Source organism: Bacillus marasmi (assembly GCF_902168435.1).
Classification (GTDB): Bacteria; Bacillota; Bacilli; order Bacillales; family Cytobacillaceae; genus Bacillus_BU; species Bacillus_BU marasmi.
Genome location: NZ_LR656168.1, coordinates 1 through 57,671, shown reverse-complemented (window position 1 = coordinate 57,671; position 57,671 = coordinate 1). Strand labels below are relative to the sequence as shown.

General features: G+C 37.2%; 45 protein-coding genes, 1 pseudogene and 2 riboswitches (1 of these 48 running past the window's edge). Of the genes and pseudogenes, 32 read left to right on the top strand and 14 right to left on the bottom strand.

Going from position 1 to position 57,671, the window contains the following annotated elements:
* Both FXW34_RS07805 and FXW34_RS07800 read left to right on the top strand, forming a co-directional pair.
* Positions 1–8,038, top strand: the 3' portion of a protein-coding gene (locus tag FXW34_RS07805; protein WP_147533416.1) for a glycoside hydrolase family 94 protein. 185 nt of this gene lie to the left of the window's left edge; the window shows 8,038 of its 8,223 coding nt (coding positions 186–8,223); the start codon falls outside the window, past its left edge; the stop codon is at positions 8,036–8,038.
* A 160-nt stretch (positions 8,039–8,198) separates the two neighbouring features.
* Entirely contained in the window at positions 8,199–9,449 is a 1,251-nt protein-coding gene (locus FXW34_RS07800; protein WP_147533415.1) for an ATP-binding protein, read from the top strand.
* 502 nt (positions 9,450–9,951) lie between these two features.
* On the opposite strand, the gene FXW34_RS07795 is transcribed toward FXW34_RS07800, so the two are convergent.
* Both FXW34_RS07795 and FXW34_RS07790 read right to left on the bottom strand, forming a co-directional pair.
* Positions 9,952–10,266: a DMT family transporter gene (locus FXW34_RS07795; RefSeq protein WP_147533414.1), complete on the bottom strand. Its 315-nt coding sequence runs from the start codon at positions 10,264–10,266 to the stop codon at positions 9,952–9,954.
* On the bottom strand, positions 10,266–10,613 hold the full coding sequence (locus FXW34_RS07790; protein ID WP_147533413.1) for a DMT family transporter: 348 nt from the start codon (positions 10,611–10,613) through the stop codon (positions 10,266–10,268). The genes FXW34_RS07795 and FXW34_RS07790 overlap by 1 nt, the downstream gene beginning before the upstream one ends.
* A 63-nt stretch (positions 10,614–10,676) precedes the next feature.
* Positions 10,677–10,781, bottom strand: a riboswitch (guanidine-I (ykkC/yxkD leader).
* 299 nt (positions 10,782–11,080) lie between these two features.
* On the opposite strand from FXW34_RS07790, the gene FXW34_RS07785 reads away from it, so the two are divergent.
* The 6 genes from FXW34_RS07785 (at position 11,081) to FXW34_RS07760 (ending at position 16,922) form a co-directional block, all read left to right on the top strand.
* The gene (locus FXW34_RS07785) at positions 11,081–12,928 is read left to right on the top strand and encodes an anaerobic ribonucleoside triphosphate reductase (RefSeq protein ID WP_147533412.1); all 1,848 of its coding nucleotides are present in this window, start codon (positions 11,081–11,083) and stop codon (positions 12,926–12,928) included.
* Between the two features lie 63 nt (positions 12,929–12,991).
* Positions 12,992–13,474 carry an anaerobic ribonucleoside-triphosphate reductase activating protein gene (nrdG, locus tag FXW34_RS07780; protein ID WP_147533411.1) on the top strand — a complete coding sequence of 161 codons (483 nt, stop codon included), beginning with the start codon at positions 12,992–12,994 and terminating at the stop codon, positions 13,472–13,474.
* 185 nt (positions 13,475–13,659) lie between these two features.
* On the top strand, positions 13,660–14,283 hold the full coding sequence (locus FXW34_RS07775; protein ID WP_147533410.1) for a TetR/AcrR family transcriptional regulator: 624 nt from the start codon (positions 13,660–13,662) through the stop codon (positions 14,281–14,283).
* A 93-nt stretch (positions 14,284–14,376) separates the two neighbouring features.
* Positions 14,377–15,261 carry an ABC transporter ATP-binding protein gene (locus tag FXW34_RS07770; protein WP_147533409.1) on the top strand — a complete coding sequence of 295 codons (885 nt, stop codon included), beginning with the start codon at positions 14,377–14,379 and terminating at the stop codon, positions 15,259–15,261.
* 6 nt (positions 15,262–15,267) lie between these two features.
* Positions 15,268–16,065: an ABC transporter permease subunit gene (locus FXW34_RS07765; protein ID WP_147533408.1), complete on the top strand. Its 798-nt coding sequence runs from the start codon at positions 15,268–15,270 to the stop codon at positions 16,063–16,065.
* 56 nt (positions 16,066–16,121) lie between these two features.
* Positions 16,122–16,922 (top strand): ABC transporter permease subunit, encoded by an 801-nt coding sequence (locus FXW34_RS07760; protein WP_147533407.1) that lies wholly within the window; start codon positions 16,122–16,124, stop codon positions 16,920–16,922.
* Positions 16,923–16,977: 55 nt separating this feature from the next.
* Here FXW34_RS07760 and FXW34_RS07755 read toward each other — a convergent pair whose 3' ends face one another.
* The 3 genes from FXW34_RS07755 to FXW34_RS07745 form a co-directional block, all read right to left on the bottom strand.
* Positions 16,978–18,249: an MFS transporter gene (locus FXW34_RS07755; protein WP_147533406.1), complete on the bottom strand. Its 1,272-nt coding sequence runs from the start codon at positions 18,247–18,249 to the stop codon at positions 16,978–16,980.
* A gap of 85 nt (positions 18,250–18,334) precedes the next feature.
* Positions 18,335–19,642 carry an alkaline phosphatase family protein gene (locus tag FXW34_RS07750; RefSeq protein WP_147533405.1) on the bottom strand — a complete coding sequence of 436 codons (1,308 nt, stop codon included), beginning with the start codon at positions 19,640–19,642 and terminating at the stop codon, positions 18,335–18,337.
* Between the two features lie 153 nt (positions 19,643–19,795).
* Positions 19,796–21,028, bottom strand: a complete 1,233-nt coding sequence (locus FXW34_RS07745) for a DUF438 domain-containing protein (protein WP_147533404.1) — start codon at positions 21,026–21,028, stop codon at positions 19,796–19,798.
* Positions 21,029–21,383: 355 nt separating this feature from the next.
* On the opposite strand from FXW34_RS07745, the gene FXW34_RS07740 reads away from it, so the two are divergent.
* The 3 genes from FXW34_RS07740 (at position 21,384) to FXW34_RS07730 (ending at position 25,929) form a co-directional block, all read left to right on the top strand.
* A complete protein-coding gene (locus FXW34_RS07740; RefSeq protein WP_187118879.1) occupies positions 21,384–22,463 on the top strand; it encodes a DUF2157 domain-containing protein in 1,080 nt (359 codons plus the stop codon).
* Positions 22,456–23,004 carry a GDYXXLXY domain-containing protein gene (locus FXW34_RS07735; RefSeq protein WP_147533402.1) on the top strand — a complete coding sequence of 183 codons (549 nt, stop codon included), beginning with the start codon at positions 22,456–22,458 and terminating at the stop codon, positions 23,002–23,004. Before FXW34_RS07740 ends, FXW34_RS07735 begins: the two co-directional genes overlap by 8 nt.
* Before the next feature lie 327 nt (positions 23,005–23,331).
* The gene (locus tag FXW34_RS07730; protein ID WP_147533401.1) at positions 23,332–25,929 is read left to right on the top strand and encodes a cation-translocating P-type ATPase; all 2,598 of its coding nucleotides are present in this window, start codon (positions 23,332–23,334) and stop codon (positions 25,927–25,929) included.
* Between the two features lie 62 nt (positions 25,930–25,991).
* On the opposite strand, the gene FXW34_RS07725 is transcribed toward FXW34_RS07730, so the two are convergent.
* Both FXW34_RS07725 and pssA read right to left on the bottom strand, forming a co-directional pair.
* Complete coding sequence (locus tag FXW34_RS07725; RefSeq protein ID WP_147533400.1) at positions 25,992–27,380, bottom strand: amino acid permease; 1,389 nt, start codon at positions 27,378–27,380, stop codon at positions 25,992–25,994.
* A gap of 227 nt (positions 27,381–27,607) precedes the next feature.
* A complete protein-coding gene (gene pssA, locus FXW34_RS07720; protein ID WP_147533634.1) occupies positions 27,608–28,303 on the bottom strand; it encodes a CDP-diacylglycerol--serine O-phosphatidyltransferase in 696 nt (231 codons plus the stop codon).
* Positions 28,304–28,537: 234 nt separating this feature from the next.
* On the opposite strand from pssA, the gene FXW34_RS07715 reads away from it, so the two are divergent.
* From FXW34_RS07715 to FXW34_RS07700, 4 genes are all read left to right on the top strand, one after another.
* Positions 28,538–28,999 carry a DUF2062 domain-containing protein gene (locus FXW34_RS07715; protein WP_147533399.1) on the top strand — a complete coding sequence of 154 codons (462 nt, stop codon included), beginning with the start codon at positions 28,538–28,540 and terminating at the stop codon, positions 28,997–28,999.
* Between the two features lie 53 nt (positions 29,000–29,052).
* Positions 29,053–29,628, top strand: a complete 576-nt coding sequence (locus tag FXW34_RS07710) for a hypothetical protein (RefSeq protein WP_147533398.1) — start codon at positions 29,053–29,055, stop codon at positions 29,626–29,628.
* 88 nt (positions 29,629–29,716) lie between these two features.
* Complete coding sequence (locus tag FXW34_RS07705) at positions 29,717–30,334, top strand: TetR/AcrR family transcriptional regulator (RefSeq protein WP_246140931.1); 618 nt, start codon at positions 29,717–29,719, stop codon at positions 30,332–30,334.
* Between the two features lie 154 nt (positions 30,335–30,488).
* On the top strand, positions 30,489–32,609 hold the full coding sequence (locus FXW34_RS07700) for an MMPL family transporter (RefSeq protein WP_147533397.1): 2,121 nt from the start codon (positions 30,489–30,491) through the stop codon (positions 32,607–32,609).
* A 76-nt stretch (positions 32,610–32,685) separates the two neighbouring features.
* On the opposite strand, the gene rluF is transcribed toward FXW34_RS07700, so the two are convergent.
* Positions 32,686–33,390: a 23S rRNA pseudouridine(2604) synthase RluF gene (gene rluF, locus FXW34_RS07695; RefSeq protein WP_147533396.1), complete on the bottom strand. Its 705-nt coding sequence runs from the start codon at positions 33,388–33,390 to the stop codon at positions 32,686–32,688.
* 232 nt (positions 33,391–33,622) lie between these two features.
* A riboswitch (SAM riboswitch) is annotated at positions 33,623–33,727 on the top strand.
* Between the two features lie 92 nt (positions 33,728–33,819).
* On the opposite strand from rluF, the gene FXW34_RS07690 reads away from it, so the two are divergent.
* The gene (locus tag FXW34_RS07690; protein WP_147533632.1) at positions 33,820–35,148 is read left to right on the top strand and encodes a Na+/H+ antiporter NhaC family protein; all 1,329 of its coding nucleotides are present in this window, start codon (positions 33,820–33,822) and stop codon (positions 35,146–35,148) included.
* Between the two features lie 324 nt (positions 35,149–35,472).
* Positions 35,473–36,657 carry an ABC transporter substrate-binding protein gene (locus tag FXW34_RS07685; protein ID WP_187118878.1) on the top strand — a complete coding sequence of 395 codons (1,185 nt, stop codon included), beginning with the start codon at positions 35,473–35,475 and terminating at the stop codon, positions 36,655–36,657.
* Between the two features lie 43 nt (positions 36,658–36,700).
* Here FXW34_RS07685 and FXW34_RS07680 read toward each other — a convergent pair whose 3' ends face one another.
* Positions 36,701–37,378 (bottom strand): HAD family hydrolase, encoded by a 678-nt coding sequence (locus tag FXW34_RS07680; RefSeq protein ID WP_147533394.1) that lies wholly within the window; start codon positions 37,376–37,378, stop codon positions 36,701–36,703.
* A 185-nt stretch (positions 37,379–37,563) separates the two neighbouring features.
* On the opposite strand from FXW34_RS07680, the gene FXW34_RS07675 reads away from it, so the two are divergent.
* The 6 genes from FXW34_RS07675 to panF all read left to right on the top strand — a co-directional run bounded on the left by FXW34_RS07675 (position 37,564) and on the right by panF (position 41,767).
* Positions 37,564–37,890: a YnfA family protein gene (locus FXW34_RS07675; RefSeq protein ID WP_147533631.1), complete on the top strand. Its 327-nt coding sequence runs from the start codon at positions 37,564–37,566 to the stop codon at positions 37,888–37,890.
* 219 nt (positions 37,891–38,109) lie between these two features.
* Complete coding sequence (locus FXW34_RS07670; RefSeq protein WP_147533393.1) at positions 38,110–38,562, top strand: S1 domain-containing RNA-binding protein; 453 nt, start codon at positions 38,110–38,112, stop codon at positions 38,560–38,562.
* Positions 38,563–38,707: 145 nt separating this feature from the next.
* Complete coding sequence (locus FXW34_RS07665) at positions 38,708–39,142, top strand: GNAT family N-acetyltransferase (protein ID WP_147533392.1); 435 nt, start codon at positions 38,708–38,710, stop codon at positions 39,140–39,142.
* A gap of 168 nt (positions 39,143–39,310) precedes the next feature.
* Positions 39,311–39,913: a hypothetical protein gene (locus tag FXW34_RS07660; RefSeq protein WP_147533391.1), complete on the top strand. Its 603-nt coding sequence runs from the start codon at positions 39,311–39,313 to the stop codon at positions 39,911–39,913.
* Between the two features lie 136 nt (positions 39,914–40,049).
* Positions 40,050–40,331, top strand: coding sequence for a YhdT family protein (locus tag FXW34_RS07655; RefSeq protein ID WP_147533390.1), 282 nt, complete (start codon positions 40,050–40,052; stop codon positions 40,329–40,331).
* Positions 40,331–41,767, top strand: coding sequence for a sodium/pantothenate symporter (gene panF, locus FXW34_RS07650; RefSeq protein WP_147533389.1), 1,437 nt, complete (start codon positions 40,331–40,333; stop codon positions 41,765–41,767). The genes FXW34_RS07655 and panF overlap by 1 nt, the downstream gene beginning before the upstream one ends.
* 35 nt (positions 41,768–41,802) lie before the next feature.
* Here panF and FXW34_RS07645 read toward each other — a convergent pair whose 3' ends face one another.
* Positions 41,803–43,104 carry an NCS2 family permease gene (locus FXW34_RS07645; RefSeq protein WP_147533388.1) on the bottom strand — a complete coding sequence of 434 codons (1,302 nt, stop codon included), beginning with the start codon at positions 43,102–43,104 and terminating at the stop codon, positions 41,803–41,805.
* Between the two features lie 311 nt (positions 43,105–43,415).
* On the opposite strand from FXW34_RS07645, the gene FXW34_RS22860 reads away from it, so the two are divergent.
* Entirely contained in the window at positions 43,416–43,574 is a 159-nt protein-coding gene (locus tag FXW34_RS22860; protein WP_187118877.1) for a hypothetical protein, read from the top strand.
* Between the two features lie 61 nt (positions 43,575–43,635).
* Here FXW34_RS22860 and FXW34_RS07640 read toward each other — a convergent pair whose 3' ends face one another.
* Entirely contained in the window at positions 43,636–44,619 is a 984-nt protein-coding gene (locus tag FXW34_RS07640; protein ID WP_147533387.1) for an alpha/beta hydrolase, read from the bottom strand.
* A gap of 20 nt (positions 44,620–44,639) precedes the next feature.
* Entirely contained in the window at positions 44,640–45,167 is a 528-nt protein-coding gene (locus FXW34_RS07635) for a helix-turn-helix domain-containing protein (protein WP_147533386.1), read from the bottom strand.
* A gap of 297 nt (positions 45,168–45,464) precedes the next feature.
* Here FXW34_RS07635 and FXW34_RS07630 point away from each other — a divergent pair, with 297 nt between their 5' ends.
* The 8 genes and pseudogenes from FXW34_RS07630 (at position 45,465) to FXW34_RS07595 (ending at position 55,610) form a co-directional block, all read left to right on the top strand.
* On the top strand, positions 45,465–45,647 hold the full coding sequence (locus tag FXW34_RS07630; protein WP_147533385.1) for a hypothetical protein: 183 nt from the start codon (positions 45,465–45,467) through the stop codon (positions 45,645–45,647).
* Positions 45,648–45,886: 239 nt separating this feature from the next.
* Positions 45,887–46,417: an NfeD family membrane protein gene (locus tag FXW34_RS07625; RefSeq protein WP_147533384.1), complete on the top strand. Its 531-nt coding sequence runs from the start codon at positions 45,887–45,889 to the stop codon at positions 46,415–46,417.
* A 12-nt stretch (positions 46,418–46,429) separates the two neighbouring features.
* A pseudogene (locus FXW34_RS07620) lies at positions 46,430–46,711 on the top strand (flotillin family protein); the annotation flags it as partial.
* 396 nt (positions 46,712–47,107) lie between these two features.
* Entirely contained in the window at positions 47,108–48,334 is a 1,227-nt protein-coding gene (locus FXW34_RS07615; RefSeq protein ID WP_147533383.1) for a hypothetical protein, read from the top strand.
* Between the two features lie 56 nt (positions 48,335–48,390).
* Entirely contained in the window at positions 48,391–50,850 is a 2,460-nt protein-coding gene (locus FXW34_RS07610) for a hypothetical protein (RefSeq protein ID WP_147533382.1), read from the top strand.
* Complete coding sequence (locus FXW34_RS07605; protein ID WP_147533381.1) at positions 50,837–52,471, top strand: tyrosine-type recombinase/integrase; 1,635 nt, start codon at positions 50,837–50,839, stop codon at positions 52,469–52,471. Before FXW34_RS07610 ends, FXW34_RS07605 begins: the two co-directional genes overlap by 14 nt.
* Positions 52,464–53,075, top strand: a complete 612-nt coding sequence (locus tag FXW34_RS07600) for a hypothetical protein (RefSeq protein WP_147533380.1) — start codon at positions 52,464–52,466, stop codon at positions 53,073–53,075. The genes FXW34_RS07605 and FXW34_RS07600 overlap by 8 nt, the downstream gene beginning before the upstream one ends.
* 804 nt (positions 53,076–53,879) lie before the next feature.
* Complete coding sequence (locus tag FXW34_RS07595) at positions 53,880–55,610, top strand: hypothetical protein (protein ID WP_147533379.1); 1,731 nt, start codon at positions 53,880–53,882, stop codon at positions 55,608–55,610.
* Positions 55,611–55,940: 330 nt separating this feature from the next.
* On the opposite strand, the gene FXW34_RS07590 is transcribed toward FXW34_RS07595, so the two are convergent.
* Positions 55,941–56,612, bottom strand: a complete 672-nt coding sequence (locus FXW34_RS07590) for a hypothetical protein (RefSeq protein ID WP_147533378.1) — start codon at positions 56,610–56,612, stop codon at positions 55,941–55,943.
* Positions 56,613–56,630: 18 nt separating this feature from the next.
* Entirely contained in the window at positions 56,631–57,056 is a 426-nt protein-coding gene (locus FXW34_RS07585) for a TIR domain-containing protein (protein ID WP_147533377.1), read from the bottom strand.
* Positions 57,057–57,671 lie beyond the last annotated feature (615 nt).

Sequence of the window (57,671 nt, the reverse complement as noted above, 5' to 3'; positions counted from 1 at the left end):
ATGGCTTTTGGATAATGCCGAATTCCTGGAAGAACAGGTGTTGGTTGTAAATCAACAATTAACAAAAAAATTTGTAAACAGCCTACCCCACTTAAGTAAAAGCGGGGAATCTAGGGTTTTCTCTATTTGCACAGATTATCTTAAACATTGTGATGGCAATTTGCATAAAGACACGTTCATTTCATATTTAATGGCATATCAAGAGGTTTCGGTTTTGTCAATTGGAGAAGTATGGTCTCTCCCGTTAATAATGAGAGTTGCGTTGATCCGACGTCTATCCGAGATAATGAGTACGATTAAGGAACGGCGTGATGTATGTAAGCTTGTCGATCAATTATTGTCTGATATTGAAACATCTGAGCTAACACCGGAAAAGTTAAAACAGGTGCTCGATAACGCGGGTCAAGAAATGCCACTATCTGGACCGATGATTGTCCACTTAGTTAAGCATCTTCGGGAGCGAGCAGATTACTCTGCGACTGTTGGAGAATGGCTTATTTGTAAACTGGAAAATGGACCAGAGAGCTTGGATCATATTCTATCGTATGAATATCAACTTCAAGCATCTTACCAAGTGACAACAGGGAATTTAATTACGAGTATACGTAGACTTTCACGTTGGGATTGGGATGAAACCTTTGAAAATATTAGTATGGTTGAACAATCCCTCCGCAGAGAAAATACTGGTAATTACGCGAAACTAGATTTCTCTAGTCGAAATAATTTAAGAAAAAAAGTGGAACAGTTAGCACGCCGATTTAGATTACCTGAAAATTTAGTTGCGACTCAGGCGGTTGAGCTTGCGGAGCAATATGTGAAAGAATGCACGGAAAATGGAAACCAAATCTCAGAGCGAAATGCCTTTGTTGCATACTACTTATTGGATGCAAAAGGTATAACACTTTTACATGAAGCACTAAAAAAATGTGGGAAGCCTCGGTCAATTCCAGAATCAGGATTATTGCGCCGTGCAACTGGAACGTATTTTAATACGATTGCTGCATCAACAGTTGTATTTCTAGTAGTGTTTTCAATTTGGATGGGTTGGAATTTCCGTTTTGGTCCTCAAGATATTGTGCTGTTAATTGTTGTTTTATTAATGCCTACCTTGGAATGGGCAATTACAGCTACACATTGGGGAATTGAACGAATTAAGCATCCGATGCCATTGCTTAGATTTGATTTTTCAAAAGGTATTCCAGAGGATGCCAAGACGATGGTGGTGATTCCGGTCATATGGTCATCGTTAGAAGAGGTAGGCGAGGTAATCGACCGGCTTGAGTTGCATTACTTGGCTAATCGTGATCCCCATCTTCATTTTGCTGTGCTTGGGGATTTTAAGGATGCTCAAACAGAAACTGATATTGAAGATGAGGCTATTATTGCCGCCGCTAATAAAGGAATTAAACGATTGCGAAAGACTTATCCAGAAACCACCTTCCATCTTTTTCAGCGAAAGCGGATGTGGAATGACAATGAAGGTATTTGGATGGGCTGGGAAAGAAAACGCGGTAAGTTGGTAGAGTTTGTCGAGTTGATAAAAGGAAGTAAAGACACCAGCTTTTATTCTGTTGAGGACGGTCAATTTTTACAGCAGATTCGATATATTATTACGTTAGATTCTGATACACAGCTCCCATACGAGAGTGCACACAGAATGATAGGCACACTTCATTTACCGTATAATCGTCCGATATTAAACGAATCAAAAACGAGAGTAATTGAAGGTTATGGTGTATTTCAACCAAGAATTGGCATCAGTCATGAGTCTGCGATGCGTTCCCGCTTTGCGAATTTATGGTCTTCAGAGCCTGGTATTGATCCTTATGCTTTTGCGATATCTGATCCGTATCAGGATGGCTTAGAGCAAGGGATTTTTACCGGCAAGGGAATTTTCGATGTAGATGCTTTTTCACAAGTATTATGCGAGCGAATCCCGGAAAACCGTGTACTAAGCCATGATTTGCTAGAAGGAGGCTTTCTCAGGGCAGGTTTGCTCTCTGATATTGAATTAGTCGACAGCCATCCTGCTAAATTCAATACATATCAGAAACGTCAGCATCGTTGGGTCAGGGGGGATTGGCAGCTTCTCATCTGGCTAATGCGAAAATCATATAATCGAAGAGGGGAATTATTACCAGTTGATTTGTCTGTTTTAACTCGATGGCAAATTATTGATAATATGCGCCGCAGTCTCCTACTACCAAGCTTATTTATCATTCTTTTACTAGGTTTTACGATATTACCAGGTTCGCCATTACGCTGGCTTACCGTAGTGTTGGCTACGTTATTTCTTCCAGTAATTCGTCAGCTTTTAACAGTAAATGCGTTAATAAAAAATCCCAAAAGTATACTTAACACAATTGGTCAAGTCTTGGTTACATTGGTCACATTACCTTTTCAAATCGTTTTATTATTGGATGGAATCTTCAGAGCGTTATATCGCTTGATTTTTTCCAAAAAACGATTGCTTGAGTGGGTTTCCTCAAGTGAGGAGGACCGTAATAGTAAGCAGAGTGGTTCACCAGTGCTGTTTGGAATGCTTGGCGGATATATCCTGATTGGTCTTTTTTTCATTGCTACAATTTTGAATGAAAGCCCAATTGTTCAGGTCGTTGGGTTTATCCTTAGTGCAATATGGCTCAGTGCGCCGTTCATTATTCATTGGCTCAATCAGCCTACAAAGCAAGAACAGCTTGGTTTTTCAAAACAAGAGGAAGCGGAATTACGCGAGTTGGCGAAGCAAATTTGGTCTTTTTATGAAAGGTACGTATCTGAAGAAGATAATTGGCTACCTCCTGATAACGTCCAAATCGAGCCTCCAAATGGTGTGGCTCACCGAACTTCGCCAACTAATATTGGTCTGTATTTAACTTGTACACTAGCTGCACGAGATTTTGGTTTTATCGATACACCGGGGATGATTGTGCGTTTGGAACGGACGATGAAAACGATTGAGAGAATGGAAAAATGGAAAGGCCATCTCTATAACTGGTACGATACAGTCACTTTAAATCCACTTTCGCCAAAATATGTTTCTACGGTTGATTCGGGAAATTTAGTTGGATGCCTTATTGCGGTAAAAGAAGGATTGGCTGAATGGCTTGAGCCATATGGCGAGGTTGATAAACCAATCGATCGAAATGATGAACGCGATTCATTAAAGATTGCATTTTCTGAAGAGTTAATGCCAGTAGCCTCTGGCAAGGTTGTAGGTGGGAGGAATGATCAGGTTGAATGGAGGGAACGAGGAAGCCAGTTGCTGGAAAGAATCGAAAAGTTTATTCAGGAATCTGATTTTAAGCCGCTTTATAACCATAGCTCAAAGCTTTTCTCGTTAGGATATCATGTTGAACGTCGTGAATTGGACGAGGTTTTATATGATTTAATGGCCTCAGAAGCTAGAATTGCCAGCTATGTTGCAATTGCGTTAGGACAAGTATCCGTGTCACACTGGAATGCTTTAGGCCGTACGATGACGAAGGTTGGCAAAAATCCTGTACTACTTTCTTGGTCGGGGACAATGTTTGAATTCCTGATGCCATGGTTGATTATGAAAACTTATCAAAATACGCTTTGGGAAAATACTTATCGCTCAGTTGTCAGCCGTCAAATTGACTATGCTAGGGAGCGAGAAGTTCCATTTGGAATCTCTGAATCAGGCTACTATGCCTTTGATTTTCAAATGAACTATCAATACAGAGCTTTCGGTGTTCCTGGCTTAGGGTTTAAACGTGGACTTGAAGAGGATCTTGTAGTTGCGCCATATGCAACAATTATGGCATTGCCATTTGCTAAGGAAGAGGCATTTCGAGCTTTGAAAAAAATTGAAAAGCTTGAAGGACGTGGGGAATATGGTTTTTACGAAGCCATGGACTTTACGCCAAAGCGGATGCCTAAAAATAAGCAACATGTTGTGATTCGCAGTTTTATGGCACATCACCAAGGTATGAGCATGTTAACTCTTGCCAACGTACTTCTGCCAAGAACAATGATTGATCGCTTTCATCGTAATAAACAAGTTCGTTCAGCGGAATTGTTATTGCAGGAAAGAATACCGAAAAAACCAAAATATATTAAACATCCAGCCTTAAGTAGGGTGCATGAGCCTTATTCAAAAATTACCCAGGATCAGGCATCTGTAAGAGAGTATGCTTCCCCTCACACTAAGGTTCCGGAGGTTTGTGTGCTTTCTAACAGTACATTTACTTCCGTAGTGACAACTACTGGTAGTGGTTTTACACAGTATAAAGGCTTATCTGTTTCACGATGGCGCGAGGATCCTGTGATGGATTCGTGGGGTAACTATATTTATATTCGTGATATTTCTAAAGATAAGCTTTGGTCACCGTCCTATCAGCCATGCCAAGTTGAATCCCCAGAGCAACGTGTGCAATTTGGTCTCGATCACGCCACGTTCATGCGAGTGGATGGCGATGTGAAAACCTGCATGGAAATATGTGTATCAGCTGATTGGAACGCTGAGGTGAGACGTATCTCCTTAACGAATACAAGCACCGAGCCAAAGGTTCTCGAGGTTACTTCATTTGTCGAGCTTGGTCTCGCAAATCCCATTGCTGATATAGCACATACTGCCTTCAGTAAATTATTTATTCGTACCGCCTTCGATGCCGAATCAGGCTGTCTTGTCGCGGGACGAAGACCTCGTGAGGAGAAGGATCAAATCCTATGGTCGGCCCATTCGCTTATTGTTGAAGGCGATACACTTGGCACAATTGAGTATGAAACGGATCGATCTAGCTTTATCGGTCGTGGCTATCGATTAGCTGCGCCGAAGGGAATAAGAACCCGGCTTCGCGGTAGAGTTGGTTCAGTAGCAGACCCTGCATTTGTGATGAGACGTCGTGTCAGCATAAAGGCAGGAGAGACAGTGCAGCTTGCCGCAGTGACATCTGTTAGTGAGACAAGAGATGAAGCAATTGATATCATTCGTCGTTTCACTCCAGACAGGGCTGTTGAAAGGGCGTTTCAATTAGCGTGGAATCGCGGGCAAATTGAACTACGCAATTTACAATTGACAAACAAAACTGCTACTGATTTTCAAGTTTTGGCAGGGCGTGTTTTGTATACTCCACCGCTTAAACAGGAGCGCCAACAAAGCGTACTTGCAAACAATCGGGGACAATCTGGGTTGTGGAGCTTCGGTGTTTCGGGGGATCGCCCTATCATTTTAGTAACCATTGAGAATCGAAGTCATATGCCGTTTGTAGTGAAAATGTTAACTGGACACGAATATTTAAGGCGGCTGGGGCTGTTGTTTGACCTAGTTTTCTTAAATGAATCCGAAGAAGGCTATCAGCAGAATTTGCAGGAGGCACTTCAGCAAGCTGCCGAGCATGGAGTAGACCGTTTTGGTGCTGGAATGGCTGGAGTATACGTAGTCCCTGCGAATCGCTTAACGGATGAGGATAAGAATCTATTAAGATCGGTCGCTCGTCTTGAATTCCGTGCAGGTGGACCAAGTATATCTGCCCAAATGCGTTTACCTAAGAAAGAAATTGATCTTCCGTTGCCTGAACCGTTCATTCCTAGTGTTTCAGATCGAAAAAGCTACCAAATTTCAAGCCAGACAATGGTGGATGAGACGAAAGACTGGTTATTTTTTAATGGCTGGGGTGGTTTTTCACCTGATGGCAAGGAATATCGAATCTTGATTAAAAATGGTAATCATTTGCCGGCTCCATGGATAAATGTGCTCGCAAATAAACGGTTTGGTAGCATCATTTCTGAGTTAGGTACAGGCTACACTTGGTGGCGGAATAGCCGTGAGTGCAAGCTGACACCATGGTCAAATGATCCGGTTTTGGACACTCCTGGAGAAGCGACCTATCTAAGGGATGAACAAAGCGGGGAGATATGGTCGCTAACACCTTCTACAGCCATTAAACAGGAGCCGTATAAAATCACGCATGGTAAGGGCTTTACTCGTTTTAATCATGAGCACAATGGCATTAAACATGATATGACGGTGTATGTGCCTGTTGAGGATCCAGTTAAGATAATTAAAATAAACCTTCAAAATACTTCTGCTGAGGAAAGAAAGGTTTCCTTAACTTATTATGCGGAATGGGTCCTTGGAGTTCAGCGGTCAGCAACTGCTCCTTATGTTGTCACGGATTGGATAGATGAAGAGCAAGTGATTACAGCGCGAAATCACTATCAAGAAACTTTTAAAGATGCAATAGCTTTCCTAGGTGTATTTTCAGAAGGGGGTTCAGCAGCTGAATTAAGCTGGACTGCTGACCGTGAAGAGTTTGTCGGGAGAAATGGGACGATGGAGCATCCAGCTGCACTTGGACGATTAGGCTTGTCAGGACGCACTGGTCCTCATTATGATCCTTGTGGGGTTGTTCAAACGAAAATAGAGCTAAAACCTAATCAGCAACAAACTATCTATGTGTTATTAGGCTGTGAGGATTCTCAGGGTGAGGTTTTAAGCTTGGTTAGAAAATATAAACAGCCAACCGTTTGCGAACAAGCAATGGAAGAGGTTCATCAATTTTGGGAGCATCACTTGGGACAAATCCAAGTATCTACACCATCACAGGAGACGGATTTTCTGCTTAATGGTTGGTTGTTATACCAGTCATTGGCGTGCAGAATGTGGGCTAGAACTGCTTTCTTCCAAGCTGGTGGTGCATTTGGCTTCAGAGATCAATTACAGGATTCCTTGGCGGTACTTCACACAATGCCTGAGCGAACAAGGGAGCAAATAATTCTCCATGCCTCTCATCAATATATTGAAGGCGATGTTCAGCATTGGTGGCACGAAGAAACGGAACGTGGGATCCGAACCACCTTCTCAGATGATTTGCTTTGGATGCCTTATGCAGTGTCGCGATATATTGAACACACAGGTGATAATACGATATTGTCGGAAATGGCACCTTTTCTTGTTAGTGAACCACTTAAGGAGCATGAACATGAACGCTATGAGCCGACGGTGATATCATCTGAAACTGGATCAGTTTACGAGCATTGCTTGCGTGCGATTGATAAGGCATTGAGTAGAATTGGTGAGCACGGTCTACCACTAATTGGTGTTGGTGACTGGAACGATGGAATGAATCAAGTTGGTGTGAAGGGTCGCGGTGAAAGCGTATGGCTCGGTTGGTTTATTTGCGATGTATTAAGTAGGTTTACTGAGATATGCAAAAACCAGGGTGATGTAGACAGAGCTGAAAGCTTTATTAAATCTCGACATGAATTAATTGAAGCTTTAAATGAACATGGATGGGATGGTCATTGGTATCGAAGAGCATTTCATGATGGAGGTAATTGGCTTGGGTCCATCGGAAACGAAGAATGTCGTATTGATGCAATTGCCCAATCGTGGTCAGTCATTTCTGGAGGGGCACCGAAGGAAAGAGCTGTTCAGGCCATGAATTCATTTGACCGTGAGCTGGTTGAACGGAACCTTGGTGTTGTAAAACTGCTAACACCAGCATTTGATCGTTCAGAACCAAGCCCAGGTTATATTCAAGGCTATCCTCCTGGTTTGCGGGAAAATGGCGCTCAATATACCCATGGTGTTATTTGGAGTATTGTGGCCTGGTGCCTACTAAATGAAGGCGAAAAGGCCCATGAGATGTTTTCAATGCTAAATCCGATGACGCATACACGGACCGACCGAGAGGTGATGACCTATACAGGTGAACCTTATGCTGTTGCAGCTGACGTCTATACAGCAGCACCAAATGAAGGGCATGCAGGTTGGACCTGGTATACTGGGGCATCTGGTTGGCTCTATCAAGCAGGAGTGGAATGGATTCTTGGAATTCGTCGTCGTGGTGATAAGCTATATATTAATCCATGTATTCCGCAGGAGTGGCCAGGCTTTTCGCTTTCCTATCGATTTGGCAATACACGTTATATGATTAATGTGAAAAACGAAGGAAATAGGGAGCGTTCATTAACTGTTAATGGTGAGAAAATCAGTTTAGCAAATGATGAATCGAAGGCGTATATTGAGCTTAAAGATGATGGGAAAGCGTATAAAGTAGAGTTAATATTATAGGGTTTTCAGGGCGTCATGTTTCAATTATTGTTGGAACGTGGCGCTTTTTGTCTTATTATTTTGGGGCTAATAATTTTTAGAATATAGAGAATAGTTTTATGATATGTAATATAATATCAAAGTGGAAATCGTAGCAATTATGTTCGGAGGATTTATTAGAATGTTTTTTCATGCTGAGCTAGTTTTATATCAAGTACTAATCGTACTTTTCCCTATATTGGTTTACCACCTATTTTTCAACGAGAAAAATAGCGAGCGACGGAAGCCTTTATCAAAATTGACCATCATTATGCTGGTCATCTTAAGTCTGGCTATGTCCTCACCGATTCAGTTTTCAACAGGGTATATTTACGATTTTAGAATTATTCCATTCATAATAGCCTTCCTATATGGTGGCACCTTCCCTGGAGTCATTATTACAGTTGCTCTGCTGATTTTTAGATATATCATTGGTGGCGATGGATTTTATGTTATTTTAATAAATTATACTATTACAGGTATTATTCTAATATTATCAGCCAAGAAAATATCCGGTTTACAAAAAAACCAAAAGCTAATATTTGCAAGTCTAGTATTTTGGGCGAATACGGTGATCGTGATTTTGGCGTTAATGGCTCAAAATGAAGGTAAGCAAATTTGGTTCATGCTCGTGTTTTATGTTATTACATGGATTTGTTTAATTGTTGTCATGATAATCATTCAGAATGTCGATCAAAGGTTAATACTGCGTGAGGAGTTACAGCAAGCCGAAAAATTGAATGTTATTAGTCAACTGGCTGCATCAGTTGCTCACGAGGTAAGGAACCCAATGACATCGGTCCGTGGCTTTCTGCAATTAATGGTTGATGATAAAAATTTGGATTCACAGCATAGAAATTACATAGATATTGCCATTAATGAATTAGATCATGCCCAATCCATTATTAATGATTACTTGTCATTAGCGAGACCAAATACCGATGAATTTAGTCCAATCAACGTATCTGATGAAGTAAAGAAAACCATTGAGTTGATGACGTCTTATTCAAACATCCAAAATATTAAAATTGAAACAGAAATTGAGGATGACTTGTTTATTAAGGGTAATAAAAACGAAATTAAACAGGTACTAGTGAATATCATCAAAAATGGGATTGAATCGATGGATATCGGTGGAACTTTAAAGGTGAAAACGTATGAATCTAACCGAGAGATTAAAATTAAAATCATAGATAGCGGTAAAGGAATGACAAGAAATCAGTTGAAAAAGCTTGGAACCCCCTTTTATACAACAAAAGAAAAGGGAACTGGCGTCGGGCTCACTATTTCCTTTCAGCTCGTCCAAGCAATGAAAGGGAAAATCAGAATCGAGAGCGAACAAGGCAAAGGCACGACCTTTACTCTCCAATTTCCAAGTATAGAAGCAGAATGAAATTGGTTTAGTTTAGTTTAATTTAATTTAGTTTAGTGCTACGCATAGGGCTTGGTCATGGCAGTGGTGTGCAGTTCAGGGGAGTTCATGTGGAGCATAAAACGAATAAGCTGAGCAAATAGAAGACTTTGCGAGCAAATAGCTAGGAAGCTAAGCATTCAAAATTTCAAGTTGAGCATATATTTTTAATTTCGAGCATATTTTCCGAAAAGCCGAGCATATTTTTTCAAAAGCCGAGCATATTTTCTTAAAAGTCGAGCATAAATATTGTGTTCGATTTTTCTTTTCTAAAAAAAAGCAAATATCTTATAGATATTTAATAAAAAGGTCTCTATAAATTGATTTTTGAGAAAAGAGACATCATTTTTTCTCGCTGAAAAGCTAATAGGCATGAAAAATACCATAAAACGCATAAAGTTCACAACTTCGTCACCAAATCAAAACCAACACCATCGCTTTAAAGTGCCGGGGGACTGTCCCCCGCCACTTTAAAGCGGAGAAGTTATGATGTGAGTTTTAGGCCGATGACGGAGGCGATGATGAGGGTGATGAAGAGAATTCTGCGCCAGTCTTTAGATTCTTTGAAGAAGAGCATACCGATAATCGCTCCTCCGGAGGCGCCAATCCCGGTCCAAATCGCATAAGCGGTCCCCATCGCAATAAACTGCATCGCATATGACAATAAGAGAAAGCTCATACCAAAGCCAATTACCAGTAAAGTCATAAAATACCATTTTTTCTCTTGATGGTATTTACTAATCATCGCAACTCCAAAAACCTCACCGAAGCCGGCTAAAATTAACGCAAACCAAGCCATTATAACTCAGCCCCTTCCGTTTCAGCATTAGGCTCTTCCGTCACAAACTTCAGCCCAATAACTCCGATTAATAGAAGCAAAATAAATAGCAATTTGGATACTTTAATCGGCTCACTAAAAAAGATGATTTCGGCAATTACTGTTCCCGCTGTGCCAAGTCCTACGAATACCGCATAAACTGTCCCCATCGGTAGTTTTTTTCCAGCAGAAATAAAACCGTAGAAGCTAATAGCAATAGCAATAATCGTAACGAACCAAGTCAATGGATCATCTGCATGCTTTAAACCCGATACCCAGATGACCTCAAATACAGCCGCAATATATACTTTAATCCATTCTGTGTTCAAGTTTGTTCACTCCATCTCCAATATAAAATAACCAAAAAAAGCCTGGGAAACACTAATAATAGTATCTCCCAGGCTTTTATCCTTCCGTGTCACAGCTGCGTGCTGTGCGTTTTCTCTCGGACCAGACCAAGCAACACTGGTGCTTGCGGAACCCTAGAAAACCTATTCGTTATACAATTAAGCCTTATTTTATAAAAAATAAGAAAATGCTTCAACTATTAAGTTTTTCCATGACTTCTTCAGGGGAGAGCTAGGAATCGGTAACAAAGGGCAAAAAACATTATAGAGATAGAAATAAATACGCAAATGTTGTTATTAGTAAAATCAATATATTTTCAAAAAAATATTGGAGGGATTTCCAAAATGTCACAAAAACTAAACGATTTTTTCACAAATGAACACCACATGTTGTGATAACATAATTCTCGGGCTACTAAATATAGTTATTTCCAAGAGGGGCAATGTACATGAAATCCAAACTGTATGAAGAGTTTAGAGAGATAGTTAACAGTAGTAATAAAGATTTGGTGCAGGAAAATGCCAATGTTGATGGATTATCGCCAATGGGGATGATGATGCTATTCGCTTCATCTTCAGCAAAATCATTTGTAATTGATCATCTTTTAGATGAAGATGTTAAGCAAGCTTATCAAGAAGGATATATTCATATTCATGATCTCGATTTCTACGCAAGTGGCACTACGACGTGTAGTCAAATCCCGCTGGCAAAGGTTTTAACAGGCGGTTTTAACACTGGACATGGTCATATGCGTGAACCTAGAAGCATTACGAGTGCCTTAGCGTTAACAAGCATTATTTTTCAGGCTAATCAAAACAACCAGCATGGTGGACAATCGATTCCTACTTTCGATTATGATTTGGCCCCTTATGTAAGAATGACGTTTGAAAAAAAGAAAAAGATGATTAAGGAATTGATGGTAGGAGAAATGGAAGAAAGCGTCATCGAAGCGAAAGCTTGGGAGTTAACGGACCAAGAGGTTTTCCAATCGTGTGAAGCGTTCATCCATAACTCCAATTCAATGCATTCGCGGGGTGGTGGCCAGGTTCCATTTATTTCCATTAATTTAGGTACGGATACTTCAAAAGAAGGCCGAATGGTAACAAAGAATCTACTTTTGGCGACACAAGGTGGTTTGGGTGGCGGCGAGACGCCAATATTCCCAATTATCGTCTTTAAGGTGAAAGCGGGTGTTAATTTTAACGAAGGTGACCCGAACTATGATCTTTATAGATTGTCATTAGAAACAACATCAAAACGGCTATTCCCCAACTATGTGTTCTTGGATGCACCGTTTAACTTAAAATATTATGATGGCACGCCGCAAAGCGAAGTCGCCACGATGGGGTGCCGAACGCGCACTATTTCCAACATCAACGGCAAGGAGACTCCACATGGCCGTGGTAATCTATCGTTCTCAACCATCAATCTGCCGCTACTTGCGATTGAATCAGATGGTGTGATGGATTTCTTTGGCAAGTTGGATCATTACATTAACTTAACAACGAAGCAGCTTTATGAGCGTTATTTGTATCAAGCGCAGAAATCCGCTGCTCATTTTAAATTTCTTTATGGACAAGGTATATGGTGGAATGGTGAAATGCTGCATCCACACCAGAAGCTGACTGAAATCTTAAAACAGGGAACTTTGTCAATTGGCTTTGTCGGTTTGGCTGAAGCACTAGTGCAGCTGACAGGTAAGCACCATGGCGAGAGTGAAGAATCTGCTCAATTAGGCTATGACATTATTAAATATATGCGTGGTAAAATGGATTCGGCGACAGAGGAATACGGCTTGAATTACACGCTGCTTGCGACTCCGGCAGAGTCATTTGCTGGGAAAGCATTGAAAAAAGCGAAGGAAAAACACGGCCTCATTCCTGGCGTTACGGATCGTGACTATTTTACAAATAGTTTTCATATCCCAGTTTATTATCCAATCAAGGCCATTGAAAAAATAAAGATTGAAGCGCCGTACCATGAATTGACGAATGCTGGCCATATCACTTACATCGAACTAGATGGAGATTCTAGCAAGAACATCGATGCCCTAGATACTATCGTACGGGCAATGCATAAATACGGGGTTGGTTATGGCAGTATCAACCATCCAGTTGACAGATGCCTTGACTGCAACCATAAAGGCATTATCGAAAACGAATGCCCAAAATGCGGGAATCATGATGAATCAAAAATCGAACGGATTCGTCGTATTACCGGATACTTAGTAGGAAGCTTAGAAAAATGGAATAATAGTAAACGAAGCGAAGAACGGGATCGGATTCATCATCATTAATTTTCATTAAGTGTTGGTCGAGTGCGGCCAACACTTTTTCCAACACAGTCAGAAGGTGGTTTCATGAAGGTTATCAATATACTACATGACAGCATTGTTGACGGGCCAGGTTTTAGAAGCGTGGTATTTTTTGCTGGCTGTCCACACCGCTGCCATGGCTGCCACAATCCGCAAAGCTGGAATATCGACAATGGGACTGACATGTCACGGGATGAAATTGTCGCAGAGCTTATCGAAAATGAGCTTACCCAAGTTACGTTAAGTGGCGGTGACCCATTTTTCCAAAGTCAAGACGTTAGTGAATTAGCGAAAAAGTTGAAAATCTCCGGGAAAAATATTTGGTGCTATACAGGTTATCTGTTCGAGGACCTCCTTGCTAATCCTCATCATCGCCTCCTTTTAGAGCAGATTGATGTGTTGGTGGATGGGCCGTTTGAGATGTCAAAGCGCGATTTAAGTTTGCTGTATAAAGGCAGCAGTAATCAGCGGATTATTGATGTACCAAGGAGTTTAAATGAAGGTCGAATACATTTCTTTGAAAATTAATCGGGACTAAGCTTACCTCAGAAGCATGTAGAGGTAAGCTTTTTTTGTACCATAAAATCACTATGCATAGGTGGTTTTGTATTGGCGAAAAATAAAGATAAAATGTTATTGACCATTTTGGTCAATAGGAATATACTGAAGTTGACCGAAGTGGTCAATGACTGAAATCAATGGAGGTGAATCCAATGTTTTCAAAATTTCAAAGCTTATCAGAGGAAAAACAGGACCGTATCCTAAATGCTGCCATAAAGGAATTTGCCTATAAAGGCTACCAAAAAGCTTCTACTAATGAAATTGTTAAAGAAGCAGAAATTTCAAAAGGGTTATTATTTCATTATTTTAATAATAAGAAGGACATGTATTTATTTTTATATAGTCATTTCATGGATTTATCGATGAAACAAATTCTTGAAAAGATCGATTGGACCAATAAAGACCTTTTTAAGAGATATAAAAATATTGGTTTTTTAAAGTTTGAATTATTTCAAAAGTACCCAGAAATGTTTAATTTTTTAAAAAGCGTTTTTAAAGAAGATGCGCCTGAGGTAAAAAGTGATATTGACAAGAAAAATAAACAGCTCATAGATAGCGGCTATAAAGATATGTTTGGAGATATTGATGTGACTATGTTTAAAGATGGTCTCGATATCGAAAAAACACTAAATATCATTTTTTGGTCTTTAGAAGGATTTGCCCACAAACAGCAAGATAAAGCGATAGCAGCAGAGTTTAATCAAGCCTTTTTAGATGAACTCATGAATGAAATGGAAGCCTATCTCGATATTTTAAGAGAAGCCTTTTATAAGTAGTATGAGAAAATCAATCTTTATTTTTCAAAAGTAGATGATACTAGAGGCATCTGCTTTCAAATACATTTTCGCTTGATAAGGGAGAGGTCGACGATGAACGTAATTGAGATTAATAATTTGACCAAAATGTATGGGAAGTCGAGAGGAATTACTGACATTAGCTTTAACGTGGAGGAAGGAGAAATCTTTGGATTTATTGGCCCGAATGGTGCTGGGAAATCGACGACCATCCGAACGCTTTTGTCATTAATCTATCCTACAAGCGGCATTGCCAAAATTTTTGGCAAGGACATTGTTAAGGATGCTCCCGAAATAAAAAAACAGATTGGATACTTACCTTCAGAGGTATTTTACTATGACAATATGAAGGTGATGGACCTCTTAAAATACTCAGCTAGTTTTTATAAAAAGGATTGCAGCAAAAGAATTAAAGAATTAGCTGAAATATTAGACCTTGATTTAACGAAAAAAATTGATGATCTATCACTTGGAAATAAGAAAAAAGTTGGGATTGTTCAAGGGCTTCTCCATGAACCAAAATTGATTATTTTGGATGAACCTACAAGTGGTCTTGATCCACTGATGCAGCAGAAATTCTTTCATTTGCTTGAGGAGGAAAATAAAAAAGGAGCAACGATTCTATTTTCTTCTCATATTTTGAGTGAGGTTCAACGTTTATGCAACCGGGTTGCCATTATTAAAGAGGGTAAGTTAGTCACAGTCGAAAAGATTAGTACATTACAGGAAAATAATTATAAAAAAATAAAAATTGATTCGCGTACGGTACTAGCGCCGGAGCATTTCCAAGTAGACGGGGTAACGAAACTAGAAATAAAAGGTAACACAATTAGTTTTCTTTTTAAAGGAAACATCAATAATATTTTGCGGAAAATTACTGAGGTAGAGATAGCGAATCTTTGGATTGAAGAGCCTGACTTAGAGGAGATCTTCATGCATTATTACGAAAAGGAGGAATAGAACGTTATGAATATTTTTTGGCATGAATTGAGAGCAAACCGTAAGTCAACGATTATTTGGTCTGTTTCTTTAATATTGCTTGCGATTCTATATTTGTCGTTTTATCCAGCCTTTGCTAAGGATGCAGAGCAGTTTACTAAAATTATGGAGGGCTATCCAGAAGCGGTACGGATTGCATTAGGTGTTAATAATGCGGATTTTTATTCGATTTTGGGCTTCTATTGTTTTCCGTTAGCATTTATTACGTTATGTGGAGCGATTCAGGCTATGAATCTTGGTACTTCAATTGTTAGTAGGGAAGTGCGTGAGAAGACTGCAGATTTTTTATTAACGAAGCCAGTTACTCGTTCGGCGGTAATCACCGCAAAACTTTTAGCAGCATTAGCTTCAATTGTTATCACAAATATTGCTTATTTGCTTGCGGCGATCCTTACGGCGGAACAAGTAAAGACCGCTGATTTTAGCATTAAAATCTTTTTGTTGCTTTCACTTACACTATTGTTTATTCAGCTCATCTTTCTTTCTATCGGTTTTATCGTGTCGGTTATGTTTCAAAAAATTAGATCTGTTCTGACGGTATCATTAGCAACTGTGTTTGCCTTCTATTTTCTGGGCATGTTAAGTGACACGTCAGGTGAAAGTGCAAAACGGTTTATTTCTCCATTTAAATATTTCGATACGGCCTATATTATGAAGCATGCCGGTTTTGAAGGGGAATTTTTACTTGCTGGTGGGATCATTTTTTTGCTTGCGGTAGCCTTGAGTTATTTTATATATAGAAAAAAGGATATTCACACATTGTAAGGTTGAACAGTTTGTGCTTTGTTTTTGAACGTAAAGGCATAAAGGAGGGTTTGTGAATGAATGTGTTTTGGAGAGAAATGAAAGCGCACCGTAAGTCGCTTATTCTATGGAGCGTTGGGATGTTTTTGATGGTGCTTTCCGGTATGGGGAAATATGAAGCGTATTCCTCGTCAGGTCAGTCCATCAATGACTTAATGAAGGATATTCCACAATCATTAAAAGCGGTTTTGGGATTTGGCGATGTGGATTTATCGACGCTGAGTGGTTATTATTCTATCTTGTACTTATATATACTTTTAATGGCGACCATCCATGCAGCGATGTTAGGTGCGTCGATTATTGCTAAGGAAGAGCGCGATAAAACTTCAGAATTCTTGTTTGTTAAGCCAATTGCTAGAAATACAGTGATTACAGCAAAATTGTCGGCAGCATTTTTGAATGTGGTGATTTTAAATATCGTTACTTTTGTATCATTGGTTTCAATTCTTGCTAAATACAATACGAATGGTGAAGCAGTTAATCAAGATATAGCACTTACGATGGTAGGAATGTTTATTTCCCAGGTGTTATTTATGACGATTGGTGCAGCGCTTGCTTCAGTAAAACGGAAACCCAAAACAGCAGCATCGTTGGCGACAGGGATTCTATTACTAACTTACCTATTATCGATTATTATTGCGTTGAATGAAAATCTCGAAGGCTTGAAATATCTGACACCATTCAAATACTTTGAAGCAGCAAATGTCATGTTTGGTGAGGGAATAGAGGCAATCTATGTGATCATCTCTGTAGTTTTAATAGGGGTTCTCACCTTCGTCACCTACACCTTCTTTAAAAAGCGAGACCTAAACATTTAAAAGGTACTTTAACACAGTAAAGCGGTGGGGGACAGTCCCCCACCGCTTTACTGTGTTAAAGTTGGGTTTGTTGTTCAGGTTCGGCATCCGGTTCAGGTACGCGTGAGAGGATGATGAGTCCCGCTACAAACAGGATTACAAGGCTGAACACGCCACTAGATGAATTGCCGGTAAGTTGAGCAGTTGCTCCAACTAAGAGCGGTCCTAATATCGCTGCAAATCTTCCGAATATCGTGTAGAAACCAAAGAATTCGTTGGCATTTTCCTTAGGGACAAGCTTTGCATAATAAGCCCGACTTAATGCTTGAATCCCGCCCTGTGAGGACGCAACCATCATTGCCAAAATCCAGAAATCAGTTGTGGTTTTTAAGAAAAATGCGTAAATACAAACAAAAATATAAATAATAATTCCGACGTATAGCATCTTTTTACCTGTAAAGGTTTTTGCCAATCTTCCGTATAGGATAGCAAAAGGGGCTGCTACAACCTGAGTAACAAATAGGATAATTAAAAGATTGGTTGAATCAATCCCTAAATCAGTTCCATAGGCTGTCGACATCGTAATAATCGTATCTACCCCATCAATGTATAAGAAATAGGCGAGTAGGAATAGAAATAAAGCCCGGTATTTTCGAATTTCCTTTAAGGTTTTACCCAGCCGCTTAAAGCTATTAAAAACAGGGCGTGGCTCCGGCGGAATATAGTAACGCTGCTGAACGTTTCGGAACATCGGAATCGCAAAAGATCCCCACCAAATTGCGGTGATTAAAAAGGCGATTTTACTAGCGATTGTTACAGAAATTGGAAGGGTTCCATTTTGGGCTAGCATAATGATGGCGATGCTGATGATAAACGGGATGGTACTTCCGATATAGCCCATTCCAAAGCCGCGAGCGGATACGCGGTCCATCCGATCCTTTTTCGTGACATCGACGAGAAAGGCATCGTAGAAAATATTGGCTCCAGAAGAACCAATAACCGCCACAGTATAGCAAATCAATAAAAGTAACCATTGCTCATGAGGTACAACGGCTAAAAGTGCTGTAAACAAAACACCTAAGCCAAAAAAGAAGCTGAAAAATCGCTTTTTAAAGCCTTGGTAATCTGCAATCGTCCCTAAAATGGGAGAGAGGATTGCGAGTAAGAAGGTGGCGAACGAAATCGTATAGCCCAAGTAAGCTGTTGAATTGGCAGCAGACACCCCCGCATCTGTTGCAGATGCTTTATAAAACAATGGAAAGACCGCGGTGGAGATGATGATTGAATAAGCGGAAGTTGCCCAATCGTAAAATATCCAGCTCTTCTCTTCCTTCGTAAAACCTTTCATAGGTTTTCCTCCTAGAAATCTATTTTTCTACGCATAGAAGGATGTATAGTCAGAAGGTGTAATATGTTTATGCGATTGTAATGAGTTATTCAGACAGCAGTTCAGTAATGATTTTACCATCAGTTGCACCAAGCTGAAGACCAAGCAGCCGGGCAAATGTCGGACCTTCATCGACAAGCTGCATGTATGGGACAACAGTGTTCTTCCGTATTCCTTTCCCTGATGCAATTAGAATCGTATTGTAGTTCTCCTTTTTAGGTGAGTATCCATGGGAAGCAAAGGTATAACGCTTTGCCGCAACGTCTTCGGCTGTAATCTCATCAATGTATTCACCTTGATGGCTCTCTTTAAAATAAAAACCTTGTAACGCCTCTATCATTAGGTAGGCTTGAGGGTCTGCCCCTAGGGCTCCTGCTTGTTCACCGGTAATCACCTTTTCAATTCCGTTAGCGTCGTTTTCGCTTAGTTTACGTAATAGTTCAGTGACTGTTTCTTTTGTTTCAGTATCAGCCTTGTCCTTAATATAAATATATGCCGAGCCATCGCAGCTATTGCAATAGGCCTTCCAAGAAATTAATTTTTCACGTGAATCAACCTCAATAAGTCCATGCTCCCGGAGTAAAACATTCAACTTGATTGCCTTTGTTTCATCTAGCGCACTGTGGTCTCCAAGTGCAATAATCGTAGAATTCTCGTAAATACCGGCTTTTTTTAATGCTTTAATGATGCGGCCTAGTCGGTTGTCGTGGCGGTGAACTGCAGAAATGGCCTCGTCTGAAGCAAAACCGTGATAGTGACGCTGCGTGTCTAAATCAGTAAAATGGACCAATAATAGGTTTGGCTTTTTTGTTTCAATCGTTTGAACGGTTGATTCCAGAACAAAGTCGTCCAACTCTGGCTGGCTTAAACCGTTACGAAGATGACCAAAACGCCTGTTCATATCAAGCTGGTAAATCGTACTGCCGTTCCGAAGAGAAACTGCTATTTGGTGTTGCCATGGTCGGTTCGCGAATATTTCAGGCATGTTATAGTCGATATTTGCTCCTGCTGTAACCGGCCATAATAATGCTGCGGTTGTTAAACCAGCCTTTTTCGCCTCGTCATAAAGAGTGGTGCCTTTTATATGGCGGCGATGCCAGTACCAATCGGGAGAAGGTTTGCCTGGCTGTAGAAAGGTATTATTAATCACCCCGTGACGATTCGGGAAATTTCCAGTCACGATGGTGGCATGACAAGGGTATGTCACAGATGGATAAATCGTCTCGACATTTTTACAATATGAGCTTTCCTTTAATAACGTTTGGAAGTTTTGAAGTTCTGATAGCATTGGGAAATCCAATGCAGACAAGCAATCAAATGAGATGACAATCAAATGCTCTGTTAATCGTTCCATCCGCATCTCCACCCTTAATAAAATCATTTCCAACATACTATACTACTATGATATCAGAAAATTCCAACTCGTAGAAAAAAACCATTAAAATAAACTTGCCTTTAACACAGTAAAGCAGCGGGGGACTGTCCCCCGCTGCTTTACTGCGTTGCATTAGTCTAGTATTCTTTTTTCGCCTTCGATGGCTTGGATTGGGCTAATGTTTTGCGTAAATTCTAGTGTACCGATATATTCGCCGTTTTCGTCGCGAACTGCGAAATAGCGGATATAGACGTATTTATCCTTGAATTTAATCCAGAAATCTTCAACATCCTTACGTCCTGCTTTGAAATCAGCCAATAAGTCTTCAACTGTATGCACGCTGCGTGGAGGATGGCAGTTTTGAACTGTACGACCAATAACTGCTTTCGTACGGGCAAAGATTCTTTCCTTACCATGTGAGAAATAGCGAACAACATCGTCCTTATCGATAAAGGTAATATCGACTGGTAAGTGATTAAGCATTAATTCTAATTGCTTTAATGATAATAGACCTGTTTCCATTTTAATGAATCCTTCAGAAATTGCATCCCCTTCAACAGGTTTTCGCTCTGGCTTCCAAACTCCCGCAGGGCCTGTTAAGCAGAAACCAATTTCATCACTTTCATGGGCAATCTTAATCCACTCATCTTCGGTAAGTGTGGAAAGTGCCATTGGGAATAAAATATTTTCTTCTTTGAAAATCATTTCAGTCACTTCGCGAATCACAAAGTTCATCTCATTGATAACAGCTTGTTTTTGATCGCTAGAATATTCCATTAATGTTTTCTTTGCTAATTTAATTCCATCGCGAATGTGGTCTTGAATTCCCCACATTACTTGAGTTGGTCCGTAAATACCGTATTTCTCTAAATAAGGGAACAGTAAATTCTCTTTACGACTGTAGTGCTTATCAATATCAAGCAATAAATTTAAATCATCAACTAATTTATATACGTTTTCATCACTATCTTCTTTTTGAAAACGCTCAAAATGAAGTTGCATCTTGAAATTTACTAATAAATCGATTTCCTTATTTTCAAGCTTCCAAGTATGAACAGGGTGACCAGGTTGGTCTTCAGGTTTTTCAGAGCGATGAATATCCTCAATAGAACCTTTGAAAATCGCTGTATGAACTGAGCACAGGCGTTGAACCTCGGAAACTGGAATTCCTTCTTCTTCCATTAAGGCCTGTTCTAATTGCGAAATTTCAGCAACGGTAATACTGCCAACTGCTTCTTCAAACTCTGCTTTCACCTCTTCAACACTTTTGCCATTATGCAAATCTTTAATGATTTTCTTCAACATAGCTTGACGCTCTGTATTTTCTAAAACCTGTGTTTCACGATTATTGATCATTTCGCTCATTTGAATTCTCCTCTGTATGTTTTATCGTTTTTAAGAGTTTTAAGTGTCATTTATGAAAAATCAAAACCATTTCAAGTCTCAAATTTAATCTGGAACATATAGTAGTGATAAACTTTCTCAACAACAATGTAACATATCGAAATTAAGTTTATTGTGATGAATATCACTTGGCTATAATCTGGCAAAAATCGCTATTTCAGGACAGTTTTCGCTAAAAAATATGCTGAAAAATCCAACTTTTTATTCTATTTCTTGATAAAATAAAGATATAGAATACTAGCCAACTGCATCTCGCGCTTCAATGATGAGATTCTATCCAGCGAAAATTTTACAAAAAGCAGAGAGGAGTGAGATTATGGCCAAGCGTTTAATTAAAAAACATGAGTTTGATATTTTAAACCGAGAGCTTCAGTACCTTGAGGAAACAGAAGTATTACCATCGGGTAAAACAAAAGAGATTCAGGATTTATATGACGTTGAGAAGAAGCTATCATTTACCGTAACTCTACTATATGTGGGCTCCATTTTAATTGGAGCAGGAATTCTAAGCTTTGTGGCAAGTAACTGGGCAGAGATGGGTAAGTTGTTCAAGTTTTTGTTTATTATTGGCTTGTTTATCGGAACGAATGTGACTGGTTTCTTAATGGAAAAAAACTTTCCAAAGACATCACGCAGCTTCTACTACTTAGGAGTAATTGTTTTTGGAGCGGGGATTTTCCTAGTCGGACAAATGTTCCATCTTGGCGGTAATTTTCAATTTGATTTTTATTGGTGGTCCCTAGGAATTTTGCCTTTAGCCTGGGTACTAAAGGACAAATGGATTCTGTTAGCAGCAGCGATTTTTATGTCCATTTATATTGGAGATGGGGCATTTATAAGCGGTGGCGACATGATAAATTTCTGGGTCATCCTATGGCTAATTGCGATTTATGTGCTAAATGACCAGATTGGCTTTTCGCGAATTACAGGCTTTGTGTTAGGAATATTACAGCTGCAATTTGTTTGGACAGTGCTTTCTCACCTTACAGATGGAATGACAGATATAGAGTACGTATATGGATCCGTTTATTTCGCAATTGGACTTGTTCTTATCTTTTTTCAAGGGAAGATCCGTGATGTTTATGTATTCTTAGGGCATCTTGTTCATTGTGGGGCAGCGTTATTTCTATCTTTTGAAGGAACATGGCCAGAGTCGATTGATTGGATGTATATACCGTTTTCGATTGTGTATATCGTGTTTGTATTATTTTTAATAAAAAAAGGAAGCCTGCTTAACATTATTATTCTATGTATTATGATTTTCCGTTTTTATCTTGATTTATCGCTTGAGTTTATGGATAAATCAGTCGTATTTATACTAGGTGGACTCATCCTGCTTGGTTTCGGTTTTTATTTTGAGAAGCAGCGTAAAAAAGGGGGAAGCCTATATGAATAAGCGGACCAAGTATTTTGTGCTTGCTTGTCTAGTGCCGATTTTGGTGTTAATTGGGATGACGGTTACTCCCCTTTATACGTTATACAAGGGGCAGGAAATCGTTTTAGCTACGGTTCCCGTTGACCCTTCCGATCCATTTCGTGGTGATTATGTTTCTTTAAGGTTTGAAGCTGAAGAGATTCCACTCGAACTGGTTGAACAGGAAATCCTTGATAAAAGAAATGAACTTAATGGAACTAGGGTTTATGTTTCCTTAACTAAGGAGAATGGAGTCCATAGGCCGTCAAAAGTATCTTTGCAAAAACCGGAAAAAGGGATTTATATGAAGGGGAATTTTCAATATATTGGTCCTGCATGGGACCGTGTAAATCAGAAGGAAACTGAAGATGTTCTGTTTATCGAGTATAGTCTCGATAAATATTTTGTTGAGGATAATACAGGACTTGAATGGGAGCGCGCTTCCATGAAAGGCGATATCCTGGCTAAAGCAAAGGTTTTTAATGGTTATGCCTATTTACTAGAGATTGAGTTGAAAGAGTAGTTTTGTAGATGTTGTACTAATATGCAAAAATTGGTTTTCGGTTTAAACCTATGGTAAAATTGTCTTGTAAAGAAAAGTTCATATGGTCAGAGGGAGTAACTTGCCTTTTTATAAAGAAGTCAGCTACCGAGCTTGGAGATATCATTTTTAGTTTAACATCATTCGTAGCTTACCTCCGGCGCATTTCTTTAAAAAGGATTCAAAGTCGTCATTGCGGTTATCGTGGGGTAACCCGGCTTTGAAAAGCTATTTACAACAGTTAAAGTGAGACTCTGCAGCATGTTTATTTGCTGCGGAGTCTTTTCTGTTTTGATTGGAGGAGAGAGTATGAAGGAGTTTTACAGGCAAACAACCGAAGAGGCAATGACATCATTAAAAGTTACAAAAGAAGGCTTACATACAGATGAAGTGCAAAAACGAAGACAGCAATATGGGTGGAATGAACTAGATGAAGCCGAACGTATCACCTTCATTGGCGTATTTTTTCGACAATTTAAAGACTTTTTAGTATTTATTCTTATTGTGGCAGCAGTCATATCTGCTTTTCTAGGTAAGGTAGAGAGCACAATCGTTATTTTAATCGTAGTCATCATTAATGCGATATTAGGAACAGTCCAACATATGAAGGCTGAAAAGTCGTTGAAAAGCTTAAAGGCGCTCTCGGCTCCGACAGCTAAGGTTTATCGAAATGGTCAAAAGCAGGAGATTCCGTCAAAGGAGCTTGTTCCTGGCGATATTCTTTATTTGGATGCGGGTGATTATGTTAGCGGTGATGGTCGGATTCTTGAAGCTCATAGCCTGCAGGTGAACGAAAGCTCGTTGACGGGGGAATCGGAGAGCGTATTAAAGCTCACAGAGCCAATTGACAAGGAAAACATTGTTATTGGTGATCGTAAAAATATGGTGTTTTCCGGAAGCTTTGTTACATATGGCAGAGGAGTTGTGCTCGTTACGGGTACAGGTATGAAAACAGAGATTGGCCGGATAGCTACTCTAATGGAAACAGCGCAAGAGAAAAAGACGCCGTTACAGCAAAACCTGGACAACTTTGGGAAAAAGCTTGCCATATTAATTATTATTTTATCGATATTAATTTTTGGACTAGATGTAATTAGAGGTCGAGAAGTCATCGATTCATTTATGTTTGCCGTATCCTTGGCAGTGGCAGCGATACCGGAAGCATTAAGTTCAATCGTCACCATCGTGTTAGCGATTGGTACGCAAAAAATGGCAAAGGAAAATGCGATTATTAGGCATTTACATGCGGTTGAAAGTCTAGGCAGCATCTCGGTTATTTGTTCAGATAAGACCGGAACCTTGACTGAAAATAAAATGACGGTGAAAAAGGTTTGGGTTGATGGTCAAGAAAAGCAGCATGATCAACTGGATATGGATCGCGAGATGGATCGAATGCTGGTTTCAATGTCCTTGCTTTGTAATGATGCGGTGACAATTGAAAATAAGGAAATTGGGGATCCAACAGAGATAGCCTTGGTGAATTTAGGGGAAGTTTACAATTTGGATGAGCTCGACGTGAGAGAGAATTTTACTCGACTTGGTGAGGTTCCGTTTGATTCCGAACGAAAACTAATGAGTACAGCTAACAAGGTTCAAGGGAAACTTTATATGCTCACAAAAGGCGCTCCAGATGTTATTTTAACTAGAATTGAACGGGTTTCAACTTCCGCTGGGATTATCCAACTTACGAGTGAAGATAAAGAAGAAATTGATAACGCCTATCGAAAGTTTTCGAGTGAAGGCTTGCGTGTACTTGGATTTGCATATAAGGAATTGGCTGATAACCCAAAAATCAGTGTGGAAGATGAACATGATTTAATTTTTGCAGGGTTTATCGCGATGGTCGATCCACCACGGGCTGAGTCATTAGCAGCTGTTGAAAGCTGTATTAACGCCGGGATTAAACCGGTGATGATCACTGGTGATCACAAAATTACTGCGAGCGCAATCGCTAGACAAGTAGGGATATTAAAGCAGGACGGAGACGCGATTGAAGGGGCGGAGCTTGAACGGATGAGTGATGAAGAGCTTCGTGAGCGAGTCGCCAATACATCAGTGTATGCGCGGGTTTCTCCTGAGCATAAAATAAGAATTGTTCGAGCTTGGCAGAAGTTAGGTCACGTAGTGGCAATGACTGGGGATGGAGTAAACGATGCTCCAGCCTTAAAACAGGCCGATATTGGGATTGCAATGGGGATTACCGGGACAGAGGTGGCGAAAGATGCAGCATCGATGGTATTAACGGATGATAATTTTTCAACTATCGTGAAGGCGATAAATAATGGACGAAGCATCTTTGCAAATATCAAAAATTCGATTAAATTCCTTTTATCCGGCAATACAGCAGGTATATTATCAGTGCTTTATGCTTCTTTGGGGGCATTACCAGTTCCATTTGCGCCTGTACATCTGTTATTTATAAATTTGCTAACCGATAGTCTTCCAGCAATTGCGGTTGGACTTGAACCACACAATAAAAATGTAATGAATGAAAAGCCTCGTGATATTAACACACCGATTTTGAATAAAAGCTTTGCGACAGAAATTGTTTGCGAGGGGATTATCATTGCGATTGCAACGATTGCAGCCTTCCACATAGGCTTAGCTGATAGCAATGCGGTTGCTAGTACAATGGCGTTTACAACACTATGTGGAGCACGATTGTTACATGGATTCAATTCAAGGTCGAAACAGTCCATTTTCAAAATTGGTCTATTCTCAAATAAGATGGTTTGGTTGGCCGTGCTCGTTGGTATTGCGCTACTAAATATTGTGTTATGGTTCCCGCCTTTAATGAAAGTTTTTGAAATCGCGACACTATCAGGAGAACAATACCTTACCATTATCGGACTCAGCCTAATACCACTCGTAACCATCCAACTGTACAAACTAATATTTGTAAAATGAATTCTTTAACACAGTAAAGCGGTGGGGGACAGTCCCCCACCGCTTTACTGTGTTAAAGTTGATTATGATATTTGTCTTTTTTGTTCGTTTGAGTGGATGTTTTCAGCCGTTTTACCTTTGTTCGTTTGGAAGATGAACGATGAAATGGTGATAATGGTTAATGTTATGAGACACACAATAGTTCCAATAATATTATCAGCATTAAAGATAAATGAGATAAAAATACTTGAAAGTGCAACCATTGCAAAAATGGTTGTGTATGGATGCCATTTCACCTGGAAACTTGCTGTGTCCTTATATTGCTTTCGAAGCTTAAGTTGTGCGCCACAAAGGCAAATCCATACGATCATAATCGTAAAACCTGGAATCGCCATCAAGTAACCAATGACATTATCAGGAGTGACAAAGGATAGGAAGACGCCAGCAAGGATAAACAGCATACCCACCATAATCCCATTTAATGGAATGCCGTGTTTTGATATTTTCATAAACTGCTTAGGTGCTTCACCGTTTTTGGCTAAAGAGAATAATGTTCGTGAAGTCGCATAAATTCCAGAGTTGGCTGCCGATAAAACGGCTGTAATGAGTACAAAATTCATTACGTCAGCTGCGCCTGGAATACCTGCCATATCAAATACTTGAACGAATGGACTTGATTCTGAAGTAACTTGATCCCATGGCATGATCCCACAAATAATTAGGATTGGTAAGGCATAAAACAATATAACCCGAAATACTGTGCCTTTCACAACCTTAGGTAAAACGCGTTTTGCGTCTTTCGTTTCAGAAACTGCTACCCCGATTAATTCAGCTCCCCCATAGGAGAATATGACAACTAGAAACGCTGCGAACATTCCGCTAAATCCATTCGGAAAAAAGCCCCCATTGCCGGTAAGATTTGTGAGTGGATTTCCTACAGAGCTTGGGACTGCACCAAATAATATTAATGCACCTAAAATAATAAATAAGCTTAGCGCTAATATCTTAATTCCTGCAAACCAAAATTCCATCTCGCCGAAATGCTTTACCGGGAATAAGTTGATGCTAACAATTATTGCGGTACAAATCAGACTCAATACCCAAAGCGGGACATCAGGAAACCAATATTGGAGAAAACTAGCTGCGGCAATTAGTTCGACGGTAATTACTAGAATCCAGTTAATCCAATATAACCAGCCAACGATAAACGAAGGACGGTATCCAAAGGCTTTGTAAACAAGACCTTGGACGTTTACGTTCGGATAAACGCTCGCCATTTCTGCTAATGCAGCCATTACAATGAACAGAAGTAGTCCGCCGATTAAATAGGCGATGACCACACTTGGACCAGCCATATTTAGAGTTTCTGAACTTCCTTTAAATATTCCTGTTCCAATCATACCGGCAAGAGCCATAAATTGAACATGTCTTGGTAATAAGCCTTTTTGCAAATCCTGTTGTTTGGCCTCCATATCATACCGACCTTTCAAATCATTATTTTTATATACTCATTATCGCTTGTTTGCTTAAACGCTTTTAAGCTTTTACGCACTAAAGTAAAGATGTAACATTATATTAATATATCATATTTTGCGAAAATGTCAACCAGTCCGAGCCTGGAAACCCTATTCATAGCATACAAAAACCCCGAGTGTTAATCGGGGGTAGCAGTGTGAAAATATAAAAATAGTCTAGAAAATTAATCAAAATGTTTTCGCTGTTTTCCTTTAACAAAACGATAGGCCAAAAAAGCAATGTATAAAGGTGTGGCAATATAGATTAGATAAGGAAATTGTTCATATGTACTTTTATAGCTAACATACAATAAACTACCAAGAAAAATCGTAACGATTGTTCCGTATTTTGGAAGTGGGATTTCCTTTAAGCTTGGAATTCTAAGCTTGCTTACCATTAAGAAGCATAACGCTGTAAAAATGACCGTGGTTACTATCTGAGGGATGTGATTTCCAAATAATGTTAATATCGCAATGATTCCGCCGGCTGCAGTAATCGGAACTCCAATAAAGTAATTGAGGTTTGATTTATTTGTACTTATGTTAAAACGTGCAAGTCTATATGCTCCAAACAGTGGAAATAATCCTGCTATTGCTAGTCCAAGCCAATCAAATTGGAAAAAATAAGTATAGTATACTAAAAACGAAGGTGCGACTCCAAAGGTAACAATGTCAGCCAAAGAGTCAAGTTCTTTGCCTAATTCAGTGTCGGCATTGAGCATTCTAGCAAGCCTACCATCCATACTATCGAGCATCATTCCAATTAAAATTAAAATAGCCGCATTTTTATAGGAACCATGTGAAGCGAAACCTACTGATAAAAAGCCACAAAACAAGTTTCCTAGCGTAAACATATTCGGTATCATTTTTGTAATTCTTATTCGCATTGTAGTTCAACTCTTTCCTCTTGCAAAAAACAAAGCATGCCACTGCAAGATTTATACATAATGAATTGTCAGGTTTAAACCTATAAAACTAATCATATCATTAAATGTTGTATGATTAATTGAAAAAATTAGCAACACGCATATTTAAATGATAACCTAAAATATAGAAAATCATTTAATATGCAATAAATTTAATTTTATTACCATTAAAGAACCGGGTTGGTGCCGATGATAAAAAAGCTATTAAGAAATATTAAAGTCCTATTATTACGTCTTTTAAGGATAAATGATAGTGTTCATGGAATAGCAATTGGTTTTACAGTCGGTGCACTAGTGAATTTTGTTCCAACCTTTGGATTTGGTCCTGTTCTATCCGCAGCAGGCGCAAGATTGGTAAAGGGGAATCCGGTTGCAGGATTCATTGGGGGGCTTTTGTTTCTCTGGGCATTTCCAATGTTGTTTTATTTGAATATTGTTGTTGGACATGCATTGCTTATGGTGATGAAGTTTATGATCCCGCTGGTTGGTGAGCGATTTGCCGGAGAACTTTTGATTTGGCAGGCCTTCGTGCTTGGAATGTTAATTAATCTCCTTTTATTTGGTATGAGCATCTATATCATTATTTATTTTTTTATGAAAAAATATCGCTATGATATCTTGATGTTTATCTATAGAAAATGGAAAATCTAGTTGTAGGGGATGTTTTTACATCAAGTATTTTAATTATTTAGGGGGAGAAGTTTGTGGGTAAGTTGTTACAGGCAAGGGTTTCTGTAATATTTTTTGCAATCTTAATAGTAATCTTTGGTTTTAATTGGTTCACGGGTGAAAAATCACGATCATTTTCTGAGCCACATGAGGCCATCCTGGACCTAGATCAGAATCTAATTGTTATCCCGGCGTATAAAAAGAATAATGTGTCATTAAACTTTTTTATTAAGGACAATAATAAATTCGGGGCTACCTTTGTTGAACATGGTATTTTCGGTTGGAAAACCCATGGAAACCTACTATACAATGATATAGGGAAATTTGCGGATTATGAAACATTGGAGCCATATCGCGTTCATGATGAATACTTTGTTTATGGCTTAATTCACGCTAAGGAAGAACCGCAAATTCTAGTTAACAGTAATGAAGCTGTACTGATTAACATAGAAACTGTAGATAATCCGAAGATAAAAGAGCTTAAAATGGATAATATGTATATTTGGTACTTGGAGAGTTCGATGCCGATTCCAGATGGTAAATTAGAACTTAAAGACAAAGCGAGCGGAGATCTTATCAGCACAACCAAGCTTGACATGAAAAAAGAATAATTTAACGAATTAACGCAGTGGGGGACAGGCCCCCGCTGCGTTAATTCGTTAAAGAGATTGCTGTTCTTTTGGTGGGCTTTTTATATTTGTGAAAGAATATTATAATAGCGTTGAGGTGAAGACGATGGCAAGGGAACGTAAATTTTCCACAGAGGAGCTATTTCAGGCAACGGAAAAAATTCTACTGCAGTATGGTTACGAAGGATTTACATTTAGTCTTCTCGCAGAAAAAATCAAGGTATCAAGAGGAGCTATATATAAATACTACGAAAACAAAGAAGAACTGATTTTTGATTACATGATTGCTGAAATGGAGACCTTTCTCTCGAAACTTAGTGAGATAGAAAACCAAGAAGGATTTTCAGCTCAATTTGATTTTTTAATGAATGCTATATTTGCAAAAACAGAAATACATACACTTATTGGGGTCACACAGCATATCCCAGTACATAGCAATAAAAAAATCAAAGACAAAAAAGCAAGGCTCGATCAATTCCATTTAGACATGTATAAACATTTACAAAATTTTATTAAATTAGGAAGAGCCGAAAGAATTCTAAAACCAGAAATTCCAGATGGATTGATACTTGGATTTATTTTTCAATCAATTACTATTCCTAATCATTTTGGCATTACTAAAGACGAATGGATACATTCAATTAAGGAAATACTTAGTCACGGAATGTTTGTCGAATCAAGTAATTGACACTGATTCAAGTTTGAAAGATAATAAAAGTGACGCTTGTGTCATTTATTTTTATCTAAAGTGACAAATTTGTTACTTTAAGTGAATGGAAGAAAAAATGCTTCTGTTGGTATATTAGTGTGAAGCAGCAACGATAGGGAGGAAGTACAAAATCATGAACTCATTCTTACAGTCTATTACTGACCGTGTTACTACTCGTAAAGGAATGTGGATAACGCTTGGAGTTTGGCTTGTAGTTACAATGCTCTTAGCGATGTTGGCTCCAAGTGCAAAGGAGTACGAATCTACAACGATTCAATCTATTCCAGAAGATGCAAAGTCAATCATTGCCCAAAACAAGGTAGATGAATACTTTGCAAGCAATGAAGGGACACCAGCGATTCTGGTCTTTCAAGCCAAAGACGGTGGAGAAGTTACATTAAAACAAATTAAACCTTTCTTTGAAAATATTGATAAAGTAGAAGGAATCAAAGAGATTGTCCCATTAACAAACATGCCACCACAGGCAACAGCGAATTTCTTTTCTGAGGATAAAAGTACATTAATTTTACCACTAACGTTTGAACCAGATTTTGAATCGAAAGAAATGAGAACCTCTCAAGAAAAGATTAGTGAAATGGTTAAGGATAAGACCGATTTAACCTTAAATATTACAGGTCCAGCAGGAATTGCCGTCGATTCTCTTAACCTGTTTTCTCGTGCAGATGTTGTTTTGTTACTGTCTACAGTTGGAATCGTATTAGGATTGTTAATTGTCATTTACCGTTCGCCGTTATTGGCACTGATTCCATTGTTAGCAGCTGTATTTGTTTATGAAGTGGTCAATCAGATCGTTGGATTAATGGGTATGGCAGGTTTACTTATCAGCAATCAAACCTTATCGATCATGACGATCCTGTTATTCGCGGCAGTTATCGATTATTCATTATTTGTATTCTCGCGCTATCGTGAGGAACTGAAGCAGCATGAAAGCAAGTTCGATGCGATGAAGTTGGCAATGAGAGAAACTGGAATGCCTGTTTTCTTCTCAGGAGGTACGGTTCTTGCGGCAATGCTAGTTCTTTTCTTCGCGGAATTCGGAGATTATCGTAATTTTGCCCCTATTTTTGCCACAGCCATGGGTGTCATTATGCTAGCTTCGATTACGCTAGTACCGGCATTATTTACTTTGTTCGGCAGAAAATCATTTTGGCCAAAAATCCCTAAAGTTGGCGAATCAACTGAAAAGTCGAGCTCACTCTGGGGTAGAGTTGGTACCTTTGTTGTCAATAAACCAGTTGTATCAGTTGCTGTAGTCGGATTTATTTTATTATTATCAGCTGCCAACATGCTGAACATGAAATATGAATTTGATACGATGAAATCGTTCCCGAAAGATATGCAATCAAGACAGGGGTATGAAATTTTAGAAGACAAATTTGAAAAAGGTGACCTTGCTCAAACAACTGTCTTGTTTGAATCGAAGGGAACAGTTAGTGCTGAAGCACAAGAAGATCTTCGTCAAGTGCTTGCAGGCGAGCCACTTGTCAGCAATGTTCGTCTAAATGGCACAGCTGGGGATAACAAGATTATTCAGTATAGCCTTACTTTTTCAGAAAGCCCATATGATGTTAAAACGATGGATGCTTTGGAAAAAATGAGAGACAAGGCTGACAAACTCGTTGATGAAGTGAAACTCGATGGCGACCTTCATTTTGCTGGGGAAACAGCTAAAAAGGTCGATGATCGAGCGGCTAATGATCGAGACCTAATCGTCATTGTATTATTAGAATCATTACTCATTTTCGTATTACTAATCGTAATGACGCGTTCATTTAAAATGCCAATCTATATGATGGGAACTATACTAATTTCGTTCCTTGCTGCAGTGGGATTAGGGATGTTCCTAAGTAACCTATTCTTTGATATTGATACGATTAGTAATCGTGTACCACTTTATTCATTTGTGTTCCTAGTTGCACTTGGGATTGACTATAATATTATTTTAATCTCGAGGTTTATGGAGGAAAGAACGAAACATCCAGTGAAAAAAGCGGTAGAAATTGCCGTGGCGAATACTGGTGGCGTAATTTCTTCGGCGGGAATTATCCTTGCAGCAACTTTTGCAGTCCTAATGACTCAGCCAGTTCAGCTATTGTTCGTGTTTGGATTTATCGTTGCCGTTGGGATTCTCTTAGATACATTCCTAATCCGAGGTATCTTGATGCCTGCGTTAATTGTTTTATTGGAAAAAGACAAACCAGCTGCGGGCAAAAAAGTTAGCTCCCATAGTTAATAAAAAAGTTACACTATAATATAAAAAATCCCGCCAATTCAAAATAGATTTTGGTGGGATTTTTGTTTGGTATTCCTTAATCTTCTGGGTAATAATTCAAGTCTCTAAATAGCTGTGTTTTTTCTTTTTTTGTTAAGTCGCGCCATTGACCGAGTGGAAGATTACCTAAATGAATATTCATAATTCTCGTCCGTTGAAGTCGACAAACCTCATAGCCGAGCACTTCGCACATTCTCCGAATTTGGCGGTTTAAGCCTTGTGTTAGGATAATTTGAAAGACATACTTGGAGATCTGCACAACTTCACACGGCAACGTCTTTGTATCTAATATCCTTACTCCTTCAGACATTTTCTTCAGAAAATCAGGTGTAATCGGCTTATCGACGGTCACGATATATTCTTTCTCATGCTTGTTTTCAGCACGAAGAATTTCATTAACGATGTCTCCATCATTCGTCATCAGAATTAAACCTTCCGAATCCTTATCAAGTCTACCAATATTAAAAATCCGTAAAGGATGATTGACTAAATCAACAATATTCCCTTTGACATTCTTTTCGGTTGTGCTCGTTATGCCAACGGGCTTGTTGAGGGCGATATATACATTATTTCTAGCAACGGTAATTCTATCGCCACTTACGAGAACTTCATCGCCTGGCTTTACTTGGTCGCCGATTTTAGCCACTCTCCCGTTAATTTTAACGCGGCCTTCACTAATTAGTTTATCTGCACCACGCCGGGAGGCTTTGCCAGATTCGCTAATAAATTTATTAATTCGCATGCTCACTGCTCCTTTAAGTGGAGAAATTTCATCACAAAGTATGCCCAATCCCACCGTAGTTTCAAACTATTTTCGCTTATTTGCAATACCTATATTAAGGTATTTTTTGAAAAATAAATATAAAAAATTTTTCTACTTCAAGAAATAGTCACTTTATGACATCGGAAAATATGTTGTGTTGTTTGCTTAGTTATTGTAGTATAGTAATAGTTTTTAAAAAATAAATAGATTTATCTTATCCAGAGAGACGGAGGGACTGGCCCGACGAAGTCTCGGCAGCAACTCCTAAGCGAGTGTAGTGCCAAATCCAGCAAGCTGTGTGCTTGAAAGATGAGATGATGGTTAATTGCTTATTAAACCTCTTCTTGTCGTTATCAAGAAGAGGTTTTTTTATGGATATTATTGATCGGAAGAGGTGCTATCATGACTGTGAAAGAAAATGGGAACCCACGGGCGTTATTGCCGTTTATTGTTTTTTTAATATTATTTATTGGTTCTGGTATTGTTACAGGGGATTTCTATAGCTTTCCTGTACTTGTAGCAATTACGATTGCTGCGGCTGTTGCTTTTATGATGAATCCAAAGGAAAGACTGGATACAAAGGTGGAAATCTTTTGTAAAGGTGCTGGAAATTCGAATATCATCCTAATGGTATTAATTTTTCTATTAGCTGGAGCCTTTTCTGAAGTAGCAAAAGGAATGGGAGCAGTTGATTCGACGGTCAATATGGCATTAGCCCTTGTACCGCAAAACTTTTTAATGATAGGACTCTTTGTTATTGCTTGCTTTATCTCATTATCGATGGGAACAAGTGTGGGAACGATCGTCGCCTTGGCTCCAATTGGAGTCGGTATCAGTGAGCAAACCGACATCTCGATGGCACTTACGATGGCAGCATTAATCGGTGGTTCGATGTTTGGTGATAATCTATCTTTCATTTCCGATACAACCATTGCTGCTGTTCGGACGCAAGGAACAAAAATGAAAGATAAGTTTAAAGTCAATTTTTTAATCGTTTTACCGGCTGCGGTGATTACTTGTCTGATACTTGGTATGTTAACGATGGGAAGCGTAGCTTCCATCACTGGTAATGATTATAGCCTGATTAAAATATTTCCTTATCTTGTGGTTCTAGTATTAGCTTTAGCAGGTATGAATGTTTTTCTGGTTCTTCCAATCGGAATTTTATTTGCCGGTGGCGTTGGTTTGGTTGATGGAAGTTATTCCTTGATGGCTGTCATCCAAAAGCTTGGAGACGGAATGGCTGGTATGTACGAAATTTCATTTCTGGCGATCTTAATTGCTGGGATGGTTGCTCTTATTCAACATAATGGCGGTATCAATTATTTGTTAAATCTTGTGACTCGTAATATAAAGTCGAAAAAAGGGGCAGAATTTGGGATTGCTGGTCTTGTTAGCTTGACTGATTTATCAACGGCCAATAATACAATATCAATCATTATTACAGGACCTTTGGCGAAAAACATTGCAAGTAAATATGGAATTGACCCAAGACGTATAGCTAGTATTCTTGATGTTTTCTCGTGCAGCATCCAGGGGCTAATTCCATATGGAGCGCAATTATTAGTGGCAGCAGGAGTGGCAAAAATCTCACCGATGAGCATTTTACCGTACTCTTATTACCCAGCGCTAATTGGGATTTGTGCCATAATTGCTATTTTAACTGGCTTTCCAAAGCTTAAAGATGAAGAACAGATTGAAGTGTCTTCTAAAATCCTACTAAAAAAGGCAGAATAAATCAGATTGACAAAGCCCTAGACTTTTAAAGGTCTAGGGTTTTTTAAAAAACGATATAATACTAAACAAATACAAAATTCGACATTTATAATATTAATATAATTATTCTGCTGTTATTTTTGTATTTTTTTCTTGAAATGTTACGAAATAATGAAATACTTCTGAAATATTAAAAAATAAAGATATTATACTAGACGAGTAGATAGAATTGTTTTAAAATACTAATTATTAATAAAACAGTCGCTATAATAGCTTCATAGGAGGAACAGAAATTATTTTTTAAGCTAATTTGTCAGAAAAATCAGTAAAAGGGAGACGTCTATGATGAAGAAAAAACTAGCAAAGATCTTTATGGCTTCAACCATGATGGTTGGAATATTAGCAGGTTGTTCCGGTGGTGATAAAGAGACCTCTGGCGGTACTAATTCTGATACAATCAAATTTGGGGTGAACTTAGAGCTTTCCGGCGGAGTTGCCTCCTATGGTGAATCACTAGAGCAAGGTATCGATTTGGCTGTTGAAGAAATTAATAAAGATGGCGGAATTGATGGGAAAGAAATCAAACTAGTTAAGGCGGATAATAAATCGGAGGCAGCGGAAGCGACAAGTACAGCAATTAAGCTTACTAGTCAGGACAAGGTAACAGCGATTATCGGTGCTGCTACAAGTGGGAACACTGTTGCACAGGTCCAAATTGCTAACGATAATAAAACGGTATTATTAAGCCCATCTGGGACAGCCCCAAACGTTACAGTCAATGAAGATGGCAAACTTAATGAGTTTGCGTTCCGTACTTCTTTTATTGATCCGTTCCAAGGGACTGTAGCAGCTAATTTTGCAGCAAAGGAATTAAAGGTGAAGACAGCTGCAATTTTTGCGGATAGTGCAAGTGATTATGCAAAGGGCTTGGCTGATTCCTTTAAAGAAACCTTTGAAGCAGCCGGCGGAAAGGTTATTGCTGAAGAGGCTTACGTTGGTAAGGATACTGACTTCCGTTCAACTTTAACTCGTATTAAAGGTAAAAATCCTGAATTCATTTTCATTCCTGGATATTATGAAGAAGTAGGTTTAATTGTTAAGCAAGCACGCGAGGCAGGCATTGATGTTCCGTTAATGGGAGCAGATGGTTGGGATTCTCCGAAGTTAGTAGAATTAGCCGGTGCAAAAGCGTTAAATAACACATTCATTACAAACCACTATTCTTCTGAAGATCCAGATGAAAAGATTCAGAACTTTGTTAAGAAGTTTAAAGACAAGTACAAAGGAGCGTCACCTAACGCATTTAATGCTCTTGGTTACGATACCGTATATTTATTGGCAGATGCGATTGAACGTGCAGGAAGCACTGATTCTGTGAAAATTAAGGATGCTTTAGCGGCAACAAAGGATTTATCCCTTGTTACGGGAATTGTAACAATTGATAAGAAACACAATCCGATTAAATCTGCGACTGTACTAGAATACAAAGACGGTAAACAAGTATTTAACACAAAGGTAGATCCTAAATAATCACAAAAAATGGGAGGAGCCACAAGGCTGACCTCCCATTTTTTTATTTCACTAAGCATAAGAATTCTTCAATATAGGATCTTACCTCGTGCAAGCTCGGGAAAACGCCGGCTGCCTCTTTTAGTACATCTTCTTTAGGTTCTACTAAATCCGGAACAATCATCACTGGAATCCCTGCAGCCCTTGCCGCTAAAAAGCCATTGTACGAATCTTCAATGACAAGGGAATTTTCTGGTAGGATATTTAAGGCTTCGCACGGTTTTAAGAATATTTCTGGATTAGGCTTGCTTTCTTTTACCTCATCGCCACCAATGACAAAATCGAAGTACTCATTTACACCCTCATGTTGAAGGTGACTAACAATATCTGAATGGCGGCTTGACGAGGCAACTGCCATTTTTATATTCATTTCCTTAAAAAAATTTAATATTTCGATTAAGCCAGGCTTAAGTCCTAATGTTCCATTCTCTTCAAAAATATTTTTTCTTTCTTTCCAGGATTCCGAATGCCAAAGCTCAACTGGAGCATTTTCCCCAAAAGCGTCTTTAAGCACTGCCATAATCGCATCATAATTTCTGCCAATAAACCGTTTTGTTATATCGATTGAATAGGAAAATTGATATTTTGCAGCAACTCTTTCCCATGCTAAATGCCCAATTCTCTCCGTATCAAACATCAGACCATCCATATCAAATATGACTAATTCTATATTGCGAGACAAACAACTTCCTCCTCTAAAGCGCAAACATATTAATGCATTTGTGTTAATCGTTCTACTTAACTATTATTAATTATAATACTGTTTCTGTAAAATGCATGCTTTTCCGAAAAATCTCCAATATTATGGAGAGAAATTTTCTTAAAATAAGTTATACTGCATATATTAATGATTAGGGCGTGATTTACATACTATATGCATTCTTTTTATTTATTTTAGCAGGAATAGGTGAAATTGGTGGTGGTTATTTAATTTGGCAATGGCTACGCGAAGGTAAGCCGTTCTATTGGGGAATATTTGGGGCAATTGCACTTACTTTATATGGAGTAGTTGCAACCTTCCAAACATTTCCAAGTTTTGGTAGAGTATATGCTGCTTATGGTGGAGTTTTTATCATCCTCTCAATTTTGTGGGGCTGGGGGGTTGATCGGAAGACCCCAGATTTATATGATTGGGTCGGGGGTGCCATTTGTATGGTAGGAGTACTCGTCATGCTATTTGCCCCGCGGCAATAATGATAATTAAGGTTGTGTTAATGCACAATTTTGATTTTTGCCTCGTTGATTGGAGCGGAAATCAACCTTTTAATTTAGCACCTTTTTTTAAAAGAAAAAAATTTTTTGTTATTTTTTAAAAAATCATCGGGAAAATAAAACCAAATAAGCAAAAATCTCATTGAATTTGTTATAATATAATTCTAAGTGTTTTAATTTATTGAGGAGGAACATTTTTTTATGTCAATCGAAGTAGGCAGTAAGGTACAAGGGAAAGTAACAGGCATCACTAATTTTGGTGCATTCGTAGAACTACCAGGAGGAGTAACAGGGTTAGTCCATATTAGTGAAGTAGCGGATAGCTATGTAAAAGACGTGAACGATCATCTGAAAATCGGTGATATGGTTGAAGTAAAAGTCATTAGTGAAAAAGACGGAAAAACTGCCTTGTCAATCAAGAAAGCTATCGATAAGCCTGAGGCTCAACAATCATCCTATTCACAACGTCCAGCACGTCAAGGAAGATCAGATAACCGCGGTGGGAAGGATTTCCGTTCAAAAGGAAATTTCAAACCAAAAGAGAGCTTTGAGGATAAAATGGCAAAATTCTTAAAAGCAAGTGAAGAAAATTTATCTTCTTTAAAGCGTAACACAGAAACAAAACGCGGCGGTCGAGGCGGAAGACGCGGATAATATAAACTAAATTAATATGTTCAACATAGATTAAGGGAATGATTTATACAATCATTCCCTTCTTACTTTTATAAAAGTCTTTACTAGTGGTGGTGATTTTTGGTAGGTTTTATTTTAAATCATCTTAAAAAGGAGTGCATTTTGAATGAGTAAAATAATGATCAAAGAACTTGAATCTACTAATGAAATGATGGAAGCTTTCCCAGTAATGAATCAATTAAGAACACATTTGGATCAAAAAGAGTATCTAGAGTTAGTACTTGAAGCACAAGAAAAAGATAGCTACCGAATGTATGCGTTATTTGATGAGGGTGAAATTGTGGCGGTTATCGGCTTTAAGCCAATGATTACGCTATATTACGGAAGATTTGTCTGGGTGTGTGATTTGGTTACAGATTCAACTAAACGCTCAAAAGGATATGGCGAAAAGCTGTTGAAATTTGTTCATGAATGGGCGAGTAACCACAATTATAATAGTGTGGCACTATCTTCTGGATTGCAACGGGTTGATGCGCATCGTTTTTATGAAGCAAAAATGGGCTATGACAAAGTAAGCTTCGTGTTTAAGAAAAATTTATAGAATGGACCGTTTGGACTAGTTGTATGCATTATTATAGGTAATAATAACTGAATATTTAGAAAAATTTGAATTTAAAAGATTTATTTTATAGAATAAAAGGAAGACATAATGGTTGAAAAAATGAGGTTTCACCAATGATAGATTATTCATATAAAGGAGTCTATTAGTATGAAATACTACATAACCATTTTTATTTTCCTAATTATCATGTTTTTAACAGGCTGTTCTCAAGATAAGTCAACACAAACGAAGGAAGCTAACACATCGCAAACAAAAGAAGCGAAGACAGAGGTCAAAAATGAAGCGACGGTTAAAGAGGAAGATCCTGAAATGTCTTTTGAGGAAAAGCAGCAGCGGGTTGCTTTGTTTTTCCAACAAGATTTAGGAAATATGGACGAAATGGAAGTTGAGGCGCTACAAACGATTACGACTACTTCGTCAGAAACAATTAATCACGAGCAACACTTGTCTGTTTTAGTCAATCAAAAGCTGCCAGCCTATGAAAGTGCAGTATCGCAAATAAAGCAGTTAAAGCCTGAATTAAGTGAACTTAAAGCAATCAAAGGAACCGTGTTGTCTGCTAATGAAGCATACTTTAAAGCTTTGCAGCTGCAAAAGAAAGCGATCGAAACTCAGGATTTGAAATTCTTTGAACAGGCAAATGAAAAAATGAATCAATATTTGCGGATTTTAGAGGATTATCATTTTCAGGTTGAGGAGATTACCCAAAAATATCAGGTAGAGCTTTCGAATGGTGAAATTGCCTATTAATGGTGAATAGAGAATTATTTGCATGAAATAGAGGCTTTAGTTGAAATATAACAATATGAATAATGATAAACAAAAAGAACCTATTAAATGGTTCTTTTTGTTTTGAAAAAATCCGCTTCTATGAGGAGGAATATCCTTGAAAAAGGGTAGCAATAACGATGATAAACGGTTTAAAATTGCCAATCGGGAGGCATTGATTGGTGTTGTGCTCGTCATTATCAATTTCCTTTGGTGGTATGGCTTTGGCTATGGACTTGGTTCAGGCGATGTGGAGAATTATGAGTATGTGTTCGGTTTGCCGGCTTGGTTCTTCTATAGTTGTATTTTGGGTACAATCGCTATGATGGTCCTCGTTACTGTTACGGTAAAATATTTTTTTACTGACGTACCTTTTGGGGAAGATGAGGGGGACAAATAATGAATTGGCCTGTCATAACTCCGCTTATCATATTTCTCGGGATTATTTTTGCTGTAGGGTTTTGGTCTAATAAATTTGTGATTCAATCCGATTCTTTTGTAAAGGAATATTTTTTAGGTGAAAGGCAGCTTGGAGGCTTTGTGCTAGCGATGACCATGGTGGCAACGTACGGAAGTGCCTCGAGCTTTATTGGTGGACCAGGAGTAGCCTATACAAAGGGCTTGGGCTGGGTGTTTTTAGCGATGGCACAGCTAGCGACAGGCTATTTTGTTTTGATGGTCCTTGGGAAGAAGTTTGCGGTTGTGGCGCGTCGCTATGATGCGATTACCTTAATCGACTTTTTAAAAGAGCGATATCAAAGTACTGCGGTTGTGCTAATCTCGGCAGCAAGCATTATCATATTTTTATTCTCCTCGATGACGGCACAGTGGATTGGCGGAGCGCGGTTAATAGAATCGCTGACAGGCTTGGCTTATCCGATAGCTCTCCTGATTTTTGTCGGTTCGGTACTCTTGTTTGTTGTGGTAGGAGGCTTTCGGGCAGTAGCTGTAACAGATGCTGTGCAAGGAGTGGTGATGTTCTTAGGAACTTTGATTTTGCTTATTGCGACGATTAAAGCAGGAGGAGGAATTAGCAACATCATTTCGAGTTTAGCTGCTGAAAACCCTGATTTAATTAGTCCTTATGGTGCTGCACATGATTTATCTCCAGCCTATGTTTCTTCATTTTGGATTTTAGTAGGAATTGGTGTTGTAGGTTTACCGCAAATTTCAGTGCGGGCAATGTCATATAAAAATTCACAGGCCATGCACACCGCTATTATTATCGGAACAATTGTTGTTGGATTCATTATGCTAGGGATGCATCTAATCGGTGTGTTTGCTAGACCCATTCTTCCTAATATTGAGATAGGTGATACGGTAATGCCAACGTTAGCGATGGAGGTGTTGCCGTCGTATGTGGCTGGAATCGTCCTCGCGGCCCCGATGGCAGCAATCATGTCAACAGTGGATGCTTTACTGATATTAGTCGGTTCTACGATTATTAAAGATATTTATTTAAATTATTTTAAGCGGGATGCTGAAGTATCTCATATAAAAAAGGTTAGCTTCGCTGTAACTGCGCTTATAGGGGTTTTTGTCATCGTGTTTGCGCTTCGGCCGCCAGATTTAATTGTTTGGCTTAACTTATTTTCCTTTGGTGGCTTAGAATCAGTATTTATTTGGCCGATTATTTTTGGACTATATTGGAGCAAAGGAAATAAATATGGGGCTGTAACGTCGATGCTATTAGGGATGGGGTCGTACATTCTGTTTGACCGGCTTTATCCAAATGCATTCGGATTTCATACGGTCGTCCTACCCATATTAATCTCACTGACTGCATTCGTCATTGTCAGCCTAGTCACAAGCCAAAAATACAATGTAACGCATTAACGCGCTGGGGGACTGTCCCCCAGCGCGTTAATGCGTTAGTGTGGCAGAAATGCCAGTTGGAAGAAGAATAGTATTGCGAATAAGTAAAGTAGTGGGTGGACTTCACGCCACTTACCTTTGACGATTTTCAGGAGCGGATAGCTAATAAATCCAAGTGCAATTCCTGTCGCAATGCTTGAAGTAAGCGGCATGCTTAAGATAATTAAAAAGGCAGGAAACGCTTCATCAAGCTCGTCCCAACGAATCTTTGAAATGCTACCCATCATCAAACTGCCGACAATAATCAATGCTGGAGAAGTGATGGCTGATAATCCAGACACGGCGCTGACAAGTGGACCAAAGAATGCCGATAATAAAAATAGTATCGCAACAGTTACCGAGGTCAGTCCTGTTCGTCCCCCTGCAGCTACGCCAGAAGATGATTCAATAAATGCAGTCGTTGGGCTTGTTCCAAACATTGCCCCAACAGCAGTGGCAATTGAATCAGATAGGAGCGCTTCACGAGCTCGTGGCAGATTATTTCCTTTCATTAAATTGGCTTGATTCGCAACCCCAATCATAGTTCCAGTTGTATCGAAAATAGTGACGAGGATAAATGAAAAAACAACTGCATACAAGCTGTGACTAATCACATCAGAAAAAGCTGTAATGGGATTTCCAATAATCATCCCATCAGGAAGTGATGGAAAAGACAAAAATCCCTGGTCAAACGATAACTGGTTCGTGAAAAAGGCAATAATTCCTGTGATAATCATCCCGAAAAATAAAGCCCCGTTAAAGCCAGCCACCATTAGGACTAACGTAATGGCCAGACCAACGAGTGTAAGTATCGTATTTGGGGCATGAAGATCGCCTAAAGCAACAAGATTAGTGGGATGAGCAGTAATGATTCCAGTTAGTCTTAGCCCGATAAATGCAATAAATAAGCCTATTCCAGCAGTAATCCCATGTTTTAAATTTTCCGGAATCGCCTCAATTAGCTTTTCGCGAAACGGTGTAAGTGACAAAATCACGAAAAGAATCCCTGCTACAAACACAGCTGCAAAGGCCGTTTCATATGTAATTCCTTGCTGACCACCGACAACTGAATAGGAGAAATAGGCGTTCAATCCCATTCCGGGTGCTATGGCAATGGGGTAATTTGCAAATAGTCCCATCCATAAAGTCCCTATTACAGCCGCGATAATTGTTGCTGTGAAAACTTGTTCGAAGGGTACTCCTGCGTCAGCGAGAATGACCGGATTGACCACGACAATATAGACCATTGTAAAAAAGGTAGTTATCCCAGCAATTAGTTCCGTTTTTGCATCCGTCTTATGATCTTTCAGTTTAAACATTGAAATCCTCCATAAAATATCAATAAAAAATTTTAGTGCAATAATAATAGTATTCGTTTTATTATTAGTTTTCAAGCATGTTAAGGAAAAGAGAAAAGTATATTTAAGAAATTAACTACTTTTCAAAATACCCCCGTTGGTATATAATGAAGTCAGAATCAAATAATTTTTTTCTAAACATGAGAGGAATGAATGGTATGCAAATTACTGATCAAGCACGTGATCAATTAGTTAAGCTGTTAAAAGATAAGCATGCCGTTGGAATTCGTTTGTATTTCGGCGGATATGGCTGAGGTGGACCGCAAATAGGAGTGTCTCTGGAAGAGCCTCAACCACAGGATGTTGTTCGGAAAATTAACGAAATTCAAGTGGCATTTGCAGCAAATATTGAAGAATATGCTCGTGACCTAGTGTTCGAGTATTTTCCAGAAAGTGATGGGTTTGCTTTACTGGGTGGAAGTAGCTGCTAAGCACTATCTCGATAATAAAAAACTGGCTCTCAATATTTGATTGAGCCAGTTTTTTTGTACCCTATTTAATTGTTTCAGTAGGTCTGGCTTGGGAGGTTGAGTCCTTGAAGTTAGTAGATAACCAATCAGCGATTTTTTCAAGCGCATCTGGATGAAATGGTTGGTTAATTGTGTTTAGGACGTGTTTTTGATAATTCAAAATGTCTTTTGGTCCAATCTGCTCTTTTAATGTGTGCTCCATATTTTTGATGATGTGATACTCGTTTTCGCCTTGGACAAGTCCGGCTAACTCAGCTAAAACATCATTGTCAACGAGCGGATCCTTATCTCCTTGTATCGCAAATACTGGACAAGTTATTTTATTTAACGCTGCGCGAGCGTCAAAAGCAGAATGCTCCCTAAAGTATTTTGCAGGTTGTTTGAAAAATAGTTGGATTTTCACAACATCCTTGTCTGTATTCAACATTTTTTTCATAAGATTTTCAGTTTGTTTCTCGCCTTTTTGATCAATTTTCAATTTACGGTTGAGCCAGCCTTGGAAACCCGATTTTGCGAGAAGTTCCCTATAAGCTAATTGGCGCTGTTTTTTTAAAGCTTCTATTAAGTTATCAACACCACCGGCTAAAAGCATTAAGCCAGCTGGATCCATTGTTTCTGCTAGTGCTGTAGCGTGAATCGTTCCTTCGCTATGTCCGCATAAAATAATTTTCTCGTGATCAACATTTGTTTGCTGTTTTAGGAAAGTCATAGCTTGTTTGGCATCGGCAATCAAATCAGATAATCCTGTTGTGAGCACATCACCAGCGCGCTTTCCAGTTCCGATTTTATCGTAGCGCAGCGTCACAAAACCAAGCTTCGTAAAATAATGAGCTAAATTTTTATATAAATTAGTTTGGATTTTCCCTTTGCGGTCGTTTCCATTACGGTCTAGTGGGCCTGATCCAGGTAAAATAAGGATTGCAGGGGATTTTCCTTCAGTTTGTGGAATGGCTAACGTACCATATATGGGGTTCACACCATTAATCGTAATTTCTTTTTCAAACATCACTAAGCACCTCCAAGTGTTTATTCAGGGATAATAATTGTGGCGAAATTTCTCGCCTTACGCTCCGGGGTAGGCTCGTATTGTAGAGCATCTTGTAACAACGTGCCCATTTTTACAACAAGATTCTGGAATTCATCGTCTGATAAATAAAGCTTGGCGACCCGATAGCTAACACCGTCTTGCAATAAATCAATCTCCTTCTTGTTCAAGTAAGCTTCATATTGTCCAAGCAATTGTGTGGTAAAGGTTAAAAAGAGCTCAAGATGTTCTTCTTTTGAAAGGCTTAGAAAGTCTTCTTGTGAATTTACCGACGGCTCCTTTAAGGCATATACCTTTTCAATCGTTCCGCGGATTTGGTTTTCTTGAACAACCTGTATGATTTCAGCTTCTAAAAGTGTATTAAGTTGACGGTATAAAGTTGCCTGTGGGATTTCTTTGTTTCTTTCGGCAATTGCATGGACGGTTAATTGCTTACCGTTTAGTAGAGATTGAATTATTTTCATTCGGACAGGGTGTAAAATCAGCTTTGTTTTTGAATGAGGTTTCATGACCATTTTCTCCTAATACAGTATATTATTATCATTATCAATAATGATAATAATTAAGTAAAAAAATATTCCTTTGATGCTTTTATTATTATTATCACTTTTGATAATAATATACATATTGGATTTAGTCAACAATAATGAAGAAAAATAATAAAGATGCCTACTGGAAAGGGGCTTAGTAGTATGGATATTACAGATGAAGCAAGGGACTTAATTAAACAAATGTTGAAGGAGCAAAATGCTGAGGGGATTCGAGTATTTTTTGCTGGGTTTAGTTGAAGTAGACCGAATATTGATTTGGCTCTGGATGAGCCAAGAGCACAGGACACTGTATCAACTGTTAATGGCATTCAAGTGGCGATTGACCCAATTATTAAACCACATGCAGATCGAACAACACTCGCATACAATCCTGAAGTAAACGGCCTAATCCTAAAAGGCCCTGATTACGGAGAAAGCGGCAATACATGCAGCTACTAACACACTTTAAAGCGGTGGGGGACAGTCCCCCACCGCTTTAAAGTGTGAAAAGTGTGTGTCAATTTATGGGAGAAAGGTGTCATATTTTGCCTGAGGTGAAGGGGTTTGAATGGTAATTAGAGAATTCAGAAGTATTGAAACTTTTCAGACTTATAACCGTATATATTCTTAATAAGTAAAATATGTCGGGAATGATGCTATGTAAACAGACGCACAAATTGGTAAAGGGGAGATGAGTTATGGAGTTATTCGGGACACCGCTGGAAGCCATCTATTTATATGCCTTAATCATATCTGGAGCCGTAACCATAATATATTTATTTTTTGGCGATGTGCTCAGTGGACTTTTGGATGGAATTATCAACCCTACGTTAATCTTTTCGTTCGTTACAATTTTTTCAGCAGGTGGCTATTTATGTGAATTGTTCACGTCTTTTCACAGCGGTTTAATCGCGGCTTTTAATGCTGCCGTCGCACTTATTTTAGTAACTTTATTAAATGTGTTTGTCTTGATTCCGATTTCCAAGGCAGAGGAATCTCTAGTTTATCGGGAAAGTGATTTGCGGGGCCGCATTGGAATGGTCATTACGACTGTACCTGAAGATGGCTATGGAGAAGTTCTCATCGAAAGTGTTAGTGGACGTGTATCCAAGCCGGCGATTAGCTTTAAGAAAAAAGAAATACCAAATGGAAAAAAAGTATTAATCATCGATGTGGTAAATGGTGTGCTTCAAGTTGAGAACTATGAAGAAACAGATAACTTTTTCTAGGAGGTCATGTAAATGGAATTTAATATCATCTGGGTTGTCGTCGGAGTTGTTGTTTTTCTTTTAGTCGCATTAATAGGTGTTTTTATTACGAAATACAAAACTGCAGGACCTGATGAAGCTCTAATTGTAACGGGAAGTTTTCTTGGCAGTAAAAATGTGCACATGGATGAAGCGAATAATAAAATAAAAATTATTCGCGGTGGTGGGGCGTTTATTTTCCCAGTATTCCAACAGTCTAGACCATTAAGTTTACTATCTAGCAAGCTTGAGGTGACCACTCCAGAGGTGTACACGTTATCTATATATTATTGAACATAAAAAATATGTACATAACTATATTGTATATAACTATCTTAAACCTTATAAGAACAAGGTTTTTTTTTATTTTGTTTAAATATATGCAAAAAAAAAATTATGAACTAAATAGTTATATAAAAATATATCTAATCCTTGAATGGTCTTTTAAAAATAATTGGACATAATTACTTGGGTATATTATGATTAAGGCAATAAATGGAGAAATAGTTGTTTTAGTAAGAGGGGGACATAGCCCACAGCGGGAGGCGTTTCCGCAGAACAAAGTTCGAGGACCTTAAAAACAAGGAATATTAGCTTATAACAGTAGTTAGACAAAACTTAATACTTAATACTTAATAATAAAGTTATAAACTATAAAAAGGAGGGCAGACCTTGGTAGAAAAAAAAATAATAAATATAAATCCATATAGCGATCTTCGATTTGAAGTTAGAAATACTAAGATTGAAAAGGATAGAGGGAGAAATGGAAAACAAATAGATGAATATGCAACTATTGTATTAGTGAATAAGAGAAATAAACGAGAAGTGCCTCATCCCTTTACATCGTTTATTTATGATAAGTGGAGATTTAATAGGTATAATAGCCAACTCGCCCGAGCAAAACATATAACAGCATTCTTAAACCATACCTTGATAGACTTTTTTCCATTGTTTAAATTAAAAAGTATAACTGATCTTAATGTTGTTCATGGTGTACATTTCTTGGAATATAAGCATGATCAAGGTTGTTCACTATCAACAATAAATGCATATGATTCAACAATAATGTATTTTTACGAATTTTTAGCTAGAAGAGGACTTTTGACAAATATTAAAATTGAAGCCTTTATATGGACGATAAACTTTCGGACAAAGAAAAAAACCTTGGTATCTCTGTTCAAGCCCAAAATGCAATCTCTTCCTTCTGGAAAGTTTGATGATACTAAGGCTAGAACTTTAGAAGAGCATCATGTCATTCCATTTATTAAGACTGCAGTTACGGCTGCAAACGACATTGCATTGGGCGTATATCTGGCGATTTTTGGTGGATTAAGGGGTTCCGAGGTAATGTCTGTTAAACGAAGTGAAATAAAGAAATTAGGTGTATATGGAGAAAATGGTTTAATTGTTAAATTAAAAACTGATGCAAGAAGTGCAAAAGGTAGTGGAAACAGAGTCAAATCTCCAGGAGTTCAACCTATTGATGCTGTAAAAGATTTACTTAAGGAATTATATTTATCACATTTAGAAAAATATCCTGCACCATTAGATGATTCCGATAGCCTTTTTGTTAATTCTAGGGGTAGGGCAATGCAGTATCAAACCTTTAATCAAAAATTCAAAAAAGTTAAGGAAGCCTTTATAGAGAAATTAAAAGACTCAGATAACCCGGATGATAAATTGTATGCGTTAAACTATAAATCTCTTAAATGGAGTACCCATATCGGAAGAGGAACTTATTCTAATAATATTGCAGAAGAATGTAAGAACTTAGTTGAGATTATGAAAGCAAGAAGAGATAATTCTCCTGAGTCAGCGTTAGCTTATTTAGAGAATACGAAAAAGTCCATAAATCAAATGAATCAAGGGTTAGAAGAGTTGTTTGAAGGAGGGGATTAATTATTAGAAAGCTAAGTTTAAAAGAATACAAAGATAAGAAAGAGCAATTAATCTCTATGAATGATGCTGCTATTGAACTTAATATAAAGCGCGGCACACTTTATTCCTATCTGACAAAAAGACTCTGTGGATTTAATTTTTTTCTAGGTCCAAATTCAACAGATAAAAAAAAGTTATTTTATCTAACTAAGGATTCCATTAGACAATTTAATTCCTTACAAAATGAATTGGAAAATAATTATTGTACAACAAAGCAATTATCCGAATTATATTCATTTTCACAAGCTTTTTGGCAGAGAACTGTAAAAAAACAACAAGTACTAGGGGTTTTTTCAACAAGGTTTGATAAATCTCTTCGAATTCCAAATAAGTTTTCAAATGATTATGTTAATAAAAGAAGTGTTCCAAGGGGGTTTATCAGCACAAATGAGATAGTTAAAATTTTAGATGGAATAAATCCTAAGGTAGTAAACAATATTAGGAAAACAGGATTATTAGGTGAAACCTTTGTAGGATTAACACCTGATGGTGATAGTATCACAGCTAATCATATAGAAAAAGTTTTAGAATTGAAGAGAAAGATTGATGCTGAGGTAAAGTTTATAAGAGATAATGATTATCTCTCATCAAGAGAAATTAAGGATATTTTTCCTTATGATATACACATGGATACTGTAAGAAAATTAATATCAACAAAGACTTTTGATGATATCTATGTAAGAAAATACTCATATAAGAGAGAACCTGTCAATTATGTTAAACGCGAAAGTGTTATTAGGCACATTGAAGGGATAAATGAATATCGCTTTTCTACTGCTGAAACACCCATAGAAATATTTAATGAGGGGATTCAGAAAATAAAAATTCCAGAACACTTTGTAAAAACTGCGGATGTATATATTGATTATTGTCAAAATATCATCGTAAGAAGCGAAGCGAGTGTTAAAACTTTAGATACAAATGCAAGAAAATATGTGATTAGACTGCAAAAATATGTAGAGTTTTTTACAAAAGAGTTAACAGAATATACAGACCACGAACTAGAATGTGTTTTTATAAGTGAACATTTCAATCGAGCTGATAAAGAGATTTTGATTAATTTTTTAAATCATTTGTCCTTTGTTCAACAAACAAAATACCAACTAACATATTCAATGGATAGTGAGAGAGGAGCTCTGTTTGAAGATGAAAAAGATAAAGTTTATGAGTTTAGCCAATTTCTAGACTATTATTACTATGTCAAGTTATACGATAATCACATTGAAAAGGCTATTAATAGCCGTGATTACTCCATTACTTGGCTCTATGTTGCAATTCATCTAACAAACGCATGGCGACATGGGGATGTTATCCGCCTTCCTAAAATTCATCTCAAAGACTTAGGTATAACTAACTTAGAGTATTTTCGCTCAAATAAATTAACGGACGACCAGGCTGGGCAAATTTTAGCTCAAATTGAGAAACATCGGATGGTAAAGTTAATAGTATCTAAAACAAAGTTCCGGAGAAGTTTTTATGTAAATAAGAGTATGCGCATTCCAATGGCTACGGCTTATGCATTAGCTCAGCTTCATAGCGATATAGAAAATGACGAGATCTTAATAAATTTTAAGACAAAGTATAACATTCCTTATGACAAACCATTTAACTTATTTTTTCAGGAGAGAATGGACCTAGTTAATTTCTCGTCATTAAAAATGAATCGTTCCCTTGTTGAACACCTGTATTACAGTATCTATAAGAAAAAAGGATTCGCTTATACGGCTTATGAAAAGGCTAGGAAAATTAGAAATCATAAATTAGCACCGGATAAAGTCTTTTCTGAGATTACACAAATATATATTCGTCAAACAAATGAAGACGGCCCGATTGATGATATTGCTGTAGAGTTATTTGAGCGTGGTGAAATGGGGTATCTATATTCTCTAATACTTCAGGGAGTTGAAGACTTGGAAGGAAATGAAATTTCCTTACAAAATGAAACAGCATTGATTAGGGAGTTTAAAGAAAAATACCCTCCGATAATTTTAGAAGGTATGGCAAAATTTATACAAAGTAGACAAGTCCAAAAGGAAACTATAGCTGTTGAGCTGCTAAAACAGCCAAAAGAAAAGTTGAATGAAATTCTTAATAAAATATACCTAGGTGAAATACCGGCTAAACATGAAGATTATCATTGTTTAACATATCCGCAATGTAAATACACTGGTTCTCGGAGTTGTTCCACTTGCTTAACTGGGATTCCAAGAGCTAGTGTGATGCAATCGTTAAAAGATGAATTGGAAGAGAAAATCGATTCGTTGACAAGGGTAACTTCCTGGGGCAATCTCCTTCGAGATTTGAGTATTTTAAATGCATTATTAGACCGTTTAAAAGAGGTTACGGTTGAACTTGGTAAAGGGTATGTTAATGAGTTTATAGACCTACAGGAGCTAAATATCAAGATTTCAAATGCTATGGTTAGAGTGGAAAGTGTAAAACGTCTTAGAGGGGAGGAAAATAGTGAGTGTAAGTAGGAAGAAAACATTAACTGTAGATAAAAATGTTGAGTTCTATACTGTTGTTGAAAGTGAATATAAACCTAGTGTTGAGCAAGAAGCAATAGAACTATTTGAAAAATATAAAAATGATGGATGGATAGTGAATTGTGAGTATTCATCAGAAATATGGTATTTTAAATTAGAATTAGATAAACCAAATACAAGATTGATAAAGTTTGACATTGATATGTTTAAAGAGCACAAAGCAGCACTAAAAGCATTTGCAATGTTTGAAGGAACCCGAATTATTCCTAGTAATGTCCAGAGAAATGTGAACTATATCAAGGCAGCGATACTAGCCACAAATGGTTTTAATGAAAAATATCTAACATTCTTGGAAGATGAAGTGGCGGAATCGGACAAGCCATACGACATGGCACAAACAGTAATCCGATTTATTTCCTTTATCAATCACCCTTTATTAGATGAGATTGAGTCTTCTATGAGTATATTTAAACCAAGAAAAGTAGAATCCAGAAAGTTAATCGTATTTAGAGATCTATTGTTGTTTGGACATACAATTGATATATTTCAGCAAGAATGCTCAAGCAAAGAAAAATTAATTTATTATCCGATTATTTTATGGTGGAGAATAACAAACATTATACCACTCAGAACTAAAGAATTTATTGATATAACTAGGAATTGCTTGAAAAAGAAAAATAACAAGTTTTTTATTATCTTACCAAGAGAAAAGCAACAGCCAAAAAATAAACGGGAATTACCTATTGAAGATGAGATACCGATAAGCGAATCCATTTATAATCTTATTTATGATTATATCCAATTAACTGATGAGTATGGAGAATCTAAACAACTTCTTTCAACTCAAGCATATGTTAAAGCGATGGAGATTAAGAACAATCAATATAATGATTATTGGCATAGTAGTAGACTACGTACTCTGTTAGATAAATTTTACAATGATATAGTAGTACAGAAATATGGTAATAGACACGATATACAAAGATTAAAGCCTATGGATACGAGACATTATGCTTTTATGAATTTAAAATTACAAGGATTTAACGAATTGACGATTGCTAGAATGGGTGGACATAAAACAATTAAAGCTCAAATGTATTATACAAATCATATGGAGGAATTTGCTGATTCGTATGTTTATTGTTTAACTAAATTACGAAGGTTTAGAAAACACGATTCAAATCCAATTGACTATATAAATGAAAGCCACCCGTTGGTTATAAAAAGTAGACTTCAAGATTCAAAAAAACACAAACATAAATATAAGATGACACCCTATGGTATTTGTACTTATGACCTTGAAAGTAACGGCTGCCCTTTTGGAGGGGAATGTCGTCACTGTTGGGATTGGTTTTACCTATCAGAAGCAGAATTAAAAGATACTGAATGTTTAAAGTGGCTAGGAGACCATTCACGAACACTAGGTAAATTAATCAGAGAAAAAATTGCTTTTATGAAAGAGGCTTCTAAAGGAATGGAGTATGATTTCTCCAATCTTAAATGGTTTAACGTTGGAGATGAAGAACTTAGAACCCTCTCAAGAGATATTTCATCTCTAATGCTAAGTAAATCAGTTGTGGACAGTTTCTTGGAGGGTGAGTTCTATGAGTAAGAAGGGAAATAAAAAAGTTGGAGCACCATCTAAATTTAGTGATAAAAAATTAGAAGAGATTTTAATAGAATTTATGAAACAAAATCCTATAACAAAGTTAAATCCGTCTCAACTTGAGAAACAAACTGGTGTTGGTCGTCAAATTTGGCGGAGAAAAATGGGAGAAAAGATTGAAAAACTAAAGAATACTGTTCAAGCAGATTTTGGAGGAAGAGGTGGAAAGGAGTATATTCCCATTCCTAATCCATCTGAAATTGTTGATACCCATTGGAATAATAAGAAAGAAATGATAGCATCGTTCCAAATGTACGAAGAAACTATCCAAAAGTTCTATGAGGATGCTAAGGCATACCACGAAAAAAAGGAAGAAGTTGTAAAACTGAAAAAAAAGATATCAGAATTACAGGAAGAACTTAGAATAGCCTATAGTGATGTAGAGTTTTATAAACAACAATTAAAAGAGGTTTCTATTCTATCCAAAAGTCCAACACAGAGAGAACAGCATAAACTAAAAAATGTTTTGGACTTAAAGGAAAAAAGCAACGAAAAAAAAGCGCTATCAACAGACTTTGTAAATAACTTTCCAGAATTGTTTAGTGATTAAGGGAAGCATGTTCTGCTAATAACTGATAATTATATAAATTTTTCATGAATTTTATTTGGTTGCTATGAAAGTAACCTTAGATTTTTCCTTACACCCTTTAGTATTTGTAAGTTGTTTAGAGGATCAATCATTAATTCCAATTGAATAAATTGATTATGGTAAATATCGGAATGATTCAAAAGAGGTTGAAGTATTAAAGATGAACAAATATTAAGCCCAAGATCATTACTGTGATTTTGGGCTTATTCAGCTTCAATTCAAAACTGTTGGGTATGAATATTAGAAGAAATGAATAACGATAGAGGCATGTTGTGCTGAAATCTGCGTTCTCACACTGATTAAAGTCAATGAAATATACCATCCTTGACATATTTTTTGGAAAAAAAATATGATAGTTGTTATACAAAATTGATTAATTTTCTTAAGATCATTCATCCGCAATCGGCCAGATTGTGGAATAACCTTTCATGGGAATTGGATATTTATGTTAGAATATAGATGAGTTTGTAAAGGATTACACTTAAACCAACGGGGCAGATTTCTTTAATAAGGATAGAGTAATTACCTGAAATAATACATAAAAAAACAGACAGAATGATGCACCTCTAATTGGTTGTCTGCTTTTGCTTTTATTATTTTAAACCGCATCAATATTTCTGGCGTAAGTTCAGTAAGTAATTTTTAGGGTTAAGCTTTTGTTGAATATATGCTTTTGATTCAGCAACATCTACAGTTGTTTCGCTTTCCTCTATTAGCATTTGTTTCATATAATTTTATATAGAAATAGGAAAGTGGGGATACAATTTGACAATTGAAGGGTTTTTTAGAAGATTTTGGCTTATAGTATTATTAGTGATAATTTTTCTTCTGCAATTTTATTTAAGTAAATTTACTTTTTTTGAAGTGTCTATAAACAATTTTAATGTTCCTGCATTTATTTCAATTTGTATAGGTTCTCTAAGTTCACTGTTAGGGATAATAGTTTCAGTATTAATATTAGGTATTACGTTATCTGAGCAAACTTTTGGTAGCAGACTGAAATATGTTCTTTTAAACGAATCGGCCTTAATAAATTTCTTTATTGTATCCTTATTTTGCATATTTACATTTATATTTATAAACTTTATTTATAATGGAATAGTTACAAATTTAATTGTTAATTTAACAATATATGCAGTGATTTTATATGCATTAGCTATTTTGTCTATTTATCCGTTAATAAAAATCTTTTTATTAAAAGCCACATCAAAGAAACATATTGATAAACTATTATCAAACATTAATTTCCCAATAGGAGAGGAATATTTAAAAGAAAAACATACTGAAGAAAATACTTTTTATATATTAGAAGGAATCGGTTTGCATGCAATAAATTCAAATGACAGAAAAAGCCTGCATCATATTTTAAATGGCTTTATTGATTTCTTTTATAAAGAAATTGAAAAAAAGGATCATTTAGAGGCGAACTCTATTAGAGATATAATTAATATATTCATGAAAATACAGAGTAGATGGTTAAGTACGGTGAAGTCTGATAGTGAAGAATGGGTAGTTTTGTACTTTATGAAATTTTATAATAGTATTCGAGTAAAATCTACTGAAAAAAACTTCAGTCACATTAATTTTTTTGAATATGATTTTTTTATTGAAAGAAGTTTAAAAAGAGTGGACCCATTTTTAGAAACTCCGTCTTTAATCCATATTCAACATTTTTTATTTGAAATATATAAAGCTAATTTAAAGAAGTTTGTTCCAATTGAGGAATTGACAATGCTTAATAGTGAGTTTTATAAAAATAATAATGGAACAAATGACAGTTTTAGAAATGATCAACAATGGGGCTTTTTACAAGGAGATTTTAGAAGTAAGTTTGATAAGATAGCTAGAATCAATGGTTTTAAAGAGGCAGAAAGAATTTCACATTATGTACTATCGTACAATAGTATATTGTCTGAAATCTTAAGCAATGAAAATTTAACTAAAAAACAAAAGCTTGTCCTAACTCGCTCATGGACTATGAGTTTAAAAGAATATTTAATTGAAGCCATAAAAAATAACTCGGAGTATATACCTTATACGATTACTTATTTAAAATATCCGGAGAAACATGTTGAAAATACAGAATCAAACTATTGGTTAATAAGTATTATTTCAGAAGTATTGTTATATTTATTTAAAAACGGAAAGTTGAAAAAACATACTATAAATGATTTTGGGGGAATTGTTAGATTAAATTTAAGAAGATTAGAAATTGATTCTAATGCGAAAGCAGTAATAATGAAAATCTCTAACATATTATATGATATAGCAATGGAGATACAAAAATCCGAAGATAACATAAAGTTTCAAATGATGGAGAATTATATAGAAATCTATAAAGAAATCGAATCCTTTATTAAATTTTCTGAAAAAGAGGAATATAAAATTTCTGAAGAAACTATAGAAGAATGGAAAGGTATGTTAGGTAAACTGGTCAGTTATGATAAGTTTAAAGCTAGCTTAGAAGATGAAAATAATTTTTGGAATTTTATATAGGTAAAACGTGATGGATAAAAGTAATTCCTATCCAGACAAATCGTTACTCTGCTCTGATCCACTTAAATGGGAACGAGCCAATATATTAAAAAAAACCCACCAACACCCATTTGTTGGCACATATAGTATATGGGAACATAGTCTACACATAAAATACTTTAAAGTTTAGGGGTAAAGTGATTCTGATTCTTATTTTGAATAGTATCAAGTGATGTTCAACGAACGGGCGCTTTAGTTGAATGAGGTTCAGGCACTCTTAGATTAAGAAAACTCACCATCATTATGGCGAGCTTTCCTTTTTATATTATTGTGTATTTAAGCATTAATTAACTAAAAGGGCATAGATTTTCTTATTTTTCTTAAAATCCCTAATATATTTCCCGAAAAGTGTTTTATATTATCTGAATGTAATGCAATTAAATAAAGGACAGTGGATATTAATATCATTGAGCAAAAGGTTGAATCTAAAATAATATTGATGTCTATTTTTTTTCGTCCTATAAATTCTATTATCATTTTGTATGAAGTTACTACTATTAAGAGTATTGGAAAGAAAATGGTATATAAAAACCAAGTCCACCAAGAAAAAGCAGGATAATTATTTAGGTAGGCCTTACCTTCTCGGTAAAATAATTCTTCTCCAACGAGATTACATAGATTTTTTTCAACCTGATGAATATATTTATACTGTCTTTCAATTAAGCTTGAAGTTTGATAATACCTTACTACTAGGCTTAATAAAATAAACCAAAACATACTATTGATGAAAACAATATTCATCGATAGTTTTAATTTTAACTTCTCTTTAACAATTTGAGATACTGCATCAACTGAACTCTGAGGAACTGTCAATAAAAGGAACATTCCAGTCAATACCAGTAGAACTAACATAAACAATTTATCTCTTAATTTTAGATACTCCCTAATATATACAAATGATTCTTTGTAATGATCATAAAGAGCCTCTAATTTAGTATCTGAACTAACTTGTTCTGAATTCATATTTTTATAAGCTTACCTTTATAATTTTTTTAATGCAGCTAGGATTGAATCTTGAGTAAAACTCATTGCCCAAGATGCTCCTGCACCTAGTAATTCCTCAGGAGACTCATAGCTTTTATTAAGCTTAATGGCTAGTAGCTTATTATTATTTGCTTTACTTTTATTCACTTCAAAATTAATCCAGTTTTTAAAACCAATAAGCTTATAATCTTTATGTTGTTTATTAGCTTTTTTTCCAACAATAACAAAAGTATGAGTTGCATTATTTATTTTTCTTGTTAATCCCGCCTTGACGACTGAAATATTATTACTGTTTATTTCGCCAGATGAGTGATCACTAAATACAAATTCAAAATCCGGATTGGCATCCCACGCTTGCATTAAGAATTTGTAATGTTTATCATTTTCATAATCAAAACTAACAAAAACTTTCTTTTTTGCCATTCTAAAAACCGCCCTTATTTTGTATTTGTTTATTATGGTAAAGTTTCCTATTTCTAATTATACCACTCTTTCTAACCAGATTTTGGTTACTATAATGTGAACATTATAGTAATCAAGTACAACGATAATAATATTATTGATTAGGAATATACTATGAAAAAATGTTTTACAAATCGCTTTCAGTTATTATTCCTAGTTGTCCATTAGCATCTATATTCAATTGATATTAGTGTATTTAAATATAAGTCAAATCTAAGTAATCCATTAAAGTGCGCATTCCCATAATAGGAGAGCGTCTTCCCTTATGTTATGTTCGGTCTTTGTTTTTATATAAATCTCAAAAATTTAATAGAAATTTCGCTAAAATTAAAATAGATGAGTATTGCAGCTAGAATGAGCCAGCTATGCGGAGTTTTAAGCCACTGTTTGCGGACATCTTAGCCAGTAGGTGCGGGACAAAGATCCTCTAAGTGCCTTATTCAAGATAAGGGCCATTTAATGGAGGAACATCTTTAAAGAACGTATTATATTTAAGTGGGATTGTGAAGCATTGTACACAATTATCTGAGGTGGGTTAATAAAGTTGTAATTTTTTCAAATTTACCCTTTACCCTG

Coding starts and splice junctions, on each gene's coding strand:
- FXW34_RS07715 (WP_147533399.1), top strand. CDS start 28,538: ATGATAAAAAAGCTATTAAGAAATATTAAAGTCCTATTATTACGTCTT.
- FXW34_RS07730 (WP_147533401.1), top strand. CDS start 23,332: ATGAAGGAGTTTTACAGGCAAACAACCGAAGAGGCAATGACATCATTA.
- FXW34_RS07745 (WP_147533404.1), bottom strand. CDS start 21,028: ATGAGCGAAATGATCAATAATCGTGAAACACAGGTTTTAGAAAATACA.
- FXW34_RS07645 (WP_147533388.1), bottom strand. CDS start 43,104: ATGTTTAAACTGAAAGATCATAAGACGGATGCAAAAACGGAACTAATT.
- FXW34_RS07740 (WP_187118879.1), top strand. CDS start 21,384: ATGGCCAAGCGTTTAATTAAAAAACATGAGTTTGATATTTTAAACCGA.
- FXW34_RS07785 (WP_147533412.1), top strand. CDS start 11,081: ATGAAATCCAAACTGTATGAAGAGTTTAGAGAGATAGTTAACAGTAGT.
- FXW34_RS07610 (WP_147533382.1), top strand. CDS start 48,391: ATGAATGATGCTGCTATTGAACTTAATATAAAGCGCGGCACACTTTAT.
- rluF (WP_147533396.1), bottom strand. CDS start 33,390: ATGCGAATTAATAAATTTATTAGCGAATCTGGCAAAGCCTCCCGGCGT.
- FXW34_RS07660 (WP_147533391.1), top strand. CDS start 39,311: ATGAAATACTACATAACCATTTTTATTTTCCTAATTATCATGTTTTTA.
- FXW34_RS07625 (WP_147533384.1), top strand. CDS start 45,887: ATGGAGTTATTCGGGACACCGCTGGAAGCCATCTATTTATATGCCTTA.
- FXW34_RS07590 (WP_147533378.1), bottom strand. CDS start 56,612: ATGAATTCAGAACAAGTTAGTTCAGATACTAAATTAGAGGCTCTTTAT.
- FXW34_RS07735 (WP_147533402.1), top strand. CDS start 22,456: ATGAATAAGCGGACCAAGTATTTTGTGCTTGCTTGTCTAGTGCCGATT.
- FXW34_RS07700 (WP_147533397.1), top strand. CDS start 30,489: ATGAACTCATTCTTACAGTCTATTACTGACCGTGTTACTACTCGTAAA.
- FXW34_RS07725 (WP_147533400.1), bottom strand. CDS start 27,380: ATGGAGGCCAAACAACAGGATTTGCAAAAAGGCTTATTACCAAGACAT.
- FXW34_RS07770 (WP_147533409.1), top strand. CDS start 14,377: ATGAACGTAATTGAGATTAATAATTTGACCAAAATGTATGGGAAGTCG.
- FXW34_RS07800 (WP_147533415.1), top strand. CDS start 8,199: ATGTTTTTTCATGCTGAGCTAGTTTTATATCAAGTACTAATCGTACTT.
- panF (WP_147533389.1), top strand. CDS start 40,331: ATGAATTGGCCTGTCATAACTCCGCTTATCATATTTCTCGGGATTATT.
- FXW34_RS07635 (WP_147533386.1), bottom strand. CDS start 45,167: ATGAAACCTCATTCAAAAACAAAGCTGATTTTACACCCTGTCCGAATG.
- FXW34_RS07755 (WP_147533406.1), bottom strand. CDS start 18,249: ATGAAAGGTTTTACGAAGGAAGAGAAGAGCTGGATATTTTACGATTGG.
- FXW34_RS07765 (WP_147533408.1), top strand. CDS start 15,268: ATGAATATTTTTTGGCATGAATTGAGAGCAAACCGTAAGTCAACGATT.
- FXW34_RS07600 (WP_147533380.1), top strand. CDS start 52,464: ATGAGTAAGAAGGGAAATAAAAAAGTTGGAGCACCATCTAAATTTAGT.
- FXW34_RS07685 (WP_187118878.1), top strand. CDS start 35,473: ATGAAGAAAAAACTAGCAAAGATCTTTATGGCTTCAACCATGATGGTT.
- FXW34_RS07760 (WP_147533407.1), top strand. CDS start 16,122: ATGAATGTGTTTTGGAGAGAAATGAAAGCGCACCGTAAGTCGCTTATT.
- FXW34_RS07775 (WP_147533410.1), top strand. CDS start 13,660: ATGTTTTCAAAATTTCAAAGCTTATCAGAGGAAAAACAGGACCGTATC.
- FXW34_RS07640 (WP_147533387.1), bottom strand. CDS start 44,619: ATGTTTGAAAAAGAAATTACGATTAATGGTGTGAACCCCATATATGGT.
- FXW34_RS07795 (WP_147533414.1), bottom strand. CDS start 10,266: ATGGCTTGGTTTGCGTTAATTTTAGCCGGCTTCGGTGAGGTTTTTGGA.
- FXW34_RS07665 (WP_147533392.1), top strand. CDS start 38,708: ATGAGTAAAATAATGATCAAAGAACTTGAATCTACTAATGAAATGATG.
- nrdG (WP_147533411.1), top strand. CDS start 12,992: ATGAAGGTTATCAATATACTACATGACAGCATTGTTGACGGGCCAGGT.
- FXW34_RS07585 (WP_147533377.1), bottom strand. CDS start 57,056: ATGGCAAAAAAGAAAGTTTTTGTTAGTTTTGATTATGAAAATGATAAA.
- FXW34_RS07670 (WP_147533393.1), top strand. CDS start 38,110: ATGTCAATCGAAGTAGGCAGTAAGGTACAAGGGAAAGTAACAGGCATC.
- FXW34_RS07750 (WP_147533405.1), bottom strand. CDS start 19,642: ATGGAACGATTAACAGAGCATTTGATTGTCATCTCATTTGATTGCTTG.